Genomic DNA, 57671 nt, shown 5'->3' with positions numbered 1-57671 from the left:
CGCGCTGATCGCGGCGTTGCGTACGGACGGCCGGATGAGCGTGGCGGATCTCGCCAAGCGGATCGGCGTGGCACGTTCGACCGTCGCCACCAGACTCGCGCAGCTCACCATGGACGAGTCACTGACGGTGGTCGCCGCGGTACACCCGGAATTCCTTGGGCTCACGGCTTACGCGCATCTCGCGATCCGCACCTCGGGCCGATCGAGGGCGACCACCGAGGCGATCGCCGCCATGCCGGCCGCGGCGTTTGTCTCCGCGGTGAGCGGGGAATACCAGGTCGCGGCCGAGCTACGGCTGCCCGATTCCGCCGAGCTCTACCGAACGGTGGCCTATATTCGCGGGCTCCCGGGCGTGGAACGCGTCAATTCACTGGTTTACGTTCAGGTGTTGAAGGGTCTGTTCATGCCTGGGCGCCCACTGCCGTCGTGGCTACGCCTCGATGAGCGGGATCTCGCGATCATGTCGCGCCTACAGGTGGACGGCAGGGAAAGCTTCGCCCGTATCGCGCGGCATGTCGGGCTGTCCGCATCCGCGGTCCGCGCCAGGGTCGGCTATCTGGTCGACAACGAGGTCATCCGGGTAGGGCCTGTCCTCAGTAGAGCCCGGCCGGAGGCAGGCCTGTTGTGCGGTATCGGCCTCAACGTTCGCGGTTCCGGCGACGCGGTCGGCACCGCGCTCGCCGCACGGGATGACGTCGAGTTCCTTGCGCATACCGTTGGCCGATTCGATATCGTCGCCACGGTCTCGGCGCCTGCGGCGTCCGAACTGGACCAAACGCTCGAGCAGATCGGCGACCGGCCGGACGTCGCGAGCACCGAGGTCTGGCTGCACCTGCGCCTGGCCAAGGAACGCTACGAGTGGTCGCTACCAACGCCGGCCGAGCTGGCCGAGCGCCGCTGATCCGTCTTCAGCAGTGAGATGAACGCGGCCGCGGCAGGAGTGGGGTTGAAGCTACTCCAGGCCAGGTACTGGGTGCGGGTAGGACCGTCAAGCAATGGGATAGTCGCTAGTTCCGCGCTGGGAGTGACGAGCCCCGGTGGCAACAGTGTGCTGGCGAGATCCTGCCGGACGAGATCGAGGATCAGTTCGGTGCCCATCGCCTCGAAGGCGACGGCACGGGTGATACCGGCGGCAGCGAAAGCCAGATCCGATTGCGTGCGTCCTGGAGACCCTTCGGGAAAGTCGACAAAGGTGTCGTCGGCAAGATCTCGTAAACGCAACCTGCGCCGGCTCGCCAGCCGGTGTTTGGCGGAAACCACAGCCACGAGTCGCTCGCGGGCGAGGACCTCGGTCGCTACCTTCTCGGGCGGCGTGGACGTGGCAAGGCCGAGCACCGCCACGTCCAGGGCGCCGTTCGTGATCGAGTTTATGAACGCGTCACTGTTCCCGCCGCGCAGTCTGATCGGCACGGCCGGATGCGCGCGGTGGAACTTGCCAAGCGCGGCAGGAATATCGACAGCCGTGACCGTGGGGATGACACCGACCGAAAGGGTGCCACGAATCTGTCCCACCGCTGCCGCCGAATCGGCGACCGCGCGATCCGCCGCGTCCAGCGCGGCACGGGCGGATGGCAGGAAGGCCGCTCCGGCCGAGGTGAGTTCAACCCGGCGACTCGTCCGGGCAAACAGCTGGAAACCCAGCTCCTGCTCCAGCGACTTGATCTGGTGGCTGAGCGCGGATTGGACAACGAAACAGTTCTCCGCGGCGCGGGTGAAGTTCCGTGTTTCGGCGACGGCAAGCACGTAACGCAGTTGCTGCAGCTCCACTGATCCATCGTATATCGAGATTGTTCGCATGAAAATAATGTGTTGGACTCATTGACTGGCGCGGCGGAAAGTGGACGAGTGACCACTTCGACCAGCTTCGCTCGATCCGCGCCGGCGCCGGGTTCACCGCCCGTCGCGATGACCCTCGCGACGGCGTTCGCCCCAGCCGTGTGGGGCACGACCTACATCGTCACTACCGAGTTACTGCCGCAGGGGCCGATGTTTGCTGGCCTGATGCGCGCCCTGCCGGCCGGACTCCTCGGACTTGTGATTGCCAGGGCGCTGCCACGCGGCACCTGGTGGTGGAAAGCCGCCGTCCTGGGAACGTTGAACATAGGGGTGTTCTTTCCCCTGCTGTTCGTCGCTGCCGACCGGCTACCTGGAGGTGTCGCGGCAACCCTTGGCGCGACGCAACCGATCCTCGTCGCGTTCCTTGCCGCCGTGATCCTCGCCGAGCGCCTGTCGTCATGGCGACTGGCCTGGGGCACGGCCGGGGTTGCCGGGGTGGGCATGGTCGTACTCGGCCCTGCCGCCGATTTCGATCCGGTTGGGATCGCGGCCGGGATCGGGGGCGCCGCGGCAATGGGTACCGGCGTGGTCCTCACCAAACGGTGGGGCCGGCCGCCTGGGGTCAGTGCGATCGGGTTCGCCAGCTGGCAACTGAGTTTCGGCGGCATCGTGCTGCTACTACCGACGCTGCTTTTCGAAGGCGTTCCCGCACAGGTCGACGCCAAGGGTGTTGCGGGATATGTCTGGCTCGGCGTCATTGGCGGGCTGGTTGCCTACACGCTCTGGTTCCGTGGCATCGGCAAGTTGCCGGTGACCGCAACCGCTCTACTCGGCATCCTCTCCCCACTCGTCGCGGCCGTACTCGGCGTGACGATAGCCGGGGAAACCCTGAACCTGATCCAGATCGCCGGCTTCGCCCTCGCGCTCACCGCCCTGGTGGCAGGACAGTTCACGCCGCGTTCCCACCCATCGAAGGGACATTCCAGATGAACATCACCATCATTGGCGCCACCGGCATGGTCGGCAGCCGCCTGGTCAGCGAAGCCGCCGTTCGCGGCCATCGAGTCACCGCCACGGCACGCACACCGGCCAGCTACGCCGATAGCACCATCGTTGCACGGGCAGTCGACGCTCGAGTGTCCACACAGGTCGACACGGCCCTAAGCGAAGCGGATTCCGTAGTCCTGACCGTCCGGGCAGCAGCCGGTCAAGAACACAGCATCGTGGCAGTTACCGCGAGCCTCCTCGATGCGGTCGAGCGCCGGCAGCTCCCGCTACTGGTCATCGGCGGAGCGGGAGCACTGAGATCACCGCAGCATGGCGACAAGCTGGTGATCGACGATCCTGATTATGTCCCGGCGGAAGTGCGAGACATCGCGAGCGCGAGCCTGGAACAACTCAACACCTGCGTCGAACACTCTTATCGGAACTGGGTTTATCTCAGTCCGCCGGCAAACCTCGCGCCCGGAAACCGAACCGGAACGTATCGGCGCGGCACCACGACGCTGCTTACCGCACCGGACGGAACCTCACGCATCAGCGCCGAAGATCTCGCGATCGCCGCCATCGACGAGATCGAGCGCCCAAGCGGGGAACAACACATTACCGTGGCTGCAGGCAATGTCGGTGCGCAGTGACCGGCAGCCGTGATCCGGATCAACCGGATATGGTCGCGTAGCGCCTTGTTCGGCGAGTCCAGGCTTCGGCTGCCTGCGCTTGGTCGCGGACCATCGTTGCGTGTAGTTCAGCGATCTGGCGGTCAGCGGCGCTACAGGCGAGTTCGGGAAACTTGGCCGCCAGGGTGTTGACGCTGTGGCTGGCCAGCCACAGCTGACGGGCCGAGACACTGGCGCACGCCGTCCCACTCTCGCGCAGTGGCCACAACTAGTGACCGCAATATCCTTAAGGATTGCGGTTTGGTGGCTTACTTCCCTCGTCGAGGAGTTCGGCGAGCGCGGTCAGCTGGGGACTGGTGTGTTCGGTGCGCCAGACGAGGCCGAGTTGGCTGCTCGCTTCGAGCCCGCGAACCGGGACGAAACGCAGGTCGGTGCGGGTGTTGTGCTCCGCGAGCGGTTGGCAGACGAGCAAGGCGTGCCGGCCCGAGGCAACCAGGGTCATGCCCTGTTGGATCGTCGTGATGCCGGTGCTCGACTGGATCGGTACGCCGGCGGGAGTAGCGGGCGGCGTGTGCGCGGCTTTCCAGTAGTCGGGCGCGTCGCCGGCGCGGTGCAGCAGGTCGAGTTCGGCAAGGTGTTCGACTTCGACGGCTTCCCTGCATGCCAGCGGGTGATCCACGCTGAGGGCGATGAACTGGTCCTTGGCCGCGAACCGGTACCCGACGGTCAGTTCGGGCTCGTGCACGGGCAACTCGGCGATCACCGCGTCGACCTCACCGTCGAGGACGGCGGCGAACGGGGAGCCGAGCGGGAGATCATGGGCGTGCACCGCGATGCCGTGGGTGTCGTAGAGGACACGGAAGCTCGCGGTGATCTCCTCGTAGATCATGCCGGTAAACCCGATGCGCAGTTCTTCCACCGCGCCGCGCAGTGCCCGATCCCGTGCTCGGGTAAAGGTGCGCAGCAGCGTCCGGTAGGCGGGCCGGACTTCGCTGACGAACTGGCTGCCGATCCTGGTGAGCGCAACCCGGCGGCTGGTGCGTTCCACCAGCCGGGCGCCAACCCGGGATTCCAACGCGGCGATGAGCTGGCTGACCCGCGATTGGGATAGCCCGAGGCGCTCGGCGGCGCGCCCGAAATGCAGTTCATCGGCCAGCGCGAGGAGGCATTCGATCTGCTGCACATGCCCCTGGTGCATCGTCGGAATCCTGGCGCTCACACCCACTACCCTAGCGGCTATCAATTAGCCTGACTCATCGTTCGATGCGGAAATCGGCGTTGTTCCAGCTGCTGGGAGACGGTGCAGTAGAGGCATGGGTTCTGCTGTGTCTACTTCCGATCCGGTCCGCGCGGAGCGGACCTCGCTGCCCCAATGGGTCGCCGTCGGCGTGCTGACCGTCGCGACCTTCCTGGTGGTGACCTCCGAGATGCTGCCGGTGGGGGTGCTCACCCCGATGGCCGACGGCCTGGGTATCTCCTCAGGCGCGACCGGCGCCAGCCTGACCATCACCGGGCTGGTCTCCGCGATCACCGCGCCGCTGGTGCCGCGACTACTGGGAAACCTGGATCGGCGCATGGTGCTGGCCGCCGCGATGGTGGTGCTCGCCGCCGGCAACGCGCTGACCACCGTGGCCGGCGGGTTCGGCATGCTGGTGATCGGGCGAATCATCCTGGGCGTCGGAATGGGCGCCGTATGGGGAATGGCCTCGGCGGTCGCCACCCGGCTGGTCGCGCCCCGCAATATCGCCCTAGCGGTGTCCTTTGCCGTCAGCGGGGTCGCTTCCGCGTCGGTGCTCGGGGTCCCGCTCGGCACGTTCGTGGGCAACGCCTTCGGTTGGCGGGCCGCATTCGGCGCGCTCACCGTCCTGGCGCTGATCAACGCCGCCGCGCTCATATTCGCGCTGCCGGCGCTGCGTCGGCCAACGCCGACCGACGAGCAGACCACCACCGCCACACGGCGTTCCCTGGCCCGGCCAGCGGTTGTCAGCGGGCTGATCGTGGTTGTCCTGCTGGTCACCGCGCACTTCGCCGCCTACACCTACGTCCGCCCCGCGCTGGAAGGGATGGCGGAGATGTCGGCGAACGCCGTCGCGCTGCTACTCCTGCTTTACGGGGTGTTCGGGTTGATCGGCAACTTCGCGGCCGGAGCCGCCGCGGGCCGCCGCCCTCGGCTTACGGTGCTGCTACTTGCCGCCGGAATCGCCGTCGCGCTCACGCTCTTCGCCCTGTTCGGCACGATCGCTGTGGTCGCCGGCCCCGCGATCGCGCTGTGGGGTGCGGCCTACGGCGGGGTATCGGTCGGCGCGCAGCTGTGGATGACCGTCTCGGCGCCGGACCGGGTGGAGCACGTCACCGGCCTCTACGTCGGCGTGTTCACCGCATCGATCGCCTTCGGCGCTTTCGTCGGCGGGCTCGTGGTCGAGGGCACCGGGATAGTGCCGCTACTGTGGTCGACCGCCGCGCTCGCGCTGGCCGCGCTACTGGTCGGGCTCATCGCCCCGGCCCGACGCCGTCCCATCGACCGGCAGTTGCTATGAAGTTCATATAATATGAGAATCATATTAACTGGAGGCATCCCATGAACTTCGATACCCCGCTCGATGGCTGGTTCACCCACCTGGCCTGGAACATCGATACGAGCACCCGAGGCCCGTTCGTGAAGGCAAGCAAGCAGCGTGACGAGTACGCGAACCGGCTCGTCGACTTCGCCAGCACCCTCCGCGAGGAGGGCGCCACCACCGCGCACGCCCTCGGAGTCAAGGTGATCGTGCCGATCAAGGGCGGGCCGCGGTACGACCTCGCGCTGCTCGTGCACGCGACCGAGCCGATCCGCGACGCTCTGCTCCAGCGCACCGCGGACCTCGGCTTCCCCACACCCGAGTTGGCAATGACGGCCAGCAACGGCGGGCGCTTCGGCGACACCGAGGGGCAGGACGGCGAGATCCTGTTGAACCACTTCGCGGGGGATACGACCTCCGCGAACGCGGTCGAGGCGTGGAAGTCCGTCTCCGACTGGTATGCGCGCGCACTCAACGTGGACAACTCGACCTTGCTCGAATTCACCGACGGCGCGCCGTTTCTCATCATGAACTACGCCGTGCTGCCCGGAAAGACCGTGCCCTTCCTCGCCGGCCAGGTGCTGCGACCAAGCTTCTACAGTGTCGTCCGGAAACGACTACACGACGTCGGGATCACCCCGTATCCCCTCATCGCAAGGAGACTTGGCGCGTGAACGCTGCCCCGCATGCGAACGAACCACTCCTGCTTGCGCTCCGCAGGCTCCGCACCGCGCTTGCCGCACGGGACCGCTTGGTCGCCGAAGCCGCATACCTCAAGGAGAGCGACCTCACGGTTTTCGAAGTTCTCCACCGCGAGGGGCCGCAAACCCCGACGGCGCTCGCCAGGCGGACGAACACCCATCTGGCGACCATGACCGGGGTGCTCACCCGGCTGGAGAAGGAGGGCTGGATCGAGCGCCGCCCCGACGGAAATGACCGGCGCTCCATCCGCGTCCACGCCACCAGCGTCGAGCGGTTCAACACGCTCTACGCCGAAAGCATCAGCCAGCTCTACGCGGTTTTCGACCGCTGGCAGCCAGCACAGGCGCAGACCTTTCTCGACTCGATCACGGATATCGCACAAGCCCTCGAAGACTACTGAATCTCCCATTCGTCCACAATGCACAAATGCAGGTAAACCGGCGCGGCCCGATGCCCCGAGCGGGGTAGGGCTAACACCACCACGAATCGTCGGGCCGGCCGGCGTGGCTTTCGGCTGCCGGAGGCGAAGGATCGGGCGGGAAGACTCAGTCCACCAGATGGGGCTAGCTCATGACTTCGCGTGTATCCAGGCCAATCCTGCGGCGCCCCTGGGTCGGGCCGCTCTTGGTGGGCACGATCGCGTTCCTCGCGTTCACGCTGCCGCCGTATCTTGGGCTCGACCCGAGCCAGTCGCGGGTCGAGCCGCGGTTTCCGGGGCACTACGCGACACTGGTGCTGCACATCTTCTTCGGTTCGGTGGCGTTGTGCACCGCGTGCCTACAGGTGTGGCCGTGGTTGCGCACCCGGTACCCGGCGGTGCACCGGTGGAGCGGGCAGTTGTACGTGTTCCTCGGTGTGTTGCCCGCGGGGATCGCCTCCCTGTGGTTCACCTGGCGCGGCGAGTTCGGCGCGAACCAGGAGGTGGCCAACACGACTCTGGCCGTGCTCTGGCTGGCCTGCACGATCGCGGGCTACCGGATGGCGCGCGCCCGCCGGTTCGCCGACCATCGCGAGTGGATGATCCGCAGCTTCGCGCTGAGCTTCTCCATCGTGACCAACCGGCTCTGGCAGGTGGTGTTTCTTGGCATGTTCGTACCGGGTGGGTTCGCTGGCGACCCGGGATCGCCCGAGTTCGCGCAGGCCATCGGAGCGTCCACCTGGGTGAGCTGGCTGGTGAACCTGTTCATCGCCGAGTGGTGGCTGCGGCGCACCAGTCGCAAGCGCCCGCCTCGAAACCGGTCACGACCGGGGCCCAGTCCCCTCAGATCGAGCCTCCCGGAGTCGAGTCCCGCGTAGGCTGACGATGAGTAGCGCCGTCGGTATCAGCACCCCGAGGCCGAGCGCGATGGTCTGCCCGATCGCCGAACCGACGGGGTAGTTGTCCAGATGCGTGGCGTGGAAGACGAAGTGCGGCACGGTGAACATCAGGTTCGCCGCCAGTGCCACCCGCACCAGCTTCGGTTCCGGCCAGATCGCGGCTGCGGCCAGCACCAGCACATAGGCGAGAGTCAGCGCACCGACGTCGCGCATCAGGTGCTCGTTGTACGGCGGCAACAGCGACACCCACGGGGTGGCCGAGGTGGGGAAATCGTCGTAGAAGAACTTCGGCGTGAACAGCTGGATCAGTCCAGCGGCACCCTGTGCCACGGCGAGGAAGATCAGTCCGGCACGGATCATGACGTGAGGTACTCCTCGAATGTGACAGTGCCCGCCGGGTTGCCGGGCACGAGGTTGGCGCCGTCGCGGAAACCGCCGAAGGCCCGGCCGGGCAAGGACAGGTCGACCACACGGCGACGCTTTCCGGTGGCGTGCAGGTACTCCCCCGCCAGCTCGCGGAAGGTCTTGACCTCGGGGCCGCCGAAATCCGGCGCTCTGCCACGCGGTTCGCCGCTCGCCAGCTCGGCGAGGCGAACGGCAACGTCGCGGACATCGACGGGTTGGGCCCTTACCGCCGGCACCGGCATGACCGGCAGCGTGGCCGCACCCGCGAGCAGCGTGCGGATGAGGTCGTGAAACTGGGTCGCCCGCAGGATCGTGTGCGGGCGCTCGGTCACGATCCGCTCGGCGGCGAGTTTGCCGAGGTAGTAGCCGAAGGGGATGCGGTCGATCCCGACGATCGAGACGAATACCAGGTGCCGGACGTCGGTGGCGGCGTCGACCAGGTTGCGGGTGGCGGTCACGTCGCGACCGCCGCGCAGTGTGGTGGCGAGGTGCAGCACGGTATCGGCGTCGCGTAGCGCGGCATCAAGCCCGCGGCCGGTGACGAGATCGCCGCCGGTGCGGCGGCTCAGCACCCGCACATCCTGGCCGGCCGTGGTCAGCTCCCGCACCACCGCGCGGCCGAGCGTGCCGGTGCCGCCGGTAACAAGGATTGGTGTCATACCAGTTAGGGACTGGCAGGCACCCGCAAATGTGACAACTTGGCCGGATTCGCGACGATGCGCACAGCGGCGATCGCCTCGCCGTCGAACTCGAGCGCGAGCACGGCGAGCAGACCACCAGCGTGCACGGCGATCGCGGTGCCGCCGTTGACCTCGGTACAGGTGAACTCCAGGTTGCCCGGCGCCTTGCGCCAGGCGCCGGTGAAGTAGCGGACGACCCGGTCACGGCCGATGACGGGCCGGCGGGCCATCGGCAGCCGCCCGTTACTGTCGGCCCAGGACGTGACATCAGCGGCGAGCAGATCCTCGAGGGCACGCAGGTCACCACTCTGGGCGGCGGAAAGGAAGCGCGCGGCGAGCCGTTCGCGGGTTTCGCGGGCGGGTTGGAACCGGGGCTTGCGGTCGGCGAGATGCTTGGCCGCGCGCCGGTGCAGCTGCCGGCAGTTCGCTTCGGAGAGCCCCATGACTTCCGCGATATCGCGGTGTCCGTAGCCGAACGCCTCGCGTAACACGAAGACGGCGCGTTCCGGCGGAGTCAGCCGTTCCAGCAGTGCCAACATGGCGAAAGAGACCGAGTCGCGTTGCTCGACCGTCTCCAGTGGACCGAGCTGGTCGGTCGGCACCGGAGCGGGCAGCCATTCGCCGATGTACTGCTCGCGGGTGGCGCGGGCCGCGGTCAGGCGGGTCAGGCACAGATTGGTGACGACCTTGGTCAGCCACGCGTCCGGGTGCTCGATGGTGGCGCGGTCGGTTCGGTCCCAGCGAAGGTAAGCGTCCTGGACGGCGTCCTCGGCTTCCTCCACGGAACCCAACAACCGGTAGGCGAGGCCGAACAGCCGGCCTCGCCGTGCCTCGAACTCGATCACCGGAGCCACGCATGCCAGTGTGCCCTGCCGGGCCGACTTCCGCCCGGCAGGCTCAGGGTGTGCTCGCGTCAGGAAATGGCGGCGGTGAGCGCGTTATGCACACACTCCAGCGCGAAGTCGATATCGGCCTCCGTGGTGGCCGCGTTGAGCCGTCGATCGCCGGTCGGGAAGGCGGGCTCGAGCACACCCTGGGCCAGCAGCGCGCTGTGGTACTTGGCGTACATATCCGCGTCGGATTCCATCGCTTGGCGGAAGTTGACTGGCGGCTCGGACCGGAAGTACACGCACCACTCCGAACCAAGCCCGGTGACGGTAGCCGGCACGCCCAGGCTGTCGATCGACTTCTGAATCCCCTTGCGCAGCTGGTCACCACGGGCGTAGAGAGTGCCGAACACGTCCTCGGTCCGCATGATCTCCAGGGTCTTGTTCGCCGCCCCAAGCGCGTAAGGCGATGCGTTGTAGGTGCCGTCCACGGTCGCTTCGCTCTTGCTGTACGCGCCGAGGTGCCCCATCAGGTCATCGATGCCGGCCAACCCGGCGAGCGAGTATCCATTTGCGACCGCCTTGCCGAACGCGGTGAGGTCCGGGACGACTCCGTGGATGGACTGGTACCCGCCGATCGCGGCGCGAAATCCGGTCTTGACCTCATCCATGACCATGACGACGCCGTTGCGGGTGCACAACTCACGCAACAGCTCAAGGAAGCCAGGCGCGGCTGGCACGCAGCCGAAGCTGTGCACGTACCCTTCGGCGAAAGCCGCCGCCAGCTGATCGCCGAACTGGTCGAACGCGGCCCGCAACCCCGCTTCGTCGTTCCACTCCACGACCACCACATCGTCGACGACGGCCGGGTGCAGACCGCCACCATTTGGGGTGTTCAGCGGGGTGCCGGGAGTGAGGTCCTTGCGCGAGCTGCCAACCGCGACGTGGTCGTTCCAGCCGTGGTAGGTGCCGTGGAATTTCAGGACCTTGAGTCGCCCGGTCGCCGCACGGGCAAGATGAACCGCGTGCATGGTGGCATCGGTACCGGAGGTGCAAAAGACCACCTTCTCGGCCGAAGGCATGACCTCGCAGATGGTTTCGGCCAGCTGCGCCTCGCCCGGCTGCGGGCCGACGCCGGTCAGATCACAGGTACTCGCCGCCTCGAATGCCGCACGGTTGATCCGGTCGTCGCAGTGGCCGAGGACGATCGGACCCCACGCGTTGAGGAAATCGACGTACCGGCGGTCCTTGTCGTCCCATACGTAAGCACCGGAGGAGCGGACGAACACCTGCTGCCAGCCAACCCGGTGCCCAGAGGACACTCCCCTTGGCACGACGGCTCGGGCGCGATCCCAGGTCGCCAGGGCCTCGGCTCGCTGCGCTCCATCACTTGGCGGTACGGGCACGGGCTTCTCCTTACTCGCTGCGGGCGTGTTTCGGTTGCACGGTCGACGATCCCAGGTCGGCGCGCAACGCCGCGCTGAGTCGTTCGGCGACCATGACAACGGGCAGGTGGGTGTTCGCGCTGGGCACCTCGGGCAACACCGAGCAATCGATGACCCGCACGTGGTTGATCCCATGCACGAGGCCGAGCTGGTCGACGACCGCGCCGGGGTCATCCTCGCTGCCCATCCGCGCGGTGCCGACGACGTGGAAGTAATCCCCAACGGAGGTGGTCAGCCAATCCTGGTATACGCGGGGATCATCGAGCGCCGCAACCGGAGTGCCATCGTTGTCGATATAGGCGGCCTCGACGATCTCGGTGAACGCGGGAGTACCCAACAGTCGCCGGACAACGTCGATCGCTTCACGCATGACCGCCCGATCCCGTTCGTCGGTCAGCATCCGCTCGGCGACGATCGGCGGCCCCGATGGATGGTCCGGGTCGAGCCGCACTTCGCCGCGGGAGCGGACGGACATCACCGCGGCCATGAGCACGCCGTGGTGCGGTGGCGTGGATTCGGTCAGCGGGCCGTGCATCGGCAGGACGTGGATATCACCGTTGCCGTGCGAGGAAGACAGGCGCAGCACCGCGTTGATGCATGGCAGGCCGAGATTCGCCCGCTGATACTCGGGGCGCAGCCCTAGCTTGATCGACGCGGCCGGATGATCCTGCAACCCCTGGCCGATACCTGGCCGGTCGACCTCACTCCGCAGCAGGATCGCCGGTGTCTCGATCGCTCCCGCGCACAGCACGACTTCGTCGGCCTCGATCTCGCTGCCATCGGCAAGTACGACACCGTGCACGTCCACCCCGCGCCGCAGCAGCCGGTCGACCTTCGCGGTGGTGCGCACCTTGAGGTTCGACCGATCGCGGTAGGGATCCAGGTAAAGCTCCCGACTGGAGCGCCGGCCGGTGCGATCGGCGGTGCGCCACAGGCCGCCGGCCCCGTCGGCCGGCGAGGAGAACGTGTCGATGTCCTGGCGCAGGCCAAGCTGGCCAGCGGAACCGACCAGCGCGAGGTCCACCGGCGTGTAGTCGCATTCTGGCGAGCGCCGCAGATCGCCCTGCAACGCGGTGAACGTCGGTTCGACTCGCTGCCAGGTCCAGTCGGGTAGCCGGTAATCACGCGCCATCCGGTCGTAGTCGCTTGGTAGCCCAGGCAGGGCCAGCATGGCGTTCACCGCGCCGGATCCGCCGAGCCCGCGACCACGGTGGTAGCCGCGCGGCTGATCGGTAGCGAGCCGGGTGGCCCGCAGCTCGGGGTCGAACGCCGCGCCAGCGCCCATCGCGTCGATCCAGTTCACCGATGCCAGCGCCCGGCCGGTGTCGGTGCCAGCGTGATCCGGCCCTGCCTCGAGCAGTACGACCTCGTGTTCGGGGTCCGCACTCAGCCGGGCGGCGACGACACACCCGGCACTGCCGGCACCGACGACAAGTATCCGACTCACGATAAGGCCCCTACCCGAGTTTCCGGTGTGATCAGTGCGCTGGGTGGACGAAGAAGTTGGGGTTGAGCGGCACCACGTCGTCCTTGGTGAGGTCAGTGACCCGACTGCGGCCAATCCCGAACATGGTTTCCCTGATCCCGTTTCGCAGGATCTGCAGTACTTGGTAGACGCCTTCCTCGCCGCCGGCAGCCAGGCCATAGAGGTAGGCCCGCCCGGCGAACACGGCCTTGGCGCCGAGCGCGAGCGCCTTCACCACATCCGAACCACGTCGGATGCCGCCGTCCATCATGATGTCGACCTGATCGCCGACCGCGTCAACCAGATACGGCAGTTGGCGTAGCGGTGATGGCGTGCCATCGATGTTGTTACCGCCGTGGTTGGACAGCGAGATCGCGTCGGCACCGAGATCGACGCAGAGCTTGGCGTCACGCAGGGTGCCAACCCCTTTGACCATGAACGGGCCGTCCCAGAGATCGCGCAGCCATTTGACGTCGTCCCAGGTTGGCGGCGTGGTGGCTTCGAAGTCCGCCCACGCTTTGCCGAAGTAGGGCACCGTTCCGTCCAGCTCGAACAGGTTCGGCACGCGCAGTTCGGGGATCCGGCCGCGCCGCAGGTAGCTGGCCAGCCACGCGGGACGGGAAATCGCGTGTGGGGCCAGCTGCGCCATGGTGCGCAGCTTGCGGTCACGGGGCGGCGCTGGCGGTACGCCCCAGTCTCGCCGTGGGGTGAACGACCAGTCCAGGGTCACGATCAGCGCTTTGGCGCCGCCCCGGCGGGCCGCCTCGACGCGCGCCTCGATCTCCGCCCGCGACCCGACCCAGTAAAGCTGGAAAATCGTGTTCTCGTTGGCCCGCGCAACATCCGCGACCGAATCCGCGGACCAGGAGCTCAGGCCGATGGCCGTGCCGGCGCGGGCAGCCGCTCGCGCGGCACCCACCTCGCCGTCCGGGTGGATGGCCTGCGCGCCTACCGGCGAGACCAGCACAGGGAAGTCGACGTCGATGCCGAGCACGCTGGTACTCAGGTCGAAACTGGTCGGGCGGTCGAAGATCTGCGGGGAGAAGCCGAGCTCGCTGGCCGCCCGCAGGTTCTCGTCCAGGGTCCAGCCCTGCTCATTGCCCGCCTTCACGGCGAGCCAGACCGCACGCGGCAACCGTCGCTTCGCGACGCGCTCTGCCTCGGCAAGGTTCCGGAAGCGGATCATGCTGAACACAACTCCTTCGCGGTGATGTGAGGCACAACCGTAATCTGAAACGCTCGTTACGACAAGAGATCAACTAGACGTATTTGTAATGTACATATCTCCCACTAGAGAGTCGGTATCGAGCAGCGAGCCGGACGAGCCCTACCGGCGCCCGCCCTCCAGGGTCTGGGATATCGCCGATGGTGTCGCATCGGCGTCCGCTTCGAGCCTGGTGAAGCCCTCGGCGTTCGCCAACTCATTCGACTCGAGCTGATCGGCCGCGGCATTCATCAGGCGCGCGGTCTCGTCGATGCCGCCAACCGTCTTGGCCATGACGTCGGTCAGTTCGCCCCGCACTCGGAACCAGGACTGCTTGAGGAGAAGGAACATGTGCTCCCCATCGACGCCCGCAGGCGGGATCCCACGGAACGCATTGACACCCAGCACGCCTACCATTGTTTGCCGGTTGCTATCCCACGCCTCGACCACTAGATGCCCGGAACACTAGGGTGCGGCTGATCACACTCTGCCCACGGTGGCTTGCACGGAATGGCTGCCCCCACGTTCTAGACGCCCTGGCCACGGATCGAGATCTGGTTGCGAATCGTCGCTGTTTAGGGACTTGCTGACAGGGTTGTCCGTGTGGTTGACCTACTAAAGAAGAGCCAAATGCGTGACGGGATCGATGCGGACACGACCACGCGTCACGCAATTGATATTCCACGCCCACCCCACTACGACGAAATCGCATTTCGTCTTGATCTGGGAAAGGTCATCGGCACCAAATAGGCTTCCGATACCATTGACCAGCGACTGAATCGAGTTCCCCACGTCGAGCTCGAACCAGTAGGCATACTTGCCGCTACCTTCTGCCTTGATCGCTACTTTCCCGCCATATTTGCGACAGGCTTCACCGCCGACCTTAATCAACCCGTGCACGGTGTAATTTAACTATACCCAGTCAAACCTAAGGTAAATCTGCTTTTTCTTGTTTCCGTTATCAATGGGGCTAGGTCAAAAATGTTCACATGAACATATCTGGCCGTAATCTCCACCGGCTTACCCGGCTTTCACCAGTCAGGCCGGCCGAAACCTACGCCCCTGCTTTTTACTAGCCACGGGCTTGATCTCCAAAGTAGCTGATTCCCCCAACCGGGGTTCGCGAATAACTATGACTACCAGGACCAGGCTAAACAAGCACACATAACAATAACCCCGGGGGCTTATTAAGTTGACTATCTAACAGTGAAAAATAAGCGGATGTTCGGCGCATGTGGGTTAGTATCGGCGGCGAAGATAGCTAGGAGCGGGCCAGTCCTGGACGAATCTAACGCTTGAGCGCGAGCGAGCTCTCGGGTTCGTGGCTCATTATCGGGATCAACCATCGAGAGACCATCCAAAGTATACAAAGTATGTGGGTCTGCACCCATGGCGCTGCCGGGTAGGGATTGAGCACAGGGCACTGTGCAACATGTTCGCACCGGGAATGGCGGAGAAGGTTCGGTGTGCGCGGGTTGACCACAGGGCTAGCGGCGGCTCCGGTACCGCGCGCGATCACCGTGATGGCCGTTTCCCGTCGGGCTACAGAAGGTGGATACCGCAGCCCGGCAGCACGCTAGGTGACATGGATCACGCCCGCCGAGGGCGAACTTCAATGTGCATATGGGCCGCGTCGTTAGCTAGCGTTTCACCACGGGCTCAGCGGAATTTACTGATCGGAACCATTGCGCGCCGACTAAAGATAGTTCGCGCGGCGGCGCTTGGTGCCCGTTTCGAAAGGAGCAAAAGAAATGGTTGATCGTGCCGAGATCGTCGTGGTCGGTGGCGGCATACTGGGCTGCGCCGCGGCCCTGCACCTGCTGCACGCTGGCGTCCGTGACGTTCGGGTGGTGGAACGGGACGGTGTCGGGCAGGCAACCACTGCAGCGGGCGGCGGATTTCTCGGGCACTGGGCACCATATGAGCTGGAAAGCGAAGCATCCCAATACGGTCGAAAGTTCTATGCCAACCTGCACGATGACGGGCATGACATCGCCTATCGCGCGAACTCCATGCTGTATGTCGCGGCAAGTGCACCCGCGTGGGAAAGCCTGAGCGCGGATGAGTCGGCGGGGACATCCGTGTTGACCCCTGCTGAGGTGGAGGCGCGGACCGGAGGCGTGGTGTGCGCCGCGAGCGTGTTCGGTGGACTGCTCGACCAGAGCGGCGCACAGGTCCACGCGCCGAAGGTGGTGGCAACGCTCGCCGAGCGGGTTCGCGCGGCCGGTGGGGTGATCGACACCCGTCGGCCGGTCACCGCGATCACGGTCGAGGGTGGACGGGTACGGGCCGTGGAGACGGCCCGCGGTCGGGTGGATTGCGAGGCGGTCGTGCTTGCCGCGGGGGCGTGGAACAGCGAGTTAGCAGCGTCGCTCGGGTTCTTCCTGCCCACTGTGCCGCAAGTGACCTCCCGGATCACCACCGGGCCGCGCGGCGTGCCAGACACCCTACCCACCCTGTTCCTGACCGGTCTCGCTTCGGATGAACCGGACGGCGGCACCATCCTATGGGCCCGCGGCCACGACGGCGGCCTTCTGTGGGGTGGCACCTACGACGTTTACCCACGCGACATTCTGGTCGATACACCGGTACCCGAGCGGCTGGATGACCTGCCGATCGACGGCATCCTGGAGATCATGCGAATCGCCACGCGCGGCGCACAAGTTAGCCCGCGGCTGGCGGAGTGGACACAGTTGCGCATCAAACACGGCGCCCCCTGCTACACCCCCGACATGCGGGCACTGGTCGGCGAGATACCCGGCATCACGGGAGCCTACGTCCTGTCCGGAGACAACGAAGCAGGCATCACCTACGGCCCCGGCTACGCCAAAGCACTCACCCAGCGAATCGTCGACGGACCAAGCGAGTCAGCGCACCTGGACGCCTGGCGACCGGACCGCTTCAACGACCAGTTCACCACCCAAGGCCAGCTCCGCGACGCCCTGGCCGAGTACGACTGGACTTGATAACCGTTCGCCACGGCGGCAAGACGCGATGCATTACGTGGCATCCCCGTGCCTGCTCGGAAATTCGGGAGATCACCCCACCATAACCAGCGGTACGCGCTGCCAAAGCGGCAGCGCCACCAGGTAGTCGCCGGCGCCGAACGAACACGGCAAGAAGACAGTACAGCAGGCGCAAACATCATCGTGTTCGCCGCTACGAGCCCGCTGCTCGCACATCGGCGGCGCGTACCGCAAAGACAACGACGTCTCGCCCTGGACGATGAGCCACATGTCCGCTGTCGGCACGGCGCCGCTGGGACCTTAGCGAACGCCTTCTATTGGCACCGACCATGAGAACCAGTGGGTCGACGCCTGTTCACGGGCAGTCCACAGGCTGTCAACGCCGGTTGAACCTTGACCCAAGTGTTCCGGGCGGGTTCCCGACCAGGGGCCAGTATTCAACCGGAACGGGAGTGTCAGGAACTCCGGGCTGACAGCCCGGATGTCTGTGGACTCGGCAGACGCTTGATGCCCGCAGGCGGGCCGAGACCCAGGTAGGACTCGAACCGATGGTGTCAGCGGTTTGAACAACCGACGATCTGGTGGGCCGCCCGGGGCTCGAACCCGGAACCTACGGATTCTTTGGCCAGGGTCAGGGATGTTCGCGATTGTTCGCCAACGTGTGCGATGAAGTGGCCAAATAGCGAACGCAAACATCCATATTAGACCGTCGATCACGGTCGTTTACGGGTGTTCTCTGTGGGTAAAGTGTGGATGATCTGAGGTGTTGATCTTGCCCGTGAGTTCCACCGGGCAGGCCCCCGGCCTGCCCGCAAGGCTGGCCGTAGGGAGCAAGGGGACCCGAAGTCAAGGCCTGCCGCGACGATACGTGATCAGCCTGCAATCTGGTCGGCAGGCCTTGACTTTGGGGCAGCGACCGTACAATTCGCGGGCAAGATCAACACCGGAGGCGACTTTATGTTACGTTCTCGCGCCGCGCCATCACCGTGTGTAGCGCGTGGGCGGCAGCATGAGCGGCCCCGTACCCGATCGGCGCATGCCAGGGTACGGGGCCGCGCTAGTTCGCCCCGCGCTTCCGCCCCGGTGAGGGGCGGCTTGAAGACGTAAAGAAAGTCCTCACCGGTTTCTTGGCTCGCTAGGTGCTGATGTCGGCCCTCGAGGCTAGGATTGGGGAATGTCGTTAGTATCGTGGGCCTTTGAGACCTCCGCCGAGAAGTTGGCTGAGGTCTTGCCGCGACGCTGGAATCATGTGCAAGGTGTCGCGCGTAAGGCACGTTCTATCGGGGATATCGCTGGTTCGGATGCTGAGCTCCTCGAATCTGCCGCGATCCTTCATGACATTGGTTATGCGCCGGACCTTGTCGATACGGGCTTCCATCCGGTGGACGGCGCGAGCTATCTCGCCAAGGTTGGCGCTCCGGAACGACTTATACACCTTGTGGCGCATCATACTTACGCCGTTCATGAAGCTGAACTACGCGGGCTTCAGGACGAGATGGCGTTTTTTATCGATGAGCGAGGTTCAATCCGCGACGCTCTCTGGTACTGCGATATCACAACCTCGCCTGATGGTGAACCTGTGCATGCCGAAGATCGGATCGAAGAGGTCAAGGCACGGTATGGTGAGGGGCACCTTGTGACCACGTTTATTACAGGCGCAGCGCCTGAGCTATTGGCTGCTGTCGAGCGTACGAAGCGAAGGATTGAAGCTATTTCGTTGTCGCTCGAAACACGGGAGCAGACCTAGCCTAGGTATGGTTCTGTTCTCGCTTCGAGATAGTGTTTGATCCGGAGTTTCATCGATGGGTGAATGTTGAGCCTTCCGAGATCTTGCGGCAGGACCCATGCTACGGCCTTGGTCTCTGTTCCATCTTCATGCGCATTTCCGCTGATCGGGCGAGCAGAGAAGCAAATCGAGAACTGCTGTCTAACTTCTCCGTCATCGTATGCCATGACATGGTTCGGGTTGGTGTAAAGGCCTACAAGGCCAAGAATTTCTACCTCAACTCCTGTTTCTTCCTGGACTTCGCGGATGGCCGTCTGAGTGATGTACTCACCAGCATCATGGCCTCCACCTGGCAGGGCCCAAAGGTCGTTGTCCACTTTGTGAATTAGCAATAGATGTCCCGTGTTGTTTTGGACGCAGACGGTGACGGATGGAACAACGCTATTTGCGTTAGGTGCAGCGGGGTCATTGAAGTAATCAACACGTGCCATCGATCGCTCCTGTCCTACTGGGATACTTCATACGGCTTGGCGGAACTCCAAACGCGTTCAAAGCTCGTTTGGTAGTGGTCAAACATGCGGCCTCCGGGAACTCTTTGGAGATGCATGACCGGGTTGAAGGGAGCGCCAGATCCGTAGGCATGTGGGTTCACAAGCATTGTGGAATCACTCCGGTATATCGAGTTGTATAGGATTGTGTCGTGAAGCCGGATCTCGATCCCTTGGACTCCAACAAGTTTTGAGGTGTAGCTCAGCGCGGTTGTGATGCGCCCAGGCAGGCCGGCTTTGCCGATACCTTCTTCTTCACTACGCTTGATTACCTCGGACGATTCAGGATTACCGAATAGAAAGCGGACTTGAGCACCTGTTTTTGCTTTATCTATGAGAAGGTCCGTCAGTTCAGGGCGAGCGTCCAGCAGGAAAAGCCCCGAGTAAACGAGGATGTCCAAGCTATCGTTGAGATCATCCACCAGTGTGTTCCACATTGCTTGGGGTACCGCGCCACGATGCGGGAAGAGTTGGACGAATTCGGCTTGTGAAGCCTGCTGAACCTGTGGGTTTTCGGCTAATGATGGCCACAGGTACGTCTCGTTCTTCTCTAGTAGGCTGGCGGTTCTCCATCGGTGTCCCCGGTGGGGCGTACGGCCCGTACTGATCCAGCGTTCGACTGTTTTCGGGTCTACGCCAACGTGCTGTGCGACATCCGCGCTGGTTAGGCCAGCGGCTGCGATGCTTCCTCGCAGGCGCTCGTTCCCCATGTCTCTGCCACCTCCGGGACGCGATGGGACGTTTTGTCGATGCTAGGACGTCCCTAAGTGTCCCGTCAAGCGGTGATGTGTCCGCTGTTCTTGGCTGATGCTTTAGGTGCTCCGCAAAACGTAGAAGCGGACAGGACCGAAGTGATAACCGCCTTGGAGGGCAGTGTTATGCGTTTGCTGATTGATACGTCGCGCGTTCAGTTCCAGGTTAGCAAGGTTGGGCCGAAGACTGATCAGAACGGTGTTCAGCGTATGGAGCGGAATACGAATGTTCCGATGTGGTCTGTGCAGCTTGTCGCCATGGATGACAGTGGTGCTGAGGTGATCAACGTGACCGTGACGGCTCCCCAGCCGCCAAAGGTTGACGTGGGTACATCTGTGAACGCTGTTGAGTTGCAGGCGATTCCGTGGGCACAGAATGGCAAGAACGGTGTTGCGTATCGGGCTTCTGAGATCAAGCAGGTTACTGCGTCTAAGTCTAGTTCGTCGGCCGCGTCTTCCTGATCAATTGTTGATGTGCGACGGGAGTGCATGTCATGAGTCAGCAGATAACAGAGTCAGTTGTGGAATCTTTGTGGTCGCAGCTTCGTACAACCAGCGACTATCTTATGGAGTTGTATTCAGCCGCGAGTGATCTAAGGAACTTGCGTACTGAGTTTGGCGATCTGATGAGCGATGATCAGGACCAGTTGGACCGGATCAACGATGTGATGCTTCCAGAAGCTCGCCGTAACTTTTATGAGGCGACTGTGTATCACAGTCTCGCTCATGCTCAGTTGATTATGGATCGGGAGGATATCGAGATTCCCGGTATTTGTTTCCCTGTTGAGTATCCAGCCGCGTGACGGTTTACTTTAAGGATTGATTGTTATGGCTAAGCGATATGATCGCAGTGATTCGGCAAGAGGTTCTTTTTCTATTACTAAGGTAACCATCACGGGTAAGTGTGATGGATGTGGTTCTTCGGCTACCGCGAGTGGCTATGGAGAGCGTGGCGAGCGTATCGCTGTTACTGGTTCGTGTGTGAATGGGCATGAGATCACGATCATGCACATTGTTGATTGAGTTTTCCTCCTGAGAGTGCACGGGACCGGTGCAGGAACCGCCAAGAACCGTACCCGGTTCCGTGCCTCTCTTCTTATCAACTCTGCCTTGGAGGGCGAAGAGTCATGGCTAAGTCTACTGGTCGTGCCCGTGCTCGGGGAACACGTGGTGACGTGATGGAGGTATGGCAGACCCCGAAGCAGTCGTGGCCTGTCTTGATTATTGGTGCGCTGATTCGCTGGCGCGTGGAAATTCTGGTCACTGTGGTGGCTGTTGTGGTGATCCTGTGGCTCAACAACACGGTGGGCACCGTGTGGACCTTGGTGTGTCTCGCGGTAGTGCTCCTGATCGTGGCGGTGTGGCCTGGGTTGCGCCGGTTCGTGGTGTATCGCGTCTGGTGTGTTCTTGATCGGCACCGGATTCGGACGTGTTTACGGAACGCGAAGTTCCGCACGATGAATTTGGATGGTGCGTTGCCGTTCATGCTGTGGGCACGGCCCACGAAGACTGGTGAACGGGTGTGGTTGTGGACCCGCGCGGGTTCGTCACCGGATGAGTTGGACAACGTGCTCTCGCATGTCGCGTCGGCATGTTTCGCGCGTGAGGCGCGCGTCCATCACGTGCGGAAGATGACCACGGTAGTTGCGTTCGAGATCATTCGCCGCGATCCGTTGGAGAAGAGTGGTCCGGTTGAGTCACCGTTGGCGAAGTTGTCGGCCAAGGTTCATGGTCGCGTGCAAGACCCGGAGGGTGTCACGCCGTTGACGGCGGTCAATGTGACCCAACTTCACCCCACCCCCGTGGCGGTCACTGAGGCTACGGACACCAACTCGGGGAAGTCGGAAAAGCCGGGCAAGTCTCGGAAGAACACCTCCACGAATGTCACGCCGGAACGCCCAGCGGTTGTGGTGGGTGGAGAAGACCTCTCCGACTACATCGATTGATCCACCCACGAGGCACCCGCACCCCGCACCGCGTTTCTTGGGTGCTGGTGCTCTCGCTATATCCCCTTTTTGCTTTGTGGTTACTGGAAAGCAGGACTGATCATGCTACTCAAGAAGCGTAAGCACGGTGACACGATCCCGGTGTCGGGGTTGTCCATGTATGACCTGGTGCATCTGGGTGTTGATGAGTACGGGCACCGTGTCGAGATCGAACTTATCTACCGCAACATCCTGATCGGTGGAGAACCTGGCGCGGGGAAATCCGTGGCACTCAACAACATTGTGGCGCATGGCGCCTTGGCTGCCGATTGTGCACTGTGGCTCTTCGACGGTAAGCAGGTCGAACTTGGTCTATGGGAAGACGTCTCCGAAGTGTTCGTCGGACCGGATATCGATCTGGCCCTACTACGGTTACGACAGCTTCAAGCCGAGTGCAACCGGCGTTATCAGGAACTCACGGCCGCGAAACGCCGCAAGATTGACCGTAACGATCCGGTTGATGTGATCCTCGCCGTGATCGATGAATTGGCCTACTACACGGCCACGATCGGCACCAAAGACCAGCAAGAAGAGTTTATTCTGCTGGTGCGTGACCTGGTGGCGCGTGGTCGAGCTGCCGGCATCATCGTTGTGGCCGCCACGCAACGCCCGAGTGCGGACATCATCCCGACCAGCCTGCGGGACCTGTTCGGCTACCGCTGGGCATTCCGCTGCACCACTGATTCTTCATCGGACATCATCCTGGGGCGCGGTTGGGCACAACTTGGCTACAACGCCGCAACCATCACCCCCGCAGAACGCGGCATTGGCCTACTGCTCGCTGAGGGTGGTTTCCCGGGTCGGTTGAAGTCCGCGTTCCTCTCCGATTCTCACACCTACTCGCTCGTGGACTATGCCCGCGATCTCCGCATCAGAAAGGCAGCGTGACCATGAAACGACAAACACGCCCCATGGATCACCGCGACCAACACCTGTACCGCAACCTTCGTAAAGTCCAAACAGGACGTATTAGTCGCGCTGCTGGGATCACCCGATGCCCGGACTGTCGGATCGTGTTCATCCGGGACAACAGCACACCCGTTCCCTATTGCCGGGAATGTCGCCCGAACCACTCGGTGCAGTGCCGCACCTGTGGCACCAGCTTCGACGGTGACCACGACGGAAACGCCTACTGCCTCTGCTGCCGCAACCAAGACGCACTCTTCTAAGAAAGGGGACACCCCTCATGAACGCCTACGCTCCGATGTCTACCGCCGATGACGAACTGTGGCTGTTCGTTGAACTGCCCGACGGGATCGGTGTTGGCCGACTCGGCTATGACCATGACTCCGATGTGATCGGGGTCTTCCCGATAGACGCGTTCACCGTGCACGACATCATGCCCATTCACCGCTACAGCCTCCACCAGTGGAGCGGTGTCCGATGGGCCACCACCACCGACGTAGACACCTACGACGGCCCCTTCGTGGTCGTTGTCGGATAGGAGAAACCCATGCAACACCTAACACACCACGACCATCCACAACGGACAGTGATTGCTGTGACCGAGGAATCTGACGGCGTAGTGATTACCGCACAACATCCCCAACAACCAGGGTTGATGATCGGCCTTCCCGTGCTGATCACGTGGAACCAACTCGATCACGTTATCGAAGACCTCACCGCCATCTACGCATGGCACCGCAACGAGCAAGGAATTTACGACCAGTGACTGTTTCGACCATGACACTCAGCCCCACCACCGGGAGAGATCCCCACGCGGTGGGGCTGGGTGCCGTGGCCGAACCACGCCACCCCTACCAGGACATCACGACCCAGTTGGTGCAACGCGCCACCCGCTCCGACTACCACACGTGGCTCAACCACATCATGCCCGCTGCCGCGTGCAGCCACCCCGTACGGCTACGCCTGGAAGCCGAATGGCACCCCCGCAACGGTTCCCGCAGCGACATCGAACGCCCCACTGATGCGATGCCGGACGGACAGATCTACGTCGCGTGTAAGAACCGTCGCGCCTCAGTGTGCCCGGCCTGCGCAGAAACCTACCGCCAAGACACCTACCATCTCGTCAAGGCCGGCCTGCTCGGCGGTAAAGGCGTCCCGGAGACTGTGGCAGAGCACCCCTGCATGTTCGTCACTTTCAGCGCGCCCAGCTTCGGCCCCGTCCACTCCCCATCCCCCGAAGGTGACCGGATCTGCCGCCCCCGCCGTGCCGCCCAGAGCTGCCCTCATGGCGTCAACTTGGCCTGCTGGGCACGACACACCCCCGACGACCCACAAGCCGGTGAACCGCTGTGCAAGGACTGCTACGACTACACCCACCAAGCCGCGTGGAACCTACACACCGGGGAACTCTGGCGGCGCACCACGCAAGCCATTAACCGCACCCTTGCCCGCGCCGCGAAACGCTACGACACCCTCGTTCGCGTCTCCTACGCCAAAGTCGCTGAATACCAACACCGAGGCGTCATCCACTTTCATGCGTTGATCCGCCTCGACGGCCACGATCCGCAAAACCCGGATGATGTGTTCCCACCCCTACCAGCGTTGACCAGCACCGAACTGCGTAACGCTATACTGGCCGCTGGCGCAACACAGTTCACAACGGCCCCACACCCCCGTAACCGGGATGGCTGGCCCATCACCTGGGGTGAACAACTCGACTGCCGCACCGTCACCCTCACCGGCGCCGATATCGATGATCGCGGTGGCCTGTCCAACACCGCCGTGGCCGGCTATCTCGCCAAATACGCCACCAAAGCCACCGAAGACACCGGACACGTCTCCCGCCCACTCACGGACAAAAGCCTCGAACTCTATACCCAACACGACACCCATCAAGCCCGCCAACTCCAAGCCTGCTGGTACCTCGGCCAATATCCCCTCAGTTGCACCACCACCGAACAACGCGACGAATGGGACAACGGAACCGGCAACAAACCCGGCTGGGGAAAACTCCGCAAATGGGCACACATGCTCGGCTACGGTGGCCACTTCTCCACCAAAAGCCGCCGCTACTCCACCACCCTCGGAGCCCTCCGCGCCGTCCGCAAGGCCTACCAGGCCGGCCGGAATCCCGAAGCACTCAGCACCTCTTGCGCTGACGAGGACTCTGCCGCAACCGAGGCAGTAGTCACCCTGTCATGGCTATTCAACGGTACCGGCTGGCTCACGACAGCCGATGCCGCACTAGCCAATACAGCAGCCGCTAAAGCACGCGAACGCCAACAAACAGCACGCGAAGAATCGGAGGAGACCCTAGCTGGATAAGGACTGGATTATGTTGCACAACAAGGAAAGACTCTGGACTATCAACGATTTGGCGGAGTACTTGGGCATCCCGAGGAACACGCTGTACGCATGGCGAGCGCAGGGCTACGGACCGAAAGGTGTCCGTATGGGCAAGTACGTGCGGTATAGCCCTGAAGACGTCGATCTGTGGCTCGCGCAGATGAAAGCTTCCGTCTGATGGGCCGGCCACCATTGGAGGTTGGAACCTATGGTTCGATCCGGTTTTTGGAACGAGAATCAGGATGTATAGCGAGGACCCTCTTTCGAGATTTCGACGGCCGTACTAAGCCTGTCGAACGCTCCGGAAAGACGAAGGGACAAGCGGAGCGCAACCTGAAACGTGCCTTGAGGGATCGTGCCGGAGTTGACGGGGATGGTGTCACTTCCGAATCCCGACTTCGGGAGGTTGCCGGGCTATGGATGGACGGTATCCGGAGTGAGGTTGCTGCTGGCAAGAAGTCGCCCGGTACCGAAGATACATATCAGTCCATATTGGATCGGTGTGTCTTGCCCGGCGTTGGGGAACTTCGTGTGCGCGAAGCAACAGTAGCGAGGATCGATAGGTTCTTGGGTGCATTGGCATCCTCGGTTGGTGTCGCAACGGCTAAGACGGCCCGATCGGTGGTGTCGGGCATCATGGGGTACGCAGCTCGGCATGATGCAACGGATCTCAACCCAGTACGTGACACACGTCCACTAGGTGACGGCCGGAATACCGGGCCTCGGGCTCTAACATTGGATGAGCGTCAACGGTGGCTGGCGCTGCTGGAAGCCGACGAAAAGGCGGTCCGTTGGGACCTACCGGACCTGTGTCGGTTTATGATGGCGACCGGCGTGCGCATTGGCGAAGCTCTGGCGTTGTATTGGGAAGATGTTGACTTCAAGCGAGCAACGGTGGACATCCGCTACACAGTGCAGCGCATCAAGGGCAGAGGGCTCGTGCGAGGCCCAACCAAGACTGCTGCGGGGGAACGGCTACTGCCGCTGCCTAAGTGGGCTCTCGACATGATCATGCAGCGTTATGCGGACATCGGGTGCGACGTGCAGCCTGTGTTTCCTGCCGATCATGACGGCTTGCGTGATCCGTCTAACACGAACCGGGTCTTTCGGCAGGCGCGGGGCACTGATGAGTTCGCCTGGGTAACCTCACATGTTTTCCGTAAGACTGCGGCAACCGTTCTCGATGACGCCGGGTTCAGTGCGCGGATGATCGCGGATCAGTTGGGCCATGCACAGCCGTCGATGACGCAGGATGTCTACCTCGGTCGCAAGCTCGTGAACCCCGAGATTGCTGTGGCGCTTGAAGACGTCCTGAGTAAGAAGTCCGGGTAGTTTCCTGTGGGTAAAGTGTGGGGTGATCTTGAGCGATGGGCTCGATACCCTCTCTGACCTGCTGTTTGGTGGGCCGCCCGGGGCTCGAACCCGGAACCTACGGATTAAAAGTCCGCAGCTCTACCGATTGAGCTAACGGCCCATGGTGCAGTGTAGCGTCGCGGGCTTCGCGGTTTTCTGGCCGGTCCGTCATACCGGCTCGGCGACCGGCTATGTCGCTGTGGCCGGACTCGGGTGTGCACATGTCGTGCCTGTCCGTAGCCGAGTACCTCGGCGCGGGCCGTTGCCGTCAGCTCCTCCGGCCGCGCCCGTCCCGAGACAGAAAACGTGCAGGTGCCGGGTGGCGAGTTGCGCGGATCGCGCTGGTCACCGCACACCCGCGCGACCGATCGCGGTGTTCGGCTTCACCACCGACCCGGCGGACCGCACGTGCTCTACCCCCCGAAAGGCGGCACGTATCCGGGCGGCCTGCCGGACTTCCGGGAGAACAACGACCTCATCGACGCCGACGACCGGCTAGACCATCCAGGTCACCGGTAGTGCGTGGACACCGTAGATGTTCATGTCGGTCCGGAGCTTCACCTCGCCGGGCGGGATGGCGAGCTCGAGGGTCGGGAAGCGACGCAGCAGTCCCGCGAACCCGGCGCGCATCTCCATGGGGGCCAGTTGCTGACCGAGACACTGATGAATGCCATGACCGAAGGACAGGTGCCCACGCGCGTTGCGGTGGATGTCAAGCACGTCGGGGTTGTCGAAGCGCCGGGGATCCCGGTTGGCGGCCAGCAACGAAACGACGACGGTCGATCCCTCGCCGATCATCTCACCGCCGAGTTCGAGATCCTCGGTCGCGTAACGGTAGAAGATGTCCGCGACCGACAGGTAGCGCATGAGTTCCTCGACCGCGGCGGGCATCAGATTCGGGTCGGCGCGCAACTCGGTCGCCTGCTCGGGATTCTCCAACAGCGCGAAGGCGCCCAGCCCCAGCATGTTGGCAGTGGTTTCGTGGCCCGCGAGCAACAGCAGGAAGGCAGCACCGGTCAGCTCCTCGACGGTGAGGTCCTCGTGGCGGGCCAGGTCGGACAGCACGTCTTCACTCGGTTCGGCGCGCTTGTGCATGACCAGTTCGGCCAGGTAGGTGTTCATGGCGCCGTACGCGGCCATCTTCTCCTCGAGCGACTGGTCCTTGACCATGAACTTGGCGGTATTGGTCTGGAACGTCTCGCGGTCCTCGTAGGGCACGCCGAGCAGTTCACAGATCACCAGCGAGGGCACCGGCAATGCGAACTCCTGCACCAGGTCGACCGGTGGGGTCAGCCGCGCCAGTTCGTCCAGTTGCCGCTCGGCGACGTCGAAGATCTGCGCCTCGAGCTGCTTCATGCGGTTGACGGTGAAGGCTCCGGTGAGTTTGCGCCGCAGCCGGGTGTGATCCGGCGGGTCCATGGCGATGAACAGGCCCGGGGTCTGCGGGGATGGCTCGGTTGGCGTCGGCATGCCTGGGGTTTCGTAGGGTATGTGGAGGATGCCGATGTCCTGGCGGGAGCTGAACCGGGTGTCGGCCATGAGCTGACGGACCGCGTCGTAGCCGGTGACGAGCCAGCCCTCGTGACCGTCGGGGAAGATCATGGGGCTGACCGGGCGAGCCTCGCGCAGCGCGGTGATCCGCCGGGGCGGGTCGAATGGACCCGCATCCCGCTCCATCGGGAGACCCTGTGGGACGTCGTCCATGCGGCTCATCTGGTGTCCTTTCGTGACGGTCGGTTGCGGCCAACGCTCGCCGGGGGCGCTGACATCCGGCTGACACTGCCCGGACACCGAAGACCTGCTGGTAGCGGCCAAGGGGCTCGCCCATGGCAGGATCGGCCAGGTGCAGATCAAGGTGCTAGGCCCGTTCGAAGTCCGTACGGACGACGGCGCCGCGGCCGACGTACCGGGTGCCCGGTTGCGCGGCCTGTTGATCGCACTCGCGCTCGAACCAGGTCGCGTCGTCTCGAAGGCGGCACTCGTCGATTGGATCTGGGGCGAGCGCCCGCCTGCCGAGGCGGCGAATGCCTTGCAACGCTTGGTCTCGCGGCTGCGGAAGGCGCTACCGGAAGGTTCGGTCGAGGGACAGTCGAACGGCTATCGATTGAAGATCAGCCCCGACGCCATCGACGCCGTTCGGTTCGAGCACCTTGTCGGCCGGGCACGTGACGACGAGGCGCCGCAGCGGGTAAAGCGACTGCGGGACGCACTCGCCTTGTGACGCGGTGCGGCGTTGCAGGGCGTCGACCTGCCCGACAGCGCGGCGCTCGGCGCAGCGGTGACCCGGCTCGAAACGTTGCGCCTGGCGGCGATGGAGGACCGGTTCGATGCGGAGATCAGCCTCGGCCACGGTGCGAAGGTGGTTGCGGAGCTGACCGACGTGGTGGCGGCGCATCCGGTGCGCGAACGGCTCGTCGCCGCGTTGATGCGTGCTCTCGTCGCGACCGGTCGCGACAGCGAAGCACTGCTCGTGTACGAGCGCACCCGGGAAACCCTGGCTGATCAGCTGGGTGTGGACCCGTCACCCGAGTTGTCCGCCCTGCACCTCGCACTGCTGCGAGGTGAGCTGGCACAGCGGGCGGAGACCCGGAAGACCAATCTGCGTGCGGAGCTCACCAGCTACGTCGGCAAGGACGACGATGTCGTGGCAGTGCGCGAGCTCCTGGATAACCATCGGCTCACCACGCTGATCGGACCCGGCGGCGCGGGGAAGACCCGGCTTGCCACGGAAACCGCGCGCACGATGGTCGGCGATCTGCCGGATGGCGTCTGGCTGGTCGAGCTCGCGACCATCGGCCCCGACGATGACGTGGCGCAAGCGACGCTCGCCGCGGTCCGGCTGCGCGACGCATTGCTCGGCGAGGCATCGGAAGCCGACCCTACGGATCGGGTCATCGCCGCGGTGCGCGAGCGCGCGATGGTGCTGATTCTGGACAACTGCGAACACGTGATCTCCTCCGCCGCAGCCTTCGCTTATCGAGCGCTCGGAGAATGCGGGCGGCTGCGGATCCTCGCGACGAGCAGGGAGCCACTCGGCATTACCGGGGAGGCGCTGTGGCAGGTGGCACCGTTGGTCTCGCCCACTGCGGACGCCGATTCCCGCACGATCGAGTCGTCCCCAGCCGTCCGACTACTGCTAGACCGAGCCCGTGCGGTACGCAAGGACGTCGTGACCGACACCGGCACGCTGTCCACCATGGCACGCGTCTGTCAGTGGCTCGACGGGATTCCGTTGGCCATCGAGTTGGCCGCGGCCAGACTGCGCACCATGTCCCTCGATCAGCTCGCCGATCGGCTCGACGACCGATTCCGCCTGCTGACCGGCGGCAGCCGTACCGCACTGCCTCGGCACCGGACCCTGCGCGCGGTGGTCGACTGGAGCTGGGAACTGCTCACCGACACCGAACGGCTCGTATTGTGCCGGCTGTCGGTGTTCACCGGAGGGGCGAGCCTGGAAGCGGCACAGCAGGTCTGCACGGACACGACGACCACTGCGGTCGACTCCTCGGAGGTGCTCGAGCTGCTGACGGCCCTGACCGAGAAGTCGTTGGTGGTCGCCGAAAGTGAGGGCGGGCCGCGCTACCGGATGCTCGGCACGATCAAGGAGTACGCCCAGCAGCGGCTCGCGGAGGCGGGCGAATCGGAGCTGGCACGCCGTGCGCATCTTGCCTATTTCACGGATCTCGCCGAGACCGCGGAGCCGCAGCTGCGCCGCGCGGAGCAGGTCGATTGGTTTCTCGTGCTCAAGCGCGAGCACGACAACATCACTGCCGCGGTGCGCGGGGCGGTCGCGGCAGGCGAGGCGCAAGCGGCGATGCGGCTCGTGGCTGCCGCCGGTTGGTACTGGTTGCTCGGTGGGCACCGGGGCGAAGGCACCGAGCTCACCATCGCGGCCGCCAGCACCTCCGGCGAGGTCACCGACGAGGTGCGGGCGGCGGCGTACGCGCACGTCGCCTATTTCGTGACCGCTGGACAGGCCAGCCAGTACCAGGCGCAGGAATGGATCCACCAGGCTTACGAACTCAGTCAGCGCGTGCAGCGTAAGCACCCGGTGTTGGGGTTCGTCGCGGTGCTGGAACGAATGTTGCGAGAGCCAACCGACTTCCTGCCCGCGTTCGAACCGTTGCTGGTCGACGACGACCCATGGACCCGCGCGCAGGCCAGGCTGACGCGCGGCCGGATGCGGATCATGCTCGGTCGCGACGACAGTGCAGCGGACACGGACATCGAGACCGCGCTCGCCGAGTTTCGTGCTCTCGGAGAGCGCTGGGGAATCTCGTTCGCACTGGCCGCGCTGGCTGACCGGCTCGCCACGCGGGGCGAATTCGATCGCGCGTGCGGGCACCTCCAACAGGCGGCCGAAACCGTCACCGAAGTCGGTGCGACCGAGGACGTACTCCATATCCGAGTGCGCCAGGCCCAGCTGCACTGGCTAGCCTGCGACGACGAGTCGAGTGCTGCCGCCATCGCCGAGGCCGAGCGGTGCGCGGACCGCATTGTGTGGCCGGACGCGCTCGCCGACCTGGCCCTGTCGAGGGCGGAACTCGCGCGCTGGCAAGGTGATCGCGACCTGGCTTACCAACAACTCGACCGTGCGAAAACGGCGATGGCGGATGCGGAGTCGGTCATCCACGCGGCGATGCACGACCAGCTCGGCTACCTCACCGAGGATCTCGACCAGGTCCGCGAACACCGCGTCGCTGCCTTCCGCGCGGTGGCAGACTCCGCGCACGCACCACTGATCGCGCGGATACTCGTCGGGATCGCGGACCTCGCGCTGCGGCGCGAACAGTACGAGCAGGCCACACGGCTGCTGGCGGCGAGCGAAGGCGTCCTCGGCATGCCGGATCGTTCCCACCCGGACATGGCACGGATCGAGCGAACAGCGCGAAGCCGCCTCGGCGACGCCGGGTTCGCCGAGGCGGTTCGGGAGGGAGCGGAGAGGAGCTGGAGCGAGCTGGCCGCGGTCACGCTCGCTTCTTGAGGGTGGCCGACGCCCACAGATACCCGACGAGAGCGATCCCGACGCACCAGGCGACGGCCGCGATCACCTGACCGGTTTCCGGTCCACCGCGCAGCAGCCCACGCAACGTCTCGATGATCGGCGTGAAGGGCTGGTACTCCGCGAACTCGCGCAAGCCGGGCCCCATCTTCTCCGCGGGCACGATCGCGCTGCTGAAGAACGGCAGCATCACCAGCGGCAGGGACGCCATACTCGCCGTTTCCGGAGACTTGGCGGCCAATCCCATGGCGATCGTGAGCCAGCCGACCGCGAACCCAAGCAGCACGACGACGCCGACCGCCGCGAGCCAGTCAAGCAGACCCGCCGTCGGGCCGAATCCCATCAGGAAAGCCACCCCGAGTAGCGCAGCGACGGCGATCAGGTTGGTCAGCACGCTGGAGACGACGTGCCCCGTCAGCACCGCGCCGCGCGAGATGTCCATGACCTTCAGCCGGTTGATGATGCCCTTCGTCATGTCGGCGTTCACCGCGATCGCGGTCGACCCCAACCCGTAGCAGACGGCCAACAGCAACAGTCCCGGCGTCGCGTAATCGACGTAGTCGACCCCGACGCTGAACGCGTCGCCCATCATGTACACGAACATGAACAGCACCACGATCGGCATCAGTACGGCGTTGAACACCGTCATGGGATTCCGCGCGACGTGCTTGAAGTTGCGACGCACCATGACCATCGAATGGGATGTCATTTCGAGACCGCCTCTGTGGTGTGGCCCGTCAGGGCGAGGAAAACGTCATCGAGATCGGGTGTCTGGACGGAGAACTCTTCGGCGCTGATCGAGTACTCGTCGAGCCGATCCAGCAGCGCCCGCAACGACGCCGTCCCGCCATCGCTGGGAACCCGCAGGGTCAGTGCCTCGTCGTTGCGAGTGGCGTCGGCGAGGATCCGCGCGGCCGCATTGAGTTCGGCGTCGGTGGTGAACCGGAGCCGGACATGGGTCCCGGGCAGCTGGCGCTTGAGCTCGTCGGGGGTTCCCCCGGCGACCAGGTGACCCTGATCGAGCACCGCGATCCGGTCGGCGAGTTTGTCGGCTTCCTCGAGGTACTGGGTGGTGAGGAAGATGGTCACGCCGTCGCCCACCAGCTCCCGGATGATCGACCACATCGTGCGACGACTGCGCGGATCCAGCCCCGTGGTCGGCTCGTCCAGGAAGATAATCCGCGGATCGCCGACCAGTGTCATCGCCAGGTCGAGCTTCCGCCGCATCCCCCCGGAGTACGTCGACACCGGCTGCCACGCCGACTCCGCCAGCTCGAACCGTTCCAGCAGTTGAGCGACGCGCCGCTCGCCGTCCGCGACGGGCACCGGGCTCAGATCCACCATCAGCTGGAGGTTCTCCTGCCCCGTCAACAGGTCGTCCACCGCCGCGAACTGACCGGTGACCCCGATGGCCTTGCGCACCGCCTTCTCCTCGGTCACGACATCGTGCCCGGCAACGCGCACGTCCCCGTCGTCGGCCCGCAACAGCGTGGTCAGCACGTTCACGGTCGTAGTCTTGCCCGCCCCGTTCGGGCCCAGCAGGGAGAAGACCGTGCCAGCCCGGACATCCAGATCGATGCCGTCGAGTACGACCTTGTCTTGGTAGGCCTTCCGTAACCCGGAAGCCGTGATCGCTGAATCAGTCATGAGACCACCGTGCTCGGCAGGCCTGACACCGACCTGACCCTGATCTGACACGCCCAGGACCGGGTTCCCCGGCCGTGTCATAGGACAACCCCGGAGATTAAAAGCCCGCAGGTTCGACTGCGGTGATCTTGAACCAGTCATCCGATGGCAGTGTTCTTACCTGCGGTTTCGCGCCTTCAAGATCATATTTGCGGCTGCTAACGGGTAGCCTGGGCTCCGTTATGTCTCCGTTCTTCCTGCCGTGCTCACCGGGGCATGGGACGCTAGACCGCGACTCGAACCGACCGCCCGAGTGCGCTGCTTGATCAGATCGTCATGGTGCTTTACGCGCCTGATTTCTGGGTCAGAGAGTTGGTGGCGCTGACCAGACTTCGCCGGGGTGAATCGGTCGATGATCTTTTTGAGGCACCTACTAAGCTCAACGGGATCTCATCTGCGCCAGCAGCATTGACGTCGCCTGACGCAGCTGGTCCGCGGCAACCCCGTCGCGGAGCTGGGTCGAGATCCCGAGCAGGAAGGTGTGCACCGCCGCCGACGCCGACAAGGGGTCGAGGTCCTGCCGGAGACTCCTGTCCGAGATTCCGGCTCGGACGCAGGCGGTGATCCGATCGCGGTCAGCCCGCCGCCGCAGCTGGACTGCTACGCGGGCCGCGGCGCTGTCTTCAGAGTCAGCTCCCACTACCGCTGAGAGAGCGACCAAGCACCCTGTGGGATGAGAGGCCTCCGACTGCATCGCGATGGAGTCCAGGAGCATTGCCTCAAGGACGTCGGCGGCAGACCCCTCCCGAAGGGAGAGCTCCGCCACTTGACCGGGTCCCTCGATGTAGTGCTCGACAGCGCGCCTGAAGAGCTCGGCCTTCGAGTTGAAGGCTCCGTAGAGGCTCGCTGAGGACAGACCCGTGGCCTCCCGGAGCTGGGCAAGACTCGTGGCCTCGTACCCGTACTCCCAGAAGGTCTCCATGGCTGCGTTCAGCACCCGCTTCTCATCGAACTTCCTGGGTCGACCGGCAGGGGACATCGACACTCCTTTCGGACTGTTCGATCCAGTTTGACACGGCCGAGACCCCTCCTTCAATATTGGATCGATCAATCCAATATTGAAGGAGTCTCCATGTCGGCACCCCCGACGTTGTCCGCTGCCGAAGCGCCACCCCGTCTCCCGGTCTTCGCCCTCGCCCTAATGGCGATGACCGGGTTCATCGTGATCATGACCGAAACTCTTCCGGCCGGCCTGCTACCCCAACTCGTCAGCAGCTTCGGAGTCTCCGAGGGGACCGCTGGCCAGCTGGTATCGGCCTACGCCCTGGGTACCGTGCTGGCCGCGATTCCTGCCATCACCATCACTCAAGGGGTATCGCGTAAGCCGCTGCTCGTCATAGGTCTCCTCGGGTTCGTGGTGGCGAATACTCTGACCGCACTCGCGCCCACACTGGTTGTCGCACTGGTTGCCCGATTCATCGGCGGCGCGTTCTCAGGTCTTCTGTGGGGGATGCTCGCCGGTTATGCGCGTCGGATCTCCGACCCTCGCGCAGCGGGCAAGGCACTGGCCATCGCTATGACCGGCACCCCCGTGGCGCTGTCCGTGGGCACGCCCCTGGGTACCTTGGTCGGCACGACGATCGGGTGGCGCTGGACCTTTGTCGCCATCTCCTTGGTAACCCTTGTGGTGGCCCTCCTGGTGCTGGTGACCGTGCCCAACGCTCCGGGCAGCAGCGCAGACAAGCGCCTCCCCCTCTACCGAGTGGTCACCATCCCTGGCGTAGCGGTCATCCTCGGGGTCGTCTTCACCTGGATGCTCGCGCACAACTTGCTCTACACCTACATCGCGCCCTACCTCGCCCAGTCCGATGTGGGCATGCGTCCCGACATCGCGCTCTTCATCTTCGGTGTGGCGGCGCTGCTGGGCATCTGGATCACCGGTACCCTGATCGACCGGGCCCTTCGGCGACTGGTGCTCGCCGCGACCTCACTATTCATTGGCTCAGGGGCCATCCTTCTCGTTGCTGGCGGGACCCTCGCCACTACGATGCTCGCCCTGGTGATCTGGGGGCTGGCCTTCGGCGGTGCGGCAACCCAGCTGCAGACGGCAATGGGCAACGCCTCGAAGAACAGCATGGACGTGGCCAACGCGATGCTCACGACCGTGTTCAACCTGGCGATCTTCGGAGGCGGCGCGCTCGGTGCACTGCTGGTGGACAACCTCGGCGCCGCATCGCTACCAGTGAGCATGATCGCGCTCTCCGCCGTCGCGCTGACCCTGACGGCATCGGGCAAACAAAACGCCTTCCCGAGATAAGCGGGCAAGGGGTACGTGCACGAAGCCCTCCGGACGCCCTCGCAAAGACAAGGCGGCCGACCTGTCCGACGGCGGCCTCTACGCCCACTTCCCGACCAAGCGCGCCCTGTACGACGAACTACTGACCAGCGCCGCCCCAACGCGGTGGACGATGCGGTCGTCGAGCTGCTCGCCCAGCCGGATGCCATCAAGAAAGACCCGGAACGATTTCTCACCGGCTTGGTCGACCGGATGTTGACCTATTTCGGCACCCCCGCGCTCGCCAGTTCAGCCGACTGTTGCTTCGTGAGGAGATTCCCGCCAACTCCACCTGGTCCCCAGCATGGTCGGACGTGGAACCCGAGCCCTGGCGCCGGTGAATGACGGCGGGCCACGGGACGGCCGCCTGCACCAGTCCGGTACCGGAGAGAGTCAATCGCGTGGGAACTCCTGGCGCCCTTGGTGTTCGTCCGGCTCATCTACCTCCACGGTTCGGATGATCTGCGCGACGAGGGCAAACGTCGGGCTCGCGAACACTTACAGTTCTTCCTCGACTCGACCGTACGCAACAGCGTGTCCTCGTGACCGATCCCGGACAGACAGACGCGCTGGCATCACTGGCGCGATGCCAGCGGTACGGCGGGCCGTTAGGGGCGCGGATTCCCGGGGCGTCGATGGATCGCGGAATCCCGGTGCTGCACGATGATGTAGCTGAGCCGAAACACCTGGCGTGGGTCCGGTAACAGGTGCCGATTGGCGAACACGGCGGCTCTCGCCAGGCGCCGCACCAGACACGTGAACGAGCATGAGCGCACGGGCCAATGAGACTTGGGCAGGATGATCAGTCATCCTGCCCAAGCAGTTCGGGCCGGGTCGCCAGTGAGCGCCACCGCTCGGCCGGATCAGCGATCAGCCGCCGGCTGCTGAGGTCGAGCAGGCCACCGATGTTGGTGAACTCTGCCGCGAGAATGCCATCGGAGCGTCGAATCTCCTGCTCGACCCTGAACGTTTCGGATTGTCTCCTCGAGACTGATCGGGCCGATGCCAGCGTCGAGGAGACGACCCTGCTTGGCGCCCGCTGCTCGCAGGCACTCCCAGCGTGCGTGCTGGCCGTACTGCAGTAACACGGCGCCGGCGACGTGGCCGTTGGCATCGGTCTCGTACCCGCGCACGGCTAGTCGCACTCGAAACGCATCACGCATTGTTTGTCTCCGGTCGCTGACAGCAGCTCGCGGCGCACCACCGAAAATCTTGGCTCTGTCGCTGATCTTGTGGAGTGTCTACCGGGTTCGGGGCTGTCCGCTGGTTCCTGACACTCCCGGCCGTCATTTCCGACTTACAGGTTGTCCGAATAAAAGCCGGCAAGCCGATCGACAGCCGCGTCGACATACTCGGGCTCGTCGTACATCTCGTAGTGGCCGGCACCCTCGATCACCATGAGATCGACCGGGTGGGGTGCCAGTTTCCAGAGCTGCATGCCGGACTCGTCGGAGCCGGTGTCGCCGATGCGCCCGGCGAGGACGACCTGCAGCGGCTGGGTCATGAGCTGATCGACCAGGTGATACGCGTCGTAGCCCAGGAGCAACGAGTCGCTGCGCGAGAGGCGGCGGTTCGTCGAGTACTCGTTCCTGCCTCGCTCGGTGCGGTAGAAGGTGATCGCCTGGATAGTGTCGATATCGGTCAGCCCGGCCGCTGCGGCATCCTCCAAGGTGTCGGGCAGCCAGTTCACGCGGGTCAGCTCACCGGCTCGGGTCTCCTCGAGGCGCGCGTCGGCCATGGCTTCGAGCGCGGCTGCCGGGCCGTCCAGCTGGAAGCTGCGGAACGCCGTGCCCAGGTTGACCGGGACGACCGTGCCGACCGCTTTGATGCGGTGGTCCGTGCGGGCGGTGTGTACCGCATAGCCCCCGCCGGCGCAGACGCCGAGAACGCCGATGCGCTGCGGGTTGATGCCGGGGATCGTGCTGAGCGCGTCGATCGCGTAGGAGATGTCCTCACCGCGGCGGTATGGGTCCTCGAGGTCGCGGGGTTCACCGCCGCTCTGCCCCTGATGGGCGGGGTCGAACACGAGCGCCGCGATGCCCCGGGCGGCGAGACGGGAGGCGTAATTCGCGCCGACCTGCTCCTTCACGCTGCTGCCAGGAGTGGAGAGCACCACGGCGCGCAGCGGTGCGGCCCCGCCGGTGTTGTCGGGCAGGTGAAGGTCGGCCGCGAGCTCGATCGGCCCGCGCGGGATCGTGACGTGCTGAAGCACCTGGTAGCACCCCCTTCGCGTATGGTTTGTTCGGTAACCGGTCAGTACGAACTATATGTTCGTACGAGATTAGACTAGTACAGAACTGTACCACCAGGATGAGGGGGCTCGCGTGTCGGCTGACGCCGCCCAGCTGTGGACGCTGAACCACCGCCTGCTGACCGTCGTGATGGACGCCTGCAGCACAGAACTGGCCGCACTCGGACTCGAGACGAAGGAGTTCTTCGTGCTCGCCGAGGTGACCGCGTCGCCGTACCCAGCCGAGCTGGCGGCAACGCTGATGATTCCCAAGGCGAGCGTGACCGTCTACGTGCGCAACCTCGTCGCGAAAGGGTTCATGCGACGCGAGATCGACGACGAGGACCTGCGGCGGCATCGGTTGGTACTGACTGCCGAGGGTGAGGCGGCGCGCGACCGTGCGCTCGCAGCACTCGCAACGGAGTTCGACCGCAGGCTGGCGAGGATTGAGCCTCGCGATCGCACCGAACTGCGGCGGATCCTCCTGGCCCTGCTCGAGCCCGCGCAATAGTTCTTCCCGTAAGAAACTACCCACGACCGGGCCCAGTCCGAGTCGATCCGCCGCGAGAGGCGCGATCAATTCCGGCTGCATCCGCCTGTCATAACCGTCGACGCGAACGTCCGCGAAGACTTCACCCTCGTCGCCATCACCACCCGGCCGCCGCCACGCGAGTCGGATCGCCAGGCACGCCAGACCCGGGAGGGAGTGTCAGCGACAGAGCCAAAATTTTGACAGTCCCGTCCCGAACCCCTGCCAACGATTCGTCAGGCAAGGGTTCGAGCCTTGTGTCGGGGTGGGCCGCCCGGGGCCCGAACCCGGAATTTACCGATTAAGAGCCCGCAGCTCTACCGATTGAGCTAACGGCCCGTGGTGCGGGGCAGCGACGCCGTCTCGGCGGTTTCTAGCCGGTCCGCTACGAGCAGGTAGGTCGCTGGTTGCCTGGCGAGCGCCGGATGGGCGACAGTAGCGGGTGTCGAACTACAACGACGTGCAGCCCCTGGTCGACGCCCTCGCGGAGCGTTTGCGCCGCTCGGTCGCGATCGACGACCCCGCGATGCGCCTAGTCGCGGCCAGCCGGCATTTCGGCGACGAGGACGACCTACGGATCATCTCCGTGATCAACAGGGCCGTCCCCGATGAGGTCCTCGACCGGTACAACGCCCTCGGCGGGCCGACCTGGACCGAACCGAGGCACGTCGCTGGCCACGACTATCAGGGCGCGCACGCGGACGGCCGGCTGTGCGTCCCCGTCCGCTGCAACGGCCTACATCTGGGTTACCTGTGGCTCATCGATCGCGACCGAACCTTGACCGACGACGAGATCTCCTCGGCCGTTGACACCGCAGCCCAGGTAGGCGTTGTCCGCTACCGGGAGTTCTTGCTACTTGAACGCTCCAAGACGCGTCATGAGGCAATCCTGCGGGAACTGGTCTCGTCCGACCCGGTAAGCCGCGAGCGGGCGACAGAGGACCTTCAGGCGGAGGAACTGCTCCCTGAGTCACCGATGCACTATCAGGTTCTCGCCGCGCAGGCCGGGCCCGCGACGACATCCGAGGGGCCACGGCACGTGGCGGTCGAAGCCGCGGCCGAGGAGGGCGTACGGGCGCTGCCCGGCACCGCGCTGTTCGTGGCCAACCGCTCCCGCGCTTGGATCCTGGTGGCCGCGCCCGAGCCGCCAAGCCCGCGGCAGCTCAGCACCGCGGCCGCGCGAATCACCGCGAAGTTTCACGGCCTCACCTCGGCCACGACGCGCATCGTCGTCGGCGTCGGCCGACCGGTCGACTCGATCAGCACGGTGGTCGAGTCGCATCGGGAAGCCCTCCTCGCCGCGCGCGCCGCCTTGCTGATCCCGGCCCTCGGCGAGTTCGCCTGCTGGGGAAACCTCGGAGCCTACGAACTTCTCCTGCGCATACCGACCGACGAGATAGTCCGCGCGGGGTGGATCCCCGCGCTGGACGCACTCGACGCCGGCGACCCGCACGGCGTGTTGATCGAGACCCTGGAGGTGTTCCTGGACAACGCCGGCGATGTGCGCAGGGCAGCCGAACGACTCCGCGTGCACCGGGCGACGTTCTACCAGCGGCTCAAGCGCATCGAACAGCTGTCCGGCAGTCATCTCGACCGTGGCGAGGACCGGCTCACCCTGCACCTCGGCCTGAAACTGCGCGGTCTCGCCGCTTCCTACCAGGCCCAGACCAACCCGCCGAGCTGAGACCGGGAAGGCGACACCTGTCGAATCGGCGGGCCAGGTTCTCGCGACAGCAGGCCATAGGACTCAGCCACGCCAGCTCGTATGTTGAGGCAGCAACGCGACCCAGCATCGCGGCAGCCCAACCCGCACCTCACGGCACAAGGGACACGCATGAACACCGATGTTGTCGTTATCGGCGCCGGAGTTGTCGGCTCGGGCATCGCTTTCGAGCTGGCAAAGAGCGGACGCAAAGTGGTCGTTGTGGACAAAACCGGCGGGATCGGCCACGGTTCCACCAGTGCCTCCAGTGCGATCGTCCGGTTCAACTTCTCCACGGCGGCCGGGGTGGCCTCGGCATGGGAATCGAAATTCTGCTGGGAGAACTGGCGTGACCATCTCGGTGGAGAAGATCCACGAGGGATGGCGCGCTATATCCGCACCGGGTCCGCGATGCTCGATGTGGACGTCGCTCCACGAAGCAAGTTCGTCTCGCTGTTTGACCAGTTTGGCGTGCCTTACGAGGAATGGGACTCGGACACCCTCGCCAGCCGGATCCCGAGTATCGACGTCGGTCGCTACTGGCCGCCAAAACTGATCAGCGACGATCGGTTCTACGACGAATCCGACGCGACGCTCGGCGCGCTGTTCACCCCGGACTCCGGCTACATCAGCGACCCTCAACTCGCCGCACAGAACCTCGCCCGGGCCGCCGAAGAACGCGGTGCCGAATTCCTCCTCGGCCGCACGGTGGTCGGTTTCGAACTCGCCGCCGAGCGCATCGCCTCCGTGTTGCTGCACGACCACACCCGGATCAACACCGATGTCGTGATCAACGCGGCGGGGCCGTGGTCCGGCAAGCTCAACGTGCTGGCCGGCGTCGGCGCGGACTTCACCGTCAACGTACGGCCCATGCGGCAAGAGGTTGCCCATATCGCCGCGCCCGGCGGCTATTCACCCACCGACGGCGCCGGGATCACTATCGCCGATATGGACCTCGGTACCTACCTGCGCGGCGAGGTGGGCGGCGGCATCCTGGTCGGCGGCACCGAGCCCGAATGCGATCCGCTGCAGTGGCTTGACTCGCCGGAGGAAGCACACCCCCATCCAACCGTGGACGTGTTCGAGGCGCAGGTGACCCGAGCCGCGCGCCGGCTCCCCGAACTCGCCGTGCCGCACAGTCCGCGCGGCGTCGTCGGCGTCTACGACGTGGCCGACGACTGGACACCCATCTACGACAGGACCGAACGGCCCGGCTACTACGTCGCCATCGGAACCAGCGGGAACCAGTTCAAGAATGCTCCCCTGATCGGCCAGTTCATGACCGCGATTGTCGACGAAGTCGAGAACGGCAAGGATCACGACACCACGCCTGTTCAGTTCCACGGCGACCACACCGGTGCAACTATCGACCTTTCCGCTTTCTCCCGGCGTCGCGCCGTCAACACGGACAGCACGGGCACGGTTCTTGGCTGAAACCACGTCCCAATCGAACACGAGGACCTACCGGCCACCAATCACAATGACGTGAAAGGCCTGCCATGAAACGGATCGATGACGCACCGCTGAACGCTTTCCACATCAGAGTCGCCGTGTACACGGGCGGCGGCATGTTCTGCGACGGCTACATCATCGGCTCAATCGGGCTCGCGCTTCCGCTGCTCACCGCCGAAATGCGCCTCAGCGCCGTTTGGGAAGGGCTGCTGGCTGCCGCCGTACTGATCGGCATCTTCGCCGGCTCGGTGATCTTCGGGCCGATCACCGACCGGATCGGCAGGCAGAAGGTACTTGTCGCCGACCTCATCTTGTTCGTAGTGGCCTCGGCTCTCCAACTGTTCGTGACCGAACCAACCATGCTGCTGGTGTTGCGCCTGATACTTGGCGTGGCCGTCGGTGCGGACTACGCGATCGCCCCAGTGCTGCTGTCCGAGTTCGTGCCCCGGCGACAGCGGGGCGGCCTGCTGGCGAGTATTCAGATGATCTGGACGGTGGGTTTGGTCTCCGCGTTCCTCGTCGGTCTCGGGTTGCAGGCATGGCTCGGCGCGGATTCCTGGCGGTGGATGCTCGCCGGTAGCGCCGTTCCAGCGTTGATCACCCTGATGCTGCGGATCGGCTCGCCCGAGTCGCCGCGCTGGCTGATCAGCAAAGGGCGCCAGCGCGAAGCGCGCCGGATCCTGGACAAGCACTTTGGACCCGAATACACGGTCGACGACGCCGACACCAGTACTTCGCCCACCCGGGTGTCCTACCGAGCGCTGTTCTCCCGCAGGTACCTCGGCCGCACCGTGTTCGCCGGCGGGTTCTGGTTCTGTCAGGTCTTCCCCTACTTCGCCATCGCCACCTTCTTGCCGACGATTACCGAGGCATTCGGCATTGGCGACTCCGCTGGCGAGCTGCTCTACAACCTACTGCTGGTGTGTGGCGCGGTCGTCGGCCTACTGATCATCGATCGGATCGCCCGCCGCTCGTTCGTGATCTGGTCCTTCGCCATCGTCACCGCGGCCCTGCTGGTACTCGGGTTCTGGCCAACCGCGCCACTTGCTGTCCTGCTGCCCACCTTCCTGATCATCGCCTTCGTCATCGCGGCTGCTACCAACCTGGAGACCGTCTACCCCTCGGAAATCTTTCCCACCGAGATCCGCTCGGCGGGAACCGGACTGGCCACCGGGCTCAGCCGCACCGGGGCGGCAATCAGTACTTTCATGCTTCCCACCGCGCTGGACAGCCTCGGCATCGGCCCGACGATGCTCATCCTCGCTGCCGTCGCGGGCATCGGCATCGCGATCTCGGTGCCGCTGGCCCCGGAGACACGTGGTGTCTTCCTCGCCGAGGCCGCGCGGGGTTCGGCACCGCAGACCAGCAGTCCGGCCAGCTCGACGAGCACGCATGCCTAGCCGAACCGATCCGCGCATGACGGGTGCCGCCGTGCTCAGTTGCTGTGCCGGAACTTCGGAATATAGGAGGGATCCGTCAGCGCCAGCCGGTCCGCCCGGAACGGTTCGACGGGGAAAGACGTTGCGCCATGAAGGGTGATATCGCTGAGGATATGGCCAAGCAGGTTGCCGAACTTGGCGGCATGGCCGGCGCCGATGCCAATCGTGATCCGGGGATGTCCAGGGACCCGGTCAAGAATGAAATTCCCGTCTGGGGGCAGATCGTAAACGCAGGTCTTGGAAACCAGTTCCGGCCCGACCGCATCGGGCAGATGCGTCCGCAAGAAAGTGCGGTAGAGCTCCGTTTCCTCCGGCAACGGGGTGTAGGAGCGCTCGTCGCTGCTGATGAACCGACCGCTCATATCGCGCGAAACCTTGACCGCGACCTCACCGTAGATCGGCATTCCATAGTAGAGCCTTTCGGGGCCGCCGAACCAGGACCACTGGGGGAACCTGTCCGGAGCGAAATCGCGTAGGTGCGGTGTCGCGAAGTAGCTGACCTGCTCCTGGGTGAGTGTCATATGCCACCCGAGTCCCAGCGAGGGAAGCAACCGCTCAGTCCACGATGCCGTGCACACGACGACATTGCCGGCGGTGAAGGTACCCCTGTCCGTTGTGACCGTCACGCGGTCGCCGGCCGAGTCCAGCTCGCTAACGGTGGTGTTGGGCAAGAACTCGACACCTCGCGCCCTGGCTCGTGCGATCTGCGCGGCGCAGGCGGTCCGGATGTCCAGAATGCCGCCATCCACCTGGAACAGACCGGTCACGTCATCATCGATGGTCCATTGTGGCCAGCGGCGACGGATCTCGGCGGCGTCCAGCTCCTCGTACGGAATATGGGCCTGTGCCATGGCCAGTTTGCAATCGTCCACCTCGGACTGCCCTGGACTTCCTGCCGGGACCAGACTCAGCCCGCCAGTCTTGGTGACGAGCTTGAGGCCGGTCTCGTACTCGAGGTCCGACCAGTGATCGAACATCGTATGCGTAAGTGCCGTGTAGATCGGATCGTCGTAAACATGTCGAATGACCCTGGAATGGTCCTCGGACGCGCCCTTGTCATGTCCGAGCTCGAACTGCTCGAGAACAAGAATGTTGGTCGCGCCTGATCTGGCCAGCCAGTAGGCGGTAGCGGTGCCAAGCACACCGGCACCAATAACGATGTGGTCGTAGCCAGTCCGCATACCGCTCCTCCAGGCTCCGCCGGCGCTCAACGCCGAGGGTCGCAGACCAGGCACACGCGGCCAAGCTTCACCGGTCGCGTCCTGAGCCGCCGCGAGCCGACACCTGTCGACCTCTTGGTGACCGCAAGATCCCTAGATATTGCGGTCACCGCGCAGAGCTAGCCGGGGTGTTCCGCCAGATCCGGGGCCTTGACGCGCTCGGGGGCGAGGATGCGACGGACCATGGGTTCGAAGAACTCCAGCTGTTTGCTCGGATAGTCCGGATCGAACGAGTTCTGGTCGTAGTTGGCGCAGAAGTCCACGCAGTCCTGGTACCAGGGGTGCGCTGCCCAGCGTTCCCGGGTGTCTGGATCCGCACCGACGTGGTGGAACCAGTACACCCCCTGGAACACGCCATGGTGCTTGAGGACCCAGTAGTTGCGTTCCGAGACATAGGGACGGAGCACCGCGGCCGCGACCTCGGAATGGTTTGCCGGGGCCAACATGTCGCCAATGTCGTGCAGGAGCACGCAAACGACGGTCTCCTCGTCCTCACCCGCGTGGTAGGCGCGGGTCGCTGCCTGCAGGCTGTGTTCCAGCCGGGTGACCTGGTAGCCGGTGTGGTCGTCCATGTCGCGCAACCAACCGAGAACCCGATCGGGGAACCGCGCGAGCTCAGCATCCTCGTACGTGGCGAGCAGTTCGTAGTCCTGCGCGGTTCCTTCGGCCATCTTCGTGAAACCGACGGTCGGCAGCTGCTTCTCGGTCATCGACCCTCCCGCGTTTCCCCTGCCGGCTGGGCGGCAAGCGGCTTGTGCTCGCCACGAAGCACCCGACGGCGCGCGAGCAGATCGTCGAACTCCATGTACACGTCCTGCAGGTGCCGCGCGCCGCTGGCCGGGTCGTACGGCAGTCGACCGTGAAGTACCCGGTGCGAGTGCACGGTGACCAGATCCCCGTCCGCCGACTTGAAGGTGGCCCGGTGACGCCCAGAATCGATGATGCCGCCCAGCTGGCGATAGGCGTCGTAGAACGCCTCGACTTCGTCGAAGGGTATCGACAGCGGTTGGGCAAGCTGGTTGGAAAACCGGAAAACCTTGACGTTGCCGTCGGTGTCCAGCTGGATCATCGGGTTCTCCGCCCAGGTGTCCTCGTCCTGGCTGAACAGCTGGTATGGCACTGGTACCCGGCATAACGTGGCGAAATGCGCCGGCGCCTGCGCGCGTAGTTCGGCCAGTGCGGCCCAGCCGTCGACGAGCGTGGATTCCCCACCGGTGGTCTGGTTGGTCAGGAAGTGCAGCAGCTGGATGGACGGCGGCCAGTTGTAGCTGGGCAGGTCGGTATGCGGCTTGAGTTCCCCTGGTGTGTGCGCGACGTTGTAGCCGGCGGGGTCGTGGCGAACGTTATGGACGCGCTCGAAGGCGACTTCGCGGACATGGCCGACGGTCTCCGCGAACCGCTCAACCTCGTGTTCGACCGAAGGCACCCCGGTGACGACCGCCGCACCGTACTCGGCAACGGCGTCGAGATAGGCCAGCTCACCTTCGGCGGTGTTGACCACATCGGCATGGCTGAACCGCGGTACGTCGATCCCTTCCTCGCCCCACAACGTCACACCGTGCCGACGGCCGGACCGGGGAGCCTCGGAGTAGTCGTACTTTCGCAGCCAGCCAGGGGAATAGCGGGACCGCTGTCCGTCGTTCCACCGCACCTCCAGACCCTCCTGCGGGTCGAAGGCGGCCTCGGCCGGCGCGACCGTCGCGGGGATTGCCGGAGTGAAGAGTTTGCGCTCGCTCGACTGGAATACCCGATCTGACTCGGCCCAGCTGTTGTCGCGCAGCCACACGTAATGGAAGTGCCGTTGCCGACCAGCCAGGACCAACGACAGACTGCGCTCCCCCAGGGTCAACTGACCCTCCGGCGCAGAGCTTGACGGGGCGGTCCGGGCACCGCCCAGGCCGGTGGCCTCGGTCATCGGTGATCTCCTTCAATCGGTTGCTCACCCACCAGCCTCGCCGCAGCTCAACCATCAATCAAACAACGCGTACCGGCCCTGAGGCACCAAAATTGTGTGGCTTCCGGACCTTGGCTGTAGGCTCGCGTCGGTGCGCGCTCCGCTTCCGCCGCTCGCTTGCGTGCAGGCCTTCGAATCCGCGGCCCGGCTGGAAAGCTTCGCTGCCGCTGCCGAGGAACTTCACCTGTCGCCGGCCACGGTCAGCCAGCGCATCCGAACACTGGAAACTCACTTCGGGGTGCGCCTTTTCGAACGGTTGCCGCGCAGTGTGCAACTCACCGAACTCGGTAGGGCCTATCTGCCCGCGGTCCGGGAAAGTTTGGCCGACCTCGCCGGCGCGACCAGCGGACTGTTCGGCCCGGTACGACGCGAACAGCTCACCGTGCGTACCCAAATCTCCTACGCGACCACCTGGCTGGCCCCGCAGATTGACGAGTTCCAGCAAGCGCATCCCGATATCGAGCTACGCCTCGTCTGCGCCGTCTGGTCCGAGGCGCTGACCCCAGGCGAGGTCGATATCGACATCCACCAGGGGCGCGCGCCATGGTCCGGCGTCAACAGCGAGTTGCTGCACCACGACAATGCCGTGGTCATTCACGGCCAAGCGCACCTAGCCAGGCACGGTCCGGTCACCTCGGCTACCGACCTCGCTAGCCGCCCCAGAGTCCAGGTTCTCGGGTTCGACGACGTCTGGCCGCGCATCCTGCCGGACACTACGGCGGTACCCGAGCACACCATCACCGTCGACACCGCCGTCACCGCACTCGAAATCGCGGCCAATACCGACGCCTGCGCCGTCATCCCGGAGCGCTTCGCCCGCACCGCCGTGCGCGCCGGCAGGGTGCAGCTCGCGCTCAAACACGCCTGGCCCATGCGGCAGGCTCACTACCTACTACGCCCACTCGAAGCACCGCACCACACCGCGCAGGCACGGGCCTTCCTGCGCTGGCTCACCGACCTGGAAGCACGAAGCACCCCGTTGGGAGATGCCACCGAATAGCCGCGCGATCGCGCTACCGTTCACGCAGTCGTCGCCGCCACCACGCAGCCGAATGATACGAGCTGATCAAACTCGCCTTCGGATCCGGCAGCGTCCTGCGTTCGAACTCCTCATCCAGCGCGGCGACGACCCGACGCAACTCAGCGCGTGGGCCGCTGGGCAGCACCCGCAGCACGGCTTCCAGTTCGTCCCTGGCATCGACCGGATCGCAACAGGGACAATCCACATCTGGGAGATACAGCCAACGACCCGGCTGCTTCAGGGAATCTCGATACAGCTGAACCGCCTGGCTCGCACAGCCAACCCACCGGTGGCGAGCCTCGGCGAGTCTGATCGCCTCCAGCGCACTTCGGCTGACCCCATGGATCGGCGTAACCGGTCGGCGATCACGGGTACCTGGACGCTCGGCGCGGACAGCGCCTGGCTTCCTACGAGGCATAGCCCCTTTGGTGCGACGTCATAGCCGTATCCTGCCACAGCCGACCGATTAACGTCAGCCATCTCACCGATCGTGGCCATCGTTCCATGATGGACATAACGGGCCGACCGCCACCTCGCGGTTGACCGGCACCCCACAGTGACGGTCAGCCGGCCTCCGTTTGCCGGCGCGTAGATCGCCAGCGGCATACCAGCCGGAGATACCCGCCCCTGTTCCAGTGCGCCGAACAGCTGACCGAACAAGGATTTCACGACCGGACTGACGTCCTCGTGGTTGTTGCTGTCCGCAATCCCGGACACCAATGCGATCCGGACCGGCGCGACCTTCTTGACCGTAACGTTCTTCGTGCTCATAGCCCCTTCTCGCTCGATCATCAGAAGCTCGCCTCGATCCGGCTAAGGCGCGCGGCATCAGCCGAGATACGTTCGGCCAACTCGGCCTGCCGCAGACGCAACATGCCGCGCAGCTCCACGGTGTCGACCTTGGCGTCGATAATCTCAGCGACCTGAGCAGGCGTGAAACTCAGATCCTTCAACACGACCAGCCGGTTAAGCCGTTTCAACTGATCAGCCGCATAGAAGCGATAATCCGTGAACTGATCGACCCGCACGGGCTGCAACAGGCCTATCGTGTCGTAATGCCGCCGCATCCGTACGGACACCTGTCCCAGCGGGGCGAAATCTCCGATGGTGAACATGGCGCTGACGACGCTCCTCCCTGACACCAGGTCAGGGTCAGCAAACAAGTGCTCGTAACACCGAAACACACAGATTTCGCCGTTGGCCCCCACACCGGCCGATAAGCCGTCAGGGGCTCCCACTGGGCGTCCCGAGACCGGTGTTGCGCAGTGCGCCGTCGACTACTGCCCGTGCGACATCAACCCTCGATCAGGGCGAACGGCACACCCGCGAGGATTGGCCGCCCGGAATCATCGAAAGCCACGTCTCGTTTCCTTGCTCGCCGGACAACCTCGCCGGGATCCGGGCATCGGATGTCCACGCGGCAGAGCGTATCGGGTTGGCCCGCGCGCGCTTGCCCGAAATGGATCTGACCGCGGTCGAGCAACACCGCAGGCTCCGCACTATCTTCGTCCACGGGACGGTCAAGCAACGTGCTCCATCGAGAAACGAGCGTGTCAGGTTTCTCGGTAGCTATTTCCACACCCACGATCTCCGAGGTCACGTCCGTCCGAGCAACCTCACGCCAGCTCGTACCCGCCCACGGCCACTCAGTGGGCTCGTGTGGCCGGTCCAGTGACAGGAAAGAGCCACCCGTATCACGCGGATCGAGATGGACGCTATCCAGGTCGTCCAGCGGTGCCTGCCACACCTCCCGAATGCCCATTCCGATGGCACGCTGCCGAGCCGCTGCCAAATTGAGGCACTGCACCAGGACCATGTACCCACTATCCCCACGCGCACGCAGGAACCGATCGATCGTCGTATTCTGACGCGCCGGAGTGACCACTTCCAGGAAAGTGTCGCCGACAACGAATACGGCATTTTCCAAGCCGAATTCGTCGATCAGCGCCCGTCCCCGCAATGCCATCTCGTCCTCTGGCGTGAAACACACTGGAACTCCAAGGACGGCGCAAATATCCTCGACCGCGCGATCCAACTCGCGCACCGCGAGCGCAACTTGTCGTAGGTACACGACGGTTCCTTTCGTTTACTAGCAGCACCAAGTCACCTACCTTCGACCAGGTCCGTAGCTTGATCAAGTAGGGCGACAGCTCGCCGATGCGAGAGCTCGCCGATTTCCATAGGCGCCATACCAGCCAACGCTCGCGCGAAGGTGCCTTCGATCAAGATCGCCAGCCGGTAGCACGCCAGCACACGAAACCAGGTCACATGTTCGAGGTCACGGTCGCAGTGCCGTCCATACCAGTCCAATAGCTCACGGTCGGTGGGGAGGCCAGGCAGCGGTACGGCCGGATCGACCCCAAGCGGATAGTCGTTTCGTGGCCATGTCGCCAATAACTGCCCAAGATCGAGCAATGGGTCCCCCTGTGACGCCAACTCCCAGTCGACAATGGCTGCCAGGGTCGGTTGATCTTGGCGGACCATCACATTCGCAAGGTGGAAGTCACCATGGATTAGACCGGGCCTCCATGACCGCGGGCGAGGCCGCCGGCACTCCAACCATCGGCCAATTTCGTCCACTCGCGCCAACTCGTTGCCGCAATAGCCCTCCAGGGCTGCGTAGCTCGCCAACTGACGCCGCCATCGCGGCACCTGACGTTCCAGCCACTCATCTGGTTTCCCAAGATCAGCCAGACCCACTGTGACGGGATCGACGCCGCCCAGTCGCGCCAGTCCCGACACGATCGCTATCCCCAAGTCGTATTGGCGCGTCAAGTTCGCGGCAAGACCATCCGGAACAGCCACGGTGGGATTGACCCCATCGACTGGTTCCATAAGGTAGAAGGCGGCGCCGACGACATCGAGATCATCACACGTGGCGATCAACCCGGCGTGTGGAACATCGGTTAAGGCCAGGGCTGCAAGGATACGGGCCTCTCGGATCATAGTTTCGTCGCTGTTCGCCCGTTTGTAGCGCGGTGGGCGCCGCAGCACGTACTCGCGCCCATCCCGCCAGAACCGGATCAGGATGTTCTGCGTACCACCACCGACGACCGTGATCCCGTTCAGCGGACCGCTGCCAAGCCCCTGCTCTGACATCCACGCTCCCAGCGCCGCGACGTCCAGTACGTCCTCGCCGGCACCGTGACCGCCGCGCTGCCACCTACCTGGATACAAACTCATGCGTTCTTGTCAATCGAGTCTGCGCATCCGACGTCGGCAGCTAACGACGGCGACTCGTCAACTCGCCATGCCCGTTCGTACCCGCGCGGCACGATCGTGCCGCCACCCGAGGACGTTCCAAACCGCTCGTTCAACACGACCACGCTCTCCCAACTCGACTTTGCCTACCGTCGGCCGCTAATCTGACCTCTTGGACGAGGACCCGTGCGTTATGGCTGGTTCGCTCACCGCTAGCTCACGCAAGGCAATCGATCGTTTGTGTACCTCGTCTGGCCCATCTGCGATGCGTACACACCGTTGGAATGCCCACATGGCCGCCAAAGGTGTGTCATCGGCAAGTCCTCCCGCGCCGTAGACCTGAATTGCACGGTCGATTACCTTCAGAGCTATCTCAGGTGCCGCGACCTTGATCGCCGCGATCTCCATCCGTGCCTGCCGATTGCCTACCGTGTCCATCAACCAGGCGGCCTTCATGACTAGCAGTCTCGCCATTTCAATCTCCACCCTGGACTCGGCGATCCAGTCCTGGATGTTGGCGTTGTCGCTAACCTGACGTCCGAACGTCACACGCGACCGCGCTCGCTCGCAAAGCAGTTCCAAAGCGCGCTCGGCCATGCCGACGGAACGCATGCAGTGGTGAATCCTGCCCGGCCCCAGTCGAGCTTGGCCGATCGCGAAACCCTGCCCCTCAGAGCCGATTAGGTTACGCGCCGACACACGCACATTGTCGAACTCAATCTCCGCGTGCCCCTCCTGATGCTGGTAGCCAAATACTGGCAAGGCACGCAGCACATTGACCCCAGGTGCGTCTATCGGGACCAGAACGATGCTGTGTCTGCGATGTCGGGGGCCGTCGTCCGCACTGCGGCCGAATACCAGTAGTACCTCGCAGTGCGGATGGTACAGGTTGGTAGCCCACCATTTGCGGCCGTTGAGCACATAGTCGTCACCGTCCCGCTCAATGCGAAAATTGATATTCGTCGGATCGGAACTGGCAACATCAGGCTCAGTCATACAAAACGCGGATCTTATCTCCCCAGCCAGTAATGGTTTGAGCCACTTCGTCTGCTGTTCCTCCGAACCGAACAGAGTGAGAATCTCCATATTTCCCGTGTCGGGTGCCGAACAGTTGAATACCTCCGGGCCGATCAGGCTACGACCGGTAATCTCAGCCAAGGGCGCGTAGTCCACATTGCTAAGTCCGGCCCCCCAGTCGCGATGCGGGTGAAAGAGGTTCCACAGACCGCGTTCTCGTGCCTGCGCCTTGAGCTCCTCCATCACCTGCGGCTGCAAATGCGGGTCGCCGGCCAGGCGCAGCTGTTCGTCGTAGGTCTTCTCGGCAGGGTAAACCAGTTCTTTCATGAACTGGCTTACCTGTTCCTGTAGATCCGCTGATCTTTCTGAGTAACCGAACGTCACGTGTATCCCTTCCTCGTGTCAGCCTCGGAGGAACTATTCGAAAATGACAGAAAGCAATCTCGATCCCGCGCGGGCATGCACCAAACGTGCGACCCCAGGAATCACTAGTGGTCCATGCCGATCAGCGGCATCGCCAGGGCACCACCATCGACCACGAGGGTATGACCGGTGATCCACGAGGCCGCATCACTGACCAGAAACAACGTCGCCTGAGCGATATCGGCAGGTATACCAAGACGGCGCGCCGGTAAAGCAGAAGCGATCTCGTCTTCTTTGCCTTCCCACAACACCCGTGCCATATCCGTCTTAACCAATCCAGGGGCAATGGCGTTGACTCGGACGCACGGTCCTAGCTCGGCAGCCAACTGCTTGGTGAGATTGACCAACGCCGCCTTCGTCGCCGCGTAAAAACCCGCACCTCGCTCAACGGTGTAGGCACCAAGGGACGCAACGTTCACCACAGCGCCACCGTGCGCGCGCATCGAAGCCGCCCACGCATGTCGAGTCCACATGACTGGGCCGATCAGGTTAACCTGCGCGGTTTTCGCTGCCCGAGAGAAGTCCAACCCGGTGAGACGACCATAGTACGGATTAGTCGCCGCGTTGTTGATCAGAATGTCGATATGACCGAAATCGGCAAGAATCGTTTGAACCGTTTCCTCAACCTGATCCGGCTCGCCAGCGTTGGCGACGTAGTAGCGCACAGCTCCAGTAGCACCCTTATCGACGAGTTCCCCGGCCGCGTCAGCTAGCATCTCCTCGCGACGCGAAACCAGCGCCACTCCGGCACCCATCCGAGCGAAAATCTCGGCCGTCGCCTTCCCTATACCCCTAGAGGCCCCGGTTACGACAGCGACCCTGCCTTCGAGATCCAATAATGCGGCCGAATCAGTGGGTAGCGGCGTGCTACCGACGACTGCTCGTTCCACAGTCTTCCCTTCGTTGTCTGGTCTCCTTATGGGTTACCGACTCGGACTTCTTGGGCCGATCGAGATCGGCCTGAAATCGACTGTTGAGCCGGCAAGACATTCGAAAATGCCCTTGCATCTCAACCGAATCTCGATAAAATTACGGTATCTCAACGATCCCGGATTCAGACCTGGTCCAATCCCATCGATCAGAAACCAGTGTTAGCCGCATCGCCAACATTCCGTTTGATGCCGACGTTTTCCGTGAAGTCAGTGGCGCCGTCGACCGGCAACTCAGTAGCGTTCCCCACGATGCCGCGCTCCAGAAGTTCATCGATGTCACTGACTCCCCAGGCAGCCAGCGTTTCTGCTGTCTGACTTCCTGGCTTGGCGGGTGGCGTCGTGAGACTGCTGGGCGTGCGAGAAAACCGCGGCGCCGGTGCGGGTTGAGTCATTCCCCAACGCTTCACGTAGGTTTGGCGACGGGCATTGTGCCCGTACGTCGCGGCTTCCGCGAACGGCACCACCGGGGTAACGCACGCGTCGGTACCGGAAAAAATATCGCACCACTCGGCCTGCGTTCGCTGGGCAAACCTCTCCGCCATCTTCGTGCGCAACATCGGCCAGTTATCGCGATTATAATGATCGATATTCTCCTCAATACCTAGCGTATTCGTCAGCACGGTGTAGAACCGCCGCTCAAACGCACCTACCGCCATATACCGACCGTCCGCCGTCGCGTAAACGTCATAGAACGGAGCTCCAGAGTCAAGGATGTTGGTTCCCCGTTCGCCACTCCACATGCCGTTGTTCCACAATGACGTCGTCATCGCGAGCAAGTGAGCAACACCATCTGAAATTGCCGCGTCGACCACTTGCCCTTCTCCTGTCGCGCGGGCGTGGGTCAGCGCGGCCAGTACCCCCATTACGAGATAAAGTCCGCCGCCGGCAAAATCACCGATGACATTAAGCGGAATCTGCGGCGGCCCGCCATCTCGTCCGATCGCGTCAAGAACTCCCGACAGAGCGATGTAGTTGATGTCGTGACCTGCGGTCGAAGCCAATGGTCCATCCTGGCCCCATCCTGTCACGCGACCATAGACAAGCGAGGGGTTTCGTTCCATGCAACGATCGGGGCCGAATCCGAGGCGCTCTGCTACGCCAGGGCGAAACCCTTCAGTTAAAATATCGGCGCGTTCCACCAATTTGAGAAGTAGTGCGACGCCGCGACTGTCTTGGAGATCTACAACTACGGATGGCCTGCCACGATTCAGGATGTCCCGCTCGGCCGGAACTGGCGGCTCCGCACCGCTCGGGCGGTCGATCCGGATAACGTCCGCGCCAAGATCAGCCAACGCCATTCCCGCGAACGGACCTGGGCCAATACCAGCTATCTCAACGATCCGCACACCGGATAATGGTCCTGGTTTCGCCACCGTTACACATCCATTCGTTTTCATGATCAACCGAATTGCCAGTTCCAATAAGGTGGCATCGTCCAAACAAGCGCGCTCACTGCCACATCGTTCTAGATTGAACGCGCCTCAATCCGGGAACCCAAAAGAGCGAGGCCCTGCTCCACTTCGGTGGTCGGCGAGGTACACAGATACAAAGTGTCGCCTTTTGGCCCGCCCACCGCACAGGCAAGGCAGAGTTGTTCGGTCGAGACCCTGGCAATCTCCGTGCCTTCGACTATATGCCTGGCGCACATGTGCATCGGATCGGCGACCCAGACTCCGCCGCCTGCATCAAGAGCGATTCCGTCCGGGGCGAATCCGAGTGACCATACCCGTCGATTCTGGAGCGTTTCTCCGTCGACAATATCGAAGATCGAAAGCCGCGCACCGATCGTTTCCGCCACGATAAGCTTTCGTCGCTTCTCATCGATGACGACCCCGTTTGTGAAAACGAAATCGCTCGCCGCAACCCGCCACGACCCATCGGGCTTGACCACGAAAACACGGCTCGTCGCCGGGGCCTGCAAGGGACCTTCAACCGTCTCAGCGGTAAGCGCCGCGACCACCTCAGGTCGGGCAAGGAACTCGTGCGGATCAAAACCCATCTCGCCAACCCACGCGTGACCGTTTGAATCAACCCACATGTCGTTCAGCATGCTGGGCACCTCGGCCGACAGATCCGCATGCAAAACTAGACCGCTATTCTCGAGTCGAAATATCTTACGAGCGTCTTGTTGCACCACAAGCAGCCTTCCGTCTGGAAGCCAGCCGATCCCTCCGGTACGTCCGGGGACTTCAGTAACGACCTCGCGTTTCCCATCCGTCGGGTCGATTGCAATAACTTGGTTCAGATGCATATCGACGAACCACAGCCTGCCGTTATGCCAGCGTGGACATTCGGTGTAGGCATATCCCTCGCCGAGTATGGCAGTGTTCGGCATCGTCACTCCTAATTCTTTTGCGCTATCACAGATTTTCCAACAGAAGATCAAGGTAACTAACTTCGCGTCCCCAGGCCCGGATTGGCCGATTCGAAATCCCACGCATTAACCGAAAGCCCTCGATTACGAAGTTCGATTTTCTTTGTTCGCAGTGTCGCATCCGTTTTTGGTAACGTGTCCAGGAACTCGATGTAGCGTGGCCGCATGAACTTTGGCATCCGTTCGACCAGCCAGGCATGAAGTTCCGGTTCGGTGAGTTCACTGTCCCGACCGCGTACCACGTAGATCATCACATCGTCCTCACCTAGCTCCGATGGCACAGCGACCGCAGCTGTTTCCAACACGTCTGGATGCTCGCCAACCTGAGACTCGACTTCGAAACTTGAGATATTTTCGCCCCGGCGACGCAATGCGTCCTTGAACCGGTCAACGAAATAGAAGTTTCCATCCTTGTCGACCCGAAAGGCGTCGCCGGTGTGAAACCATCCATTCCGCCAGGACTCCGCTGTCTCCTGTGGCCTTCCGTAGTACCCGGCATTCATGACCCACGGGTGATCCGCACGGACGATGAGTTCACCGACTTCTCCTGCCGCAACTGGGTAGTCATACTCGTCAACGATCCGTACTTCGTAACCGTCACGGAGCCGTCCACACGAATTGAGGTCGGCAAGATCAAAACCACGTGACGCTATCGGTAGCCCAATTTCTGTCATCCCATAGTACGTGTTCGTTCCACGAATACCAAACCGGTCGTGAAAATCGACGAGATCTGCCGGAAGCGGTGCGCATCCCATAGTCCGCAGAGAATTGTCCCGGTCATTCGAATTTTCCGGGGCGTTCATTAACATGCGCACCATCGGACCTTGAATATTGACATGCGTACAACCAAAGTTCCGTACGTCGTCCCAAAACTTGCTGCTACTGAATACTGGACGGATCACGACTGATCCAGCTTGTTCGGCGGCAGCAGAAATGATCAGTTTTCCACCGATGTGAAAAGGCGGCATGAAATGGTAGTAGACCTCGTCCGAACCCGTGACGCTAGTAATAATTTCGTTGAATCGATACATCTCTGCCCAAGGCAGCATTACCCCTTTCGAGGGACCGGTAGTACCGGATGTCCAAATGACACAGCAGATGTCCCAAGGCTGCGGTTCGATCGCTACATCTGGATCAGCTACGACATCGTAGAAGAAATCTCCGCGGCTTACGATGCGCTGGGCAGTCGACGCACTTTCATTCTCGCCATCGACCACCACAATTGTTTCGAGCTTTTCCAGCTGATCTGCTATGTCAGTAACCCGAGGAAGCAACTCTTGTGAAACGAGCATGACTTTAGCGTCGGATGCTTCGACGGTGTAGGTAAGCATCCGGCCTTGATAGGCGGTGTTGAGTGATACTTCTACAGCGCCAACCCACGAGAGTCCGAGCCATGCATGATAGGCTTCAAACGAGTTGGGCAACATGAGCAAAACATTGTCACCTCGCGTAACTCCCAGTCGAGACAATGCGTTTGCCCAACGCAGACTCGCTTCGTAGGTTTGACCGTACGTCTCGGAACTCCCGTCGACATGGCGCAAGAACAACTCGTCCGGATCATTGTTTGCCCGTCGGCGCAAGACTTGGGGAAGCAGATCAGCTGGCTGAATCCAGGTCATCATGGATCTCCTAAGGCAGTACTAAGCGGATGATGATTGGACGGCAAAAAGCCATACGTACGGCATCTGCAGTTTCCACCGCAGCCGACAAATGCCGTGGTCGCTACGTCCATACGGGCTTTTCACCAACCGACCAGTCGACCCCATACGGCTTAAGAAAACATAGAAAATCCGTGGGGTCGAAGGCTTGGGCGGGTGCCAGCACGCCTGCGGGGGAAGAACCTGTCGCTAAGCGCCGCGCGCCTTCAACACACATCACCGCGGTAGACCCGTAGATGTCTCGACCAGAGACGATTCCACGAATTTCGCTACCGTCATTCCGGCGTGCGATCGCCATAACGGTAAACGTCGATTTTCGACGTTTACTCTCATTCGGCCCCTCGGGTAGTCTGTCGATCAGTACGTCGAATAATCTTCGCAAAGGACTGCGCAACGTAAGTGCCATGATCGGACCCATCCTGGTGCTCAATGAAGCGAAAGATCTGCTCGGTACGAGCGCACAGGCATCGATCGCGATGTCCATGTTCGCAACATCCACGTGCCGTGGAACCGTCACGATTTCGCCACTCGGAAACTTGATCATTGGTGAGGCTTTTCGTTGCCCAGGGAACTGGACAGAATCGCGGTGAGATCGAAGCCCTGTCTGGCGCCACTCACCCTGTTCAAGTCGTAGATCACGGCCCTGGAAGCTATGCAGTGCGGAGTGCATTGTCCCTCGGGTCATATCGAATCCAGTCGCCGCGTATGCGATGGTTAAATGCTCAATTGGTTCGATGTCGTGACATGTGAGATGCGCGATGAAATCACCGGGCAAAATGTCGTACCCCATAGACGGAACTACCGAGACCCTAGCTTCGGTGGCATCCTCGGAACACAGGTCGAATACTTTTTTGACATAGGCTTGCTCACCTGCCGTGTCAACATAATGACAACCAGCCGCTATCGCCGCATGGACGACGGACTCACCGAGAGCGGTAAACGGTCCGGCGCAATTGACAACTACGTCGCAGCCAGTGAG

The 57671-nt window shown here is 63.4% G+C and carries 56 protein-coding genes, 2 tRNA genes and 1 pseudogene (2 of these 59 cut by a window edge); 25 read left to right on the top strand and 34 right to left on the bottom strand.

Going from position 1 to position 57671, the window contains the following annotated elements; genetic code table 11:
* On the top strand, positions 1-901 hold the 3' portion of the coding sequence (locus tag EV191_RS22860) for an Lrp/AsnC family transcriptional regulator (protein WP_243659161.1). It extends 14 nt beyond the left edge of the window; the window shows 901 of its 915 coding nt (coding positions 15-915); its start codon lies off the left edge, out of view; the stop codon is at positions 899-901.
* Here EV191_RS22860 and EV191_RS22855 read toward each other — a convergent pair.
* Positions 853-1767: a LysR family transcriptional regulator gene (locus tag EV191_RS22855; RefSeq protein ID WP_207894624.1), complete on the bottom strand. Its 915-nt coding sequence runs from the start codon at positions 1765-1767 to the stop codon at positions 853-855. The genes EV191_RS22860 and EV191_RS22855 overlap by 49 nt on opposite strands.
* 138 nt (positions 1768-1905) lie before the next feature.
* Here EV191_RS22855 and EV191_RS22850 point away from each other — a divergent pair, with 138 nt between their 5' ends.
* Entirely contained in the window at positions 1906-2766 is an 861-nt protein-coding gene (locus EV191_RS22850; RefSeq protein ID WP_132879392.1) for an EamA family transporter, read from the top strand.
* Positions 2763-3413 (top strand): NAD(P)-dependent oxidoreductase, encoded by a 651-nt coding sequence (locus EV191_RS22845; RefSeq protein ID WP_132879272.1) that lies wholly within the window; start codon positions 2763-2765, stop codon positions 3411-3413. The genes EV191_RS22850 and EV191_RS22845 overlap by 4 nt, the downstream gene beginning before the upstream one ends.
* A 265-nt stretch (positions 3414-3678) precedes the next feature.
* Here EV191_RS22845 and EV191_RS22840 read toward each other — a convergent pair whose 3' ends face one another.
* Entirely contained in the window at positions 3679-4611 is a 933-nt protein-coding gene (locus tag EV191_RS22840) for a LysR family transcriptional regulator (protein ID WP_207894623.1), read from the bottom strand.
* 106 nt (positions 4612-4717) lie between these two features.
* Between EV191_RS22840 and EV191_RS22835 the strand changes: the two genes are divergently transcribed.
* From EV191_RS22835 to EV191_RS22820, 4 genes are all read left to right on the top strand, one after another.
* Positions 4718-5929: an MFS transporter gene (locus EV191_RS22835; RefSeq protein WP_243659160.1), complete on the top strand. Its 1212-nt coding sequence runs from the start codon at positions 4718-4720 to the stop codon at positions 5927-5929.
* A gap of 41 nt (positions 5930-5970) precedes the next feature.
* On the top strand, positions 5971-6624 hold the full coding sequence (locus tag EV191_RS22830) for a hypothetical protein (RefSeq protein WP_132879269.1): 654 nt from the start codon (positions 5971-5973) through the stop codon (positions 6622-6624).
* Positions 6621-7052: a MarR family transcriptional regulator gene (locus EV191_RS22825; protein ID WP_132879267.1), complete on the top strand. Its 432-nt coding sequence runs from the start codon at positions 6621-6623 to the stop codon at positions 7050-7052. The genes EV191_RS22830 and EV191_RS22825 overlap by 4 nt, the downstream gene beginning before the upstream one ends.
* A 170-nt stretch (positions 7053-7222) precedes the next feature.
* Positions 7223-7948: a DUF2306 domain-containing protein gene (locus EV191_RS22820; protein ID WP_132879265.1), complete on the top strand. Its 726-nt coding sequence runs from the start codon at positions 7223-7225 to the stop codon at positions 7946-7948.
* Here the strand turns inward: EV191_RS22820 and EV191_RS22815 are convergent.
* The 8 genes from EV191_RS22815 to EV191_RS22780 form a co-directional block, all read right to left on the bottom strand.
* Entirely contained in the window at positions 7892-8329 is a 438-nt protein-coding gene (locus EV191_RS22815; protein ID WP_132879263.1) for a hypothetical protein, read from the bottom strand. The two genes, EV191_RS22820 and EV191_RS22815, sit on opposite strands and share 57 nt — an antisense overlap.
* On the bottom strand, positions 8326-9033 hold the full coding sequence (locus EV191_RS22810) for an SDR family oxidoreductase (protein ID WP_132879262.1): 708 nt from the start codon (positions 9031-9033) through the stop codon (positions 8326-8328). Before EV191_RS22810 ends, EV191_RS22815 begins: the two co-directional genes overlap by 4 nt.
* Before the next feature lie 5 nt (positions 9034-9038).
* The gene (locus EV191_RS22805; protein ID WP_132879260.1) at positions 9039-9908 is read right to left on the bottom strand and encodes an RNA polymerase sigma-70 factor; all 870 of its coding nucleotides are present in this window, start codon (positions 9906-9908) and stop codon (positions 9039-9041) included.
* Positions 9909-9967: 59 nt separating this feature from the next.
* The gene (locus EV191_RS22800) at positions 9968-11287 is read right to left on the bottom strand and encodes an aspartate aminotransferase family protein (RefSeq protein WP_165913058.1); all 1320 of its coding nucleotides are present in this window, start codon (positions 11285-11287) and stop codon (positions 9968-9970) included.
* 10 nt (positions 11288-11297) lie between these two features.
* Positions 11298-12773 (bottom strand): GMC family oxidoreductase, encoded by a 1476-nt coding sequence (locus EV191_RS22795; protein ID WP_165913061.1) that lies wholly within the window; start codon positions 12771-12773, stop codon positions 11298-11300.
* Positions 12774-12804: 31 nt separating this feature from the next.
* The gene (gene mftD, locus EV191_RS22790) at positions 12805-13977 is read right to left on the bottom strand and encodes a pre-mycofactocin synthase MftD (RefSeq protein ID WP_132879255.1); all 1173 of its coding nucleotides are present in this window, start codon (positions 13975-13977) and stop codon (positions 12805-12807) included.
* Positions 13978-14118: 141 nt separating this feature from the next.
* Positions 14119-14346 carry a hypothetical protein gene (locus EV191_RS22785; RefSeq protein ID WP_132879253.1) on the bottom strand — a complete coding sequence of 76 codons (228 nt, stop codon included), beginning with the start codon at positions 14344-14346 and terminating at the stop codon, positions 14119-14121.
* A 264-nt stretch (positions 14347-14610) separates the two neighbouring features.
* The gene (locus tag EV191_RS22780; protein ID WP_132879251.1) at positions 14611-14895 is read right to left on the bottom strand and encodes a hypothetical protein; all 285 of its coding nucleotides are present in this window, start codon (positions 14893-14895) and stop codon (positions 14611-14613) included.
* Between the two features lie 851 nt (positions 14896-15746).
* Here EV191_RS22780 and EV191_RS22775 point away from each other — a divergent pair.
* Together EV191_RS22775 and EV191_RS22770 are read left to right on the top strand one after the other, a co-directional pair.
* A complete protein-coding gene (locus tag EV191_RS22775; RefSeq protein ID WP_132879249.1) occupies positions 15747-16961 on the top strand; it encodes an NAD(P)/FAD-dependent oxidoreductase in 1215 nt (404 codons plus the stop codon).
* 1174 nt (positions 16962-18135) lie between these two features.
* On the top strand, positions 18136-18708 hold the full coding sequence (locus EV191_RS22770) for an HD domain-containing protein (protein WP_132879247.1): 573 nt from the start codon (positions 18136-18138) through the stop codon (positions 18706-18708).
* Here the strand turns inward: EV191_RS22770 and EV191_RS22765 are convergent.
* Together EV191_RS22765 and EV191_RS22760 are read right to left on the bottom strand one after the other, a co-directional pair.
* Complete coding sequence (locus tag EV191_RS22765; protein WP_132879245.1) at positions 18705-19178, bottom strand: NUDIX hydrolase; 474 nt, start codon at positions 19176-19178, stop codon at positions 18705-18707. The two genes, EV191_RS22770 and EV191_RS22765, sit on opposite strands and share 4 nt — an antisense overlap.
* A 14-nt stretch (positions 19179-19192) precedes the next feature.
* A complete protein-coding gene (locus EV191_RS22760; protein WP_132879244.1) occupies positions 19193-19945 on the bottom strand; it encodes a DUF5919 domain-containing protein in 753 nt (250 codons plus the stop codon).
* Positions 19946-20002: 57 nt separating this feature from the next.
* On the opposite strand from EV191_RS22760, the gene EV191_RS22755 reads away from it, so the two are divergent.
* The 9 genes from EV191_RS22755 to EV191_RS30640 all read left to right on the top strand — a co-directional run bounded on the left by EV191_RS22755 (position 20003) and on the right by EV191_RS30640 (position 26556).
* Positions 20003-20449, top strand: a complete 447-nt coding sequence (locus EV191_RS22755; RefSeq protein ID WP_243659159.1) for a hypothetical protein — start codon at positions 20003-20005, stop codon at positions 20447-20449.
* A gap of 32 nt (positions 20450-20481) precedes the next feature.
* Positions 20482-20790 (top strand): hypothetical protein, encoded by a 309-nt coding sequence (locus EV191_RS22750; RefSeq protein ID WP_132879242.1) that lies wholly within the window; start codon positions 20482-20484, stop codon positions 20788-20790.
* A gap of 375 nt (positions 20791-21165) precedes the next feature.
* The gene (locus tag EV191_RS22745; protein WP_243659158.1) at positions 21166-21933 is read left to right on the top strand and encodes a hypothetical protein; all 768 of its coding nucleotides are present in this window, start codon (positions 21166-21168) and stop codon (positions 21931-21933) included.
* Between the two features lie 102 nt (positions 21934-22035).
* Positions 22036-22860 (top strand): FtsK/SpoIIIE domain-containing protein, encoded by an 825-nt coding sequence (locus EV191_RS22740; protein WP_132879239.1) that lies wholly within the window; start codon positions 22036-22038, stop codon positions 22858-22860.
* Positions 22861-23158: 298 nt separating this feature from the next.
* The gene (locus EV191_RS22735; protein WP_132879237.1) at positions 23159-23416 is read left to right on the top strand and encodes a hypothetical protein; all 258 of its coding nucleotides are present in this window, start codon (positions 23159-23161) and stop codon (positions 23414-23416) included.
* Positions 23417-23473: 57 nt separating this feature from the next.
* Entirely contained in the window at positions 23474-23644 is a 171-nt protein-coding gene (locus EV191_RS30185) for a hypothetical protein (RefSeq protein WP_165913060.1), read from the top strand.
* Positions 23641-25203: a replication initiator gene (locus EV191_RS22730; protein ID WP_243659157.1), complete on the top strand. Its 1563-nt coding sequence runs from the start codon at positions 23641-23643 to the stop codon at positions 25201-25203. Before EV191_RS30185 ends, EV191_RS22730 begins: the two co-directional genes overlap by 4 nt.
* 10 nt (positions 25204-25213) lie before the next feature.
* Positions 25214-25402, top strand: a complete 189-nt coding sequence (locus tag EV191_RS22725; RefSeq protein ID WP_132879235.1) for a helix-turn-helix transcriptional regulator — start codon at positions 25214-25216, stop codon at positions 25400-25402.
* Positions 25403-25959: 557 nt separating this feature from the next.
* Positions 25960-26556, top strand: a complete 597-nt coding sequence (locus EV191_RS30640) for a site-specific integrase (RefSeq protein ID WP_243659156.1) — start codon at positions 25960-25962, stop codon at positions 26554-26556.
* Positions 26557-26622: 66 nt separating this feature from the next.
* On the opposite strand, the gene EV191_RS22715 is transcribed toward EV191_RS30640, so the two are convergent.
* Positions 26623-26698 (bottom strand) — tRNA-Lys (locus tag EV191_RS22715).
* 374 nt (positions 26699-27072) lie between these two features.
* Positions 27073-28290, bottom strand: coding sequence for a cytochrome P450 (locus EV191_RS22710; RefSeq protein WP_132879232.1), 1218 nt, complete (start codon positions 28288-28290; stop codon positions 27073-27075).
* Between the two features lie 130 nt (positions 28291-28420).
* Here EV191_RS22710 and EV191_RS22705 point away from each other — a divergent pair.
* Positions 28421-31561: pseudogene (locus tag EV191_RS22705) on the top strand (AfsR/SARP family transcriptional regulator).
* Here EV191_RS22705 and EV191_RS22700 read toward each other — a convergent pair.
* From EV191_RS22700 to EV191_RS22690, 3 genes are all read right to left on the bottom strand, one after another.
* Entirely contained in the window at positions 31545-32288 is a 744-nt protein-coding gene (locus tag EV191_RS22700) for an ABC transporter permease (RefSeq protein WP_132879231.1), read from the bottom strand. The pseudogene EV191_RS22705 and the gene EV191_RS22700 sit on opposite strands and share 17 nt — an antisense overlap.
* Positions 32285-33226: an ATP-binding cassette domain-containing protein gene (locus tag EV191_RS22695; protein ID WP_132879229.1), complete on the bottom strand. Its 942-nt coding sequence runs from the start codon at positions 33224-33226 to the stop codon at positions 32285-32287. The genes EV191_RS22700 and EV191_RS22695 overlap by 4 nt, the downstream gene beginning before the upstream one ends.
* A 418-nt stretch (positions 33227-33644) precedes the next feature.
* Positions 33645-34244: a TetR/AcrR family transcriptional regulator gene (locus EV191_RS22690; RefSeq protein ID WP_132879228.1), complete on the bottom strand. Its 600-nt coding sequence runs from the start codon at positions 34242-34244 to the stop codon at positions 33645-33647.
* A 93-nt stretch (positions 34245-34337) separates the two neighbouring features.
* On the opposite strand from EV191_RS22690, the gene EV191_RS22685 reads away from it, so the two are divergent.
* On the top strand, positions 34338-35522 hold the full coding sequence (locus EV191_RS22685; RefSeq protein WP_207894622.1) for an MFS transporter: 1185 nt from the start codon (positions 34338-34340) through the stop codon (positions 35520-35522).
* 881 nt (positions 35523-36403) lie between these two features.
* Here EV191_RS22685 and EV191_RS22675 read toward each other — a convergent pair.
* Both EV191_RS22675 and EV191_RS22670 read right to left on the bottom strand, forming a co-directional pair.
* Positions 36404-36703 (bottom strand): acyl-CoA thioesterase, encoded by a 300-nt coding sequence (locus EV191_RS22675; RefSeq protein ID WP_424565494.1) that lies wholly within the window; start codon positions 36701-36703, stop codon positions 36404-36406.
* 134 nt (positions 36704-36837) lie between these two features.
* Positions 36838-37752, bottom strand: a complete 915-nt coding sequence (locus EV191_RS22670) for an alpha/beta hydrolase (protein ID WP_132879226.1) — start codon at positions 37750-37752, stop codon at positions 36838-36840.
* A gap of 112 nt (positions 37753-37864) precedes the next feature.
* Between EV191_RS22670 and EV191_RS22665 the strand changes: the two genes are divergently transcribed.
* Positions 37865-38281, top strand: a complete 417-nt coding sequence (locus EV191_RS22665; protein ID WP_132879224.1) for a MarR family winged helix-turn-helix transcriptional regulator — start codon at positions 37865-37867, stop codon at positions 38279-38281.
* Positions 38282-38565: 284 nt separating this feature from the next.
* On the opposite strand, the gene EV191_RS22660 is transcribed toward EV191_RS22665, so the two are convergent.
* Positions 38566-38638 (bottom strand) — tRNA-Lys (locus tag EV191_RS22660).
* Between the two features lie 103 nt (positions 38639-38741).
* Here EV191_RS22660 and EV191_RS22655 point away from each other — a divergent pair.
* The 3 genes from EV191_RS22655 to EV191_RS22645 all read left to right on the top strand — a co-directional run bounded on the left by EV191_RS22655 (position 38742) and on the right by EV191_RS22645 (position 42853).
* On the top strand, positions 38742-39983 hold the full coding sequence (locus EV191_RS22655) for a PucR family transcriptional regulator (RefSeq protein WP_243659155.1): 1242 nt from the start codon (positions 38742-38744) through the stop codon (positions 39981-39983).
* 150 nt (positions 39984-40133) lie between these two features.
* Positions 40134-41435, top strand: coding sequence for an NAD(P)/FAD-dependent oxidoreductase (locus EV191_RS22650; protein WP_132879223.1), 1302 nt, complete (start codon positions 40134-40136; stop codon positions 41433-41435).
* A 65-nt stretch (positions 41436-41500) separates the two neighbouring features.
* Positions 41501-42853: an MFS transporter gene (locus EV191_RS22645; protein WP_132879221.1), complete on the top strand. Its 1353-nt coding sequence runs from the start codon at positions 41501-41503 to the stop codon at positions 42851-42853.
* A gap of 35 nt (positions 42854-42888) precedes the next feature.
* Here the strand turns inward: EV191_RS22645 and solA are convergent, their stop codons facing one another.
* The 3 genes from solA to EV191_RS22630 all read right to left on the bottom strand — a co-directional run bounded on the left by solA (position 42889) and on the right by EV191_RS22630 (position 46027).
* Positions 42889-44073, bottom strand: coding sequence for an N-methyl-L-tryptophan oxidase (gene solA, locus EV191_RS22640; RefSeq protein ID WP_132879219.1), 1185 nt, complete (start codon positions 44071-44073; stop codon positions 42889-42891).
* A 158-nt stretch (positions 44074-44231) separates the two neighbouring features.
* A complete protein-coding gene (locus tag EV191_RS22635; RefSeq protein ID WP_132879217.1) occupies positions 44232-44822 on the bottom strand; it encodes an HD domain-containing protein in 591 nt (196 codons plus the stop codon).
* Entirely contained in the window at positions 44819-46027 is a 1209-nt protein-coding gene (locus EV191_RS22630) for a TauD/TfdA family dioxygenase (protein ID WP_132879216.1), read from the bottom strand. The genes EV191_RS22635 and EV191_RS22630 overlap by 4 nt, the downstream gene beginning before the upstream one ends.
* 130 nt (positions 46028-46157) lie before the next feature.
* Between EV191_RS22630 and EV191_RS22625 the strand changes: the two genes are divergently transcribed.
* Complete coding sequence (locus EV191_RS22625) at positions 46158-47066, top strand: LysR substrate-binding domain-containing protein (protein ID WP_132879214.1); 909 nt, start codon at positions 46158-46160, stop codon at positions 47064-47066.
* A 13-nt stretch (positions 47067-47079) separates the two neighbouring features.
* Here the strand turns inward: EV191_RS22625 and EV191_RS30635 are convergent, their stop codons facing one another.
* The 11 genes from EV191_RS30635 to EV191_RS22575 all read right to left on the bottom strand — a co-directional run.
* Entirely contained in the window at positions 47080-47292 is a 213-nt protein-coding gene (locus EV191_RS30635; RefSeq protein ID WP_243659154.1) for a hypothetical protein, read from the bottom strand.
* 32 nt (positions 47293-47324) lie between these two features.
* Positions 47325-47858 carry a GyrI-like domain-containing protein gene (locus tag EV191_RS30180; RefSeq protein WP_165913057.1) on the bottom strand — a complete coding sequence of 178 codons (534 nt, stop codon included), beginning with the start codon at positions 47856-47858 and terminating at the stop codon, positions 47325-47327.
* 20 nt (positions 47859-47878) lie between these two features.
* On the bottom strand, positions 47879-48202 hold the full coding sequence (locus tag EV191_RS22615) for a MerR family transcriptional regulator (protein ID WP_132879212.1): 324 nt from the start codon (positions 48200-48202) through the stop codon (positions 47879-47881).
* Between the two features lie 179 nt (positions 48203-48381).
* Positions 48382-49158, bottom strand: coding sequence for a VOC family protein (locus EV191_RS22610; protein WP_132879211.1), 777 nt, complete (start codon positions 49156-49158; stop codon positions 48382-48384).
* Positions 49159-49190: 32 nt separating this feature from the next.
* Positions 49191-50186 carry a phosphotransferase family protein gene (locus EV191_RS22605; RefSeq protein WP_243659153.1) on the bottom strand — a complete coding sequence of 332 codons (996 nt, stop codon included), beginning with the start codon at positions 50184-50186 and terminating at the stop codon, positions 49191-49193.
* A 261-nt stretch (positions 50187-50447) separates the two neighbouring features.
* Complete coding sequence (locus EV191_RS22600; RefSeq protein WP_132879207.1) at positions 50448-51689, bottom strand: acyl-CoA dehydrogenase family protein; 1242 nt, start codon at positions 51687-51689, stop codon at positions 50448-50450.
* A gap of 104 nt (positions 51690-51793) precedes the next feature.
* Positions 51794-52618 carry an SDR family oxidoreductase gene (locus EV191_RS22595; RefSeq protein WP_243659152.1) on the bottom strand — a complete coding sequence of 275 codons (825 nt, stop codon included), beginning with the start codon at positions 52616-52618 and terminating at the stop codon, positions 51794-51796.
* A 188-nt stretch (positions 52619-52806) separates the two neighbouring features.
* Positions 52807-54057, bottom strand: coding sequence for a CaiB/BaiF CoA transferase family protein (locus tag EV191_RS22590; RefSeq protein WP_132879374.1), 1251 nt, complete (start codon positions 54055-54057; stop codon positions 52807-52809).
* Positions 54058-54125: 68 nt separating this feature from the next.
* On the bottom strand, positions 54126-54995 hold the full coding sequence (locus EV191_RS22585; RefSeq protein WP_132879206.1) for an SMP-30/gluconolactonase/LRE family protein: 870 nt from the start codon (positions 54993-54995) through the stop codon (positions 54126-54128).
* Between the two features lie 56 nt (positions 54996-55051).
* Entirely contained in the window at positions 55052-56653 is a 1602-nt protein-coding gene (locus EV191_RS22580) for an AMP-binding protein (RefSeq protein WP_165913059.1), read from the bottom strand.
* 103 nt (positions 56654-56756) lie between these two features.
* Positions 56757-57671, bottom strand: partial view of a saccharopine dehydrogenase family protein gene (locus tag EV191_RS22575; RefSeq protein WP_132879202.1) — the 3' portion only. Its footprint extends 195 nt past the window's final position; the window shows 915 of its 1110 coding nt (coding positions 196-1110); the start codon falls outside the window, past its right edge; it ends in the stop codon at positions 56757-56759.

It is taken from the genome of Tamaricihabitans halophyticus (assembly GCF_004340875.1).
GTDB classification, from domain to species: domain Bacteria; phylum Actinomycetota; class Actinomycetes; order Mycobacteriales; family Pseudonocardiaceae; genus Tamaricihabitans; species Tamaricihabitans halophyticus.
The sequence above is the reverse complement of the archived record's forward strand: the minus strand, read 5'-3'. Positions and strand labels throughout refer to the sequence as shown.

Coding starts and splice junctions, on each gene's coding strand:
- EV191_RS22850 (WP_132879392.1), top strand. CDS start 1,906: ATGACCCTCGCGACGGCGTTCGCCCCAGCCGTGTGGGGCACGACCTAC.
- EV191_RS22845 (WP_132879272.1), top strand. CDS start 2,763: ATGAACATCACCATCATTGGCGCCACCGGCATGGTCGGCAGCCGCCTG.
- EV191_RS22830 (WP_132879269.1), top strand. CDS start 5,971: ATGAACTTCGATACCCCGCTCGATGGCTGGTTCACCCACCTGGCCTGG.
- EV191_RS22820 (WP_132879265.1), top strand. CDS start 7,223: ATGACTTCGCGTGTATCCAGGCCAATCCTGCGGCGCCCCTGGGTCGGG.
- EV191_RS22815 (WP_132879263.1), bottom strand. CDS start 8,329: ATGATCCGTGCCGGACTGATCTTCCTCGCCGTGGCACAGGGTGCCGCT.
- EV191_RS22810 (WP_132879262.1), bottom strand. CDS start 9,033: ATGACACCAATCCTTGTTACCGGCGGCACCGGCACGCTCGGCCGCGCG.
- mftD (WP_132879255.1), bottom strand. CDS start 13,977: ATGATCCGCTTCCGGAACCTTGCCGAGGCAGAGCGCGTCGCGAAGCGA.
- EV191_RS22785 (WP_132879253.1), bottom strand. CDS start 14,346: ATGTTCCTTCTCCTCAAGCAGTCCTGGTTCCGAGTGCGGGGCGAACTG.
- EV191_RS22775 (WP_132879249.1), top strand. CDS start 15,747: ATGGTTGATCGTGCCGAGATCGTCGTGGTCGGTGGCGGCATACTGGGC.
- EV191_RS22770 (WP_132879247.1), top strand. CDS start 18,136: ATGTCGTTAGTATCGTGGGCCTTTGAGACCTCCGCCGAGAAGTTGGCT.
- EV191_RS22765 (WP_132879245.1), bottom strand. CDS start 19,178: ATGGCACGTGTTGATTACTTCAATGACCCCGCTGCACCTAACGCAAAT.
- EV191_RS22760 (WP_132879244.1), bottom strand. CDS start 19,945: ATGGGGAACGAGCGCCTGCGAGGAAGCATCGCAGCCGCTGGCCTAACC.
- EV191_RS22750 (WP_132879242.1), top strand. CDS start 20,482: ATGAGTCAGCAGATAACAGAGTCAGTTGTGGAATCTTTGTGGTCGCAG.
- EV191_RS22745 (WP_243659158.1), top strand. CDS start 21,166: ATGGAGGTATGGCAGACCCCGAAGCAGTCGTGGCCTGTCTTGATTATT.
- EV191_RS22740 (WP_132879239.1), top strand. CDS start 22,036: ATGCTACTCAAGAAGCGTAAGCACGGTGACACGATCCCGGTGTCGGGG.
- EV191_RS22735 (WP_132879237.1), top strand. CDS start 23,159: ATGAACGCCTACGCTCCGATGTCTACCGCCGATGACGAACTGTGGCTG.
- EV191_RS22725 (WP_132879235.1), top strand. CDS start 25,214: ATGTTGCACAACAAGGAAAGACTCTGGACTATCAACGATTTGGCGGAG.
- EV191_RS22710 (WP_132879232.1), bottom strand. CDS start 28,290: ATGAGCCGCATGGACGACGTCCCACAGGGTCTCCCGATGGAGCGGGAT.
- EV191_RS22700 (WP_132879231.1), bottom strand. CDS start 32,288: ATGACATCCCATTCGATGGTCATGGTGCGTCGCAACTTCAAGCACGTC.
- EV191_RS22695 (WP_132879229.1), bottom strand. CDS start 33,226: ATGACTGATTCAGCGATCACGGCTTCCGGGTTACGGAAGGCCTACCAA.
- EV191_RS22690 (WP_132879228.1), bottom strand. CDS start 34,244: ATGTCCCCTGCCGGTCGACCCAGGAAGTTCGATGAGAAGCGGGTGCTG.
- EV191_RS22685 (WP_207894622.1), top strand. CDS start 34,338: ATGTCGGCACCCCCGACGTTGTCCGCTGCCGAAGCGCCACCCCGTCTC.
- EV191_RS22675 (WP_424565494.1), bottom strand. CDS start 36,703: ATGCGTGATGCGTTTCGAGTGCGACTAGCCGTGCGCGGGTACGAGACC.
- EV191_RS22650 (WP_132879223.1), top strand. CDS start 40,134: ATGAACACCGATGTTGTCGTTATCGGCGCCGGAGTTGTCGGCTCGGGC.
- EV191_RS22645 (WP_132879221.1), top strand. CDS start 41,501: ATGAAACGGATCGATGACGCACCGCTGAACGCTTTCCACATCAGAGTC.
- solA (WP_132879219.1), bottom strand. CDS start 44,073: ATGCGGACTGGCTACGACCACATCGTTATTGGTGCCGGTGTGCTTGGC.
- EV191_RS22635 (WP_132879217.1), bottom strand. CDS start 44,822: ATGACCGAGAAGCAGCTGCCGACCGTCGGTTTCACGAAGATGGCCGAA.
- EV191_RS22630 (WP_132879216.1), bottom strand. CDS start 46,027: ATGACCGAGGCCACCGGCCTGGGCGGTGCCCGGACCGCCCCGTCAAGC.
- EV191_RS30180 (WP_165913057.1), bottom strand. CDS start 47,858: ATGAGCACGAAGAACGTTACGGTCAAGAAGGTCGCGCCGGTCCGGATC.
- EV191_RS22615 (WP_132879212.1), bottom strand. CDS start 48,202: ATGTTCACCATCGGAGATTTCGCCCCGCTGGGACAGGTGTCCGTACGG.
- EV191_RS22605 (WP_243659153.1), bottom strand. CDS start 50,186: ATGTCAGAGCAGGGGCTTGGCAGCGGTCCGCTGAACGGGATCACGGTC.
- EV191_RS22590 (WP_132879374.1), bottom strand. CDS start 54,057: ATGAAAACGAATGGATGTGTAACGGTGGCGAAACCAGGACCATTATCC.
- EV191_RS22585 (WP_132879206.1), bottom strand. CDS start 54,995: ATGCCGAACACTGCCATACTCGGCGAGGGATATGCCTACACCGAATGT.
- EV191_RS22580 (WP_165913059.1), bottom strand. CDS start 56,653: ATGACCTGGATTCAGCCAGCTGATCTGCTTCCCCAAGTCTTGCGCCGA.